The 57671-nt window shown below is 38.0% G+C and carries 55 protein-coding genes and 1 pseudogene (1 of these 56 running past the window's edge); 31 read left to right on the forward strand and 25 right to left on the reverse strand.

Annotated elements, in window-relative coordinates; genetic code table 11:
• A pseudogene (locus ESZ26_RS19640) lies at positions 1-96 on the forward strand (IS982 family transposase); the annotation flags it as partial.
• 28 nt (positions 97-124) lie between these two features.
• Here the strand turns inward: ESZ26_RS19640 and ESZ26_RS09710 are convergent.
• The 3 genes from ESZ26_RS09710 to ESZ26_RS09720 form a co-directional block, all read right to left on the reverse strand.
• Complete coding sequence (locus tag ESZ26_RS09710; protein WP_146799438.1) at positions 125-346, reverse strand: HAD hydrolase family protein; 222 nt, start codon at positions 344-346, stop codon at positions 125-127.
• On the reverse strand, positions 343-1224 hold the full coding sequence (locus ESZ26_RS09715; RefSeq protein WP_146799439.1) for a kinase: 882 nt from the start codon (positions 1222-1224) through the stop codon (positions 343-345). Before ESZ26_RS09715 ends, ESZ26_RS09710 begins: the two co-directional genes overlap by 4 nt.
• Positions 1225-1597: 373 nt before the next feature.
• Complete coding sequence (locus ESZ26_RS09720; protein ID WP_146799440.1) at positions 1598-2125, reverse strand: hypothetical protein; 528 nt, start codon at positions 2123-2125, stop codon at positions 1598-1600.
• A gap of 156 nt (positions 2126-2281) precedes the next feature.
• Here ESZ26_RS09720 and ESZ26_RS09725 point away from each other — a divergent pair, with 156 nt between their 5' ends.
• Entirely contained in the window at positions 2282-2869 is a 588-nt protein-coding gene (locus tag ESZ26_RS09725; protein ID WP_223271651.1) for a CIA30 family protein, read from the forward strand.
• Between the two features lie 19 nt (positions 2870-2888).
• Positions 2889-3104 (forward strand): TIGR02450 family Trp-rich protein, encoded by a 216-nt coding sequence (locus ESZ26_RS09730; RefSeq protein ID WP_146799441.1) that lies wholly within the window; start codon positions 2889-2891, stop codon positions 3102-3104.
• An 86-nt stretch (positions 3105-3190) separates the two neighbouring features.
• On the opposite strand, the gene ESZ26_RS09735 is transcribed toward ESZ26_RS09730, so the two are convergent.
• Entirely contained in the window at positions 3191-4063 is an 873-nt protein-coding gene (locus tag ESZ26_RS09735; RefSeq protein ID WP_146799442.1) for a LysR family transcriptional regulator, read from the reverse strand.
• 93 nt (positions 4064-4156) lie between these two features.
• Between ESZ26_RS09735 and ESZ26_RS09740 the strand changes: the two genes are divergently transcribed.
• Together ESZ26_RS09740 and ESZ26_RS09745 are read left to right on the forward strand one after the other, a co-directional pair.
• On the forward strand, positions 4157-4657 hold the full coding sequence (locus tag ESZ26_RS09740; protein ID WP_146799443.1) for a lactoylglutathione lyase family protein: 501 nt from the start codon (positions 4157-4159) through the stop codon (positions 4655-4657).
• Positions 4658-4902: 245 nt separating this feature from the next.
• The gene (locus ESZ26_RS09745; protein ID WP_223271652.1) at positions 4903-6210 is read left to right on the forward strand and encodes a sensor domain-containing diguanylate cyclase; all 1308 of its coding nucleotides are present in this window, start codon (positions 4903-4905) and stop codon (positions 6208-6210) included.
• Positions 6211-6258: 48 nt separating this feature from the next.
• On the opposite strand, the gene ESZ26_RS09750 is transcribed toward ESZ26_RS09745, so the two are convergent.
• Positions 6259-6612 (reverse strand): DUF3802 family protein, encoded by a 354-nt coding sequence (locus ESZ26_RS09750; RefSeq protein WP_146799444.1) that lies wholly within the window; start codon positions 6610-6612, stop codon positions 6259-6261.
• Between the two features lie 381 nt (positions 6613-6993).
• On the opposite strand from ESZ26_RS09750, the gene ESZ26_RS09755 reads away from it, so the two are divergent.
• Positions 6994-9960, forward strand: a complete 2967-nt coding sequence (locus ESZ26_RS09755) for a TonB-dependent receptor (RefSeq protein WP_146799445.1) — start codon at positions 6994-6996, stop codon at positions 9958-9960.
• Between the two features lie 491 nt (positions 9961-10451).
• On the opposite strand, the gene ESZ26_RS09760 is transcribed toward ESZ26_RS09755, so the two are convergent.
• The 8 genes from ESZ26_RS09760 to ESZ26_RS09795 all read right to left on the reverse strand — a co-directional run bounded on the left by ESZ26_RS09760 (position 10452) and on the right by ESZ26_RS09795 (position 20771).
• A complete protein-coding gene (locus ESZ26_RS09760) occupies positions 10452-11273 on the reverse strand; it encodes a DUF1338 domain-containing protein (protein WP_146799446.1) in 822 nt (273 codons plus the stop codon).
• Positions 11274-11471: 198 nt separating this feature from the next.
• Positions 11472-12941 carry a succinylglutamate-semialdehyde dehydrogenase gene (gene astD, locus ESZ26_RS09765; RefSeq protein WP_146799447.1) on the reverse strand — a complete coding sequence of 490 codons (1470 nt, stop codon included), beginning with the start codon at positions 12939-12941 and terminating at the stop codon, positions 11472-11474.
• Positions 12942-13059: 118 nt separating this feature from the next.
• Entirely contained in the window at positions 13060-14076 is a 1017-nt protein-coding gene (astA, locus tag ESZ26_RS09770) for an arginine N-succinyltransferase (protein ID WP_146799448.1), read from the reverse strand.
• Positions 14077-14180: 104 nt separating this feature from the next.
• Positions 14181-15395 carry an aspartate aminotransferase family protein gene (locus ESZ26_RS09775; RefSeq protein ID WP_146799449.1) on the reverse strand — a complete coding sequence of 405 codons (1215 nt, stop codon included), beginning with the start codon at positions 15393-15395 and terminating at the stop codon, positions 14181-14183.
• A gap of 334 nt (positions 15396-15729) precedes the next feature.
• Positions 15730-16875, reverse strand: a complete 1146-nt coding sequence (locus ESZ26_RS09780) for an HDOD domain-containing protein (RefSeq protein ID WP_146799450.1) — start codon at positions 16873-16875, stop codon at positions 15730-15732.
• A gap of 106 nt (positions 16876-16981) precedes the next feature.
• Positions 16982-17566 (reverse strand): anthranilate synthase component II, encoded by a 585-nt coding sequence (locus tag ESZ26_RS09785; protein ID WP_146799451.1) that lies wholly within the window; start codon positions 17564-17566, stop codon positions 16982-16984.
• 193 nt (positions 17567-17759) lie between these two features.
• Positions 17760-18995 carry an alginate export family protein gene (locus ESZ26_RS09790; RefSeq protein ID WP_146799452.1) on the reverse strand — a complete coding sequence of 412 codons (1236 nt, stop codon included), beginning with the start codon at positions 18993-18995 and terminating at the stop codon, positions 17760-17762.
• Between the two features lie 597 nt (positions 18996-19592).
• Positions 19593-20771: a YcbX family protein gene (locus ESZ26_RS09795; protein ID WP_146799453.1), complete on the reverse strand. Its 1179-nt coding sequence runs from the start codon at positions 20769-20771 to the stop codon at positions 19593-19595.
• A gap of 167 nt (positions 20772-20938) precedes the next feature.
• Between ESZ26_RS09795 and mpl the strand changes: the two genes are divergently transcribed.
• The 3 genes from mpl to ESZ26_RS09810 all read left to right on the forward strand — a co-directional run bounded on the left by mpl (position 20939) and on the right by ESZ26_RS09810 (position 23407).
• Positions 20939-22336, forward strand: coding sequence for a UDP-N-acetylmuramate:L-alanyl-gamma-D-glutamyl-meso-diaminopimelate ligase (gene mpl / locus ESZ26_RS09800; RefSeq protein WP_146799558.1), 1398 nt, complete (start codon positions 20939-20941; stop codon positions 22334-22336).
• Complete coding sequence (locus ESZ26_RS09805) at positions 22333-22950, forward strand: flavin prenyltransferase UbiX (RefSeq protein WP_146799454.1); 618 nt, start codon at positions 22333-22335, stop codon at positions 22948-22950. The genes mpl and ESZ26_RS09805 overlap by 4 nt, the downstream gene beginning before the upstream one ends.
• A gap of 172 nt (positions 22951-23122) precedes the next feature.
• Positions 23123-23407: a hypothetical protein gene (locus ESZ26_RS09810; protein WP_146799455.1), complete on the forward strand. Its 285-nt coding sequence runs from the start codon at positions 23123-23125 to the stop codon at positions 23405-23407.
• A 109-nt stretch (positions 23408-23516) separates the two neighbouring features.
• On the opposite strand, the gene ESZ26_RS09815 is transcribed toward ESZ26_RS09810, so the two are convergent.
• The gene (locus ESZ26_RS09815; protein ID WP_146799456.1) at positions 23517-24059 is read right to left on the reverse strand and encodes a DUF2780 domain-containing protein; all 543 of its coding nucleotides are present in this window, start codon (positions 24057-24059) and stop codon (positions 23517-23519) included.
• A 122-nt stretch (positions 24060-24181) separates the two neighbouring features.
• The gene (locus tag ESZ26_RS09820) at positions 24182-24580 is read right to left on the reverse strand and encodes a DUF1801 domain-containing protein (protein WP_146799457.1); all 399 of its coding nucleotides are present in this window, start codon (positions 24578-24580) and stop codon (positions 24182-24184) included.
• Between the two features lie 551 nt (positions 24581-25131).
• Between ESZ26_RS09820 and hemE the strand changes: the two genes are divergently transcribed.
• The 6 genes from hemE (at position 25132) to ESZ26_RS09850 (ending at position 34436) form a co-directional block, all read left to right on the forward strand.
• The gene (gene hemE / locus ESZ26_RS09825) at positions 25132-26199 is read left to right on the forward strand and encodes a uroporphyrinogen decarboxylase (RefSeq protein WP_146799458.1); all 1068 of its coding nucleotides are present in this window, start codon (positions 25132-25134) and stop codon (positions 26197-26199) included.
• Between the two features lie 158 nt (positions 26200-26357).
• Entirely contained in the window at positions 26358-28925 is a 2568-nt protein-coding gene (locus tag ESZ26_RS09830; RefSeq protein ID WP_146799459.1) for a sensor domain-containing phosphodiesterase, read from the forward strand.
• A 201-nt stretch (positions 28926-29126) separates the two neighbouring features.
• On the forward strand, positions 29127-30785 hold the full coding sequence (locus tag ESZ26_RS09835) for a M28 family peptidase (protein WP_146799460.1): 1659 nt from the start codon (positions 29127-29129) through the stop codon (positions 30783-30785).
• A 104-nt stretch (positions 30786-30889) separates the two neighbouring features.
• Complete coding sequence (locus ESZ26_RS09840; protein WP_223271653.1) at positions 30890-31747, forward strand: HDOD domain-containing protein; 858 nt, start codon at positions 30890-30892, stop codon at positions 31745-31747.
• Between the two features lie 239 nt (positions 31748-31986).
• A complete protein-coding gene (locus ESZ26_RS09845; RefSeq protein WP_146799461.1) occupies positions 31987-33411 on the forward strand; it encodes a sodium-dependent transporter in 1425 nt (474 codons plus the stop codon).
• A 95-nt stretch (positions 33412-33506) separates the two neighbouring features.
• Positions 33507-34436, forward strand: coding sequence for a class I SAM-dependent methyltransferase (locus ESZ26_RS09850; RefSeq protein WP_146799462.1), 930 nt, complete (start codon positions 33507-33509; stop codon positions 34434-34436).
• Between the two features lie 10 nt (positions 34437-34446).
• Here the strand turns inward: ESZ26_RS09850 and ESZ26_RS09855 are convergent, their stop codons facing one another.
• Together ESZ26_RS09855 and ESZ26_RS09860 are read right to left on the reverse strand one after the other, a co-directional pair.
• Positions 34447-35061 carry a LysE family translocator gene (locus ESZ26_RS09855; protein ID WP_146799463.1) on the reverse strand — a complete coding sequence of 205 codons (615 nt, stop codon included), beginning with the start codon at positions 35059-35061 and terminating at the stop codon, positions 34447-34449.
• A gap of 49 nt (positions 35062-35110) precedes the next feature.
• The gene (locus ESZ26_RS09860; protein WP_211361217.1) at positions 35111-35989 is read right to left on the reverse strand and encodes a DNA ligase; all 879 of its coding nucleotides are present in this window, start codon (positions 35987-35989) and stop codon (positions 35111-35113) included.
• 135 nt (positions 35990-36124) lie between these two features.
• On the opposite strand from ESZ26_RS09860, the gene ESZ26_RS09865 reads away from it, so the two are divergent.
• Positions 36125-36652 (forward strand): hypothetical protein, encoded by a 528-nt coding sequence (locus ESZ26_RS09865; protein ID WP_146799464.1) that lies wholly within the window; start codon positions 36125-36127, stop codon positions 36650-36652.
• A 22-nt stretch (positions 36653-36674) separates the two neighbouring features.
• Here the strand turns inward: ESZ26_RS09865 and ESZ26_RS09870 are convergent, their stop codons facing one another.
• Together ESZ26_RS09870 and ESZ26_RS09875 are read right to left on the reverse strand one after the other, a co-directional pair.
• Positions 36675-37382, reverse strand: a complete 708-nt coding sequence (locus ESZ26_RS09870) for a DUF3581 family protein (RefSeq protein ID WP_146799465.1) — start codon at positions 37380-37382, stop codon at positions 36675-36677.
• A gap of 109 nt (positions 37383-37491) precedes the next feature.
• Positions 37492-37785 (reverse strand): GIY-YIG nuclease family protein, encoded by a 294-nt coding sequence (locus ESZ26_RS09875; RefSeq protein ID WP_146799466.1) that lies wholly within the window; start codon positions 37783-37785, stop codon positions 37492-37494.
• A 146-nt stretch (positions 37786-37931) separates the two neighbouring features.
• On the opposite strand from ESZ26_RS09875, the gene ESZ26_RS09880 reads away from it, so the two are divergent.
• The 5 genes from ESZ26_RS09880 to ESZ26_RS09900 all read left to right on the forward strand — a co-directional run bounded on the left by ESZ26_RS09880 (position 37932) and on the right by ESZ26_RS09900 (position 43017).
• Positions 37932-38768: a DUF2797 domain-containing protein gene (locus ESZ26_RS09880; RefSeq protein ID WP_146799467.1), complete on the forward strand. Its 837-nt coding sequence runs from the start codon at positions 37932-37934 to the stop codon at positions 38766-38768.
• A gap of 193 nt (positions 38769-38961) precedes the next feature.
• Positions 38962-39807 carry an HDOD domain-containing protein gene (locus ESZ26_RS09885; protein ID WP_146799468.1) on the forward strand — a complete coding sequence of 282 codons (846 nt, stop codon included), beginning with the start codon at positions 38962-38964 and terminating at the stop codon, positions 39805-39807.
• Positions 39808-40221: 414 nt separating this feature from the next.
• A complete protein-coding gene (locus ESZ26_RS09890; protein ID WP_146799469.1) occupies positions 40222-40560 on the forward strand; it encodes a P-II family nitrogen regulator in 339 nt (112 codons plus the stop codon).
• 10 nt (positions 40561-40570) lie between these two features.
• Positions 40571-41830, forward strand: a complete 1260-nt coding sequence (locus tag ESZ26_RS09895) for an ammonium transporter (protein ID WP_146799470.1) — start codon at positions 40571-40573, stop codon at positions 41828-41830.
• A gap of 263 nt (positions 41831-42093) precedes the next feature.
• Entirely contained in the window at positions 42094-43017 is a 924-nt protein-coding gene (locus tag ESZ26_RS09900; protein ID WP_146799471.1) for a Dyp-type peroxidase, read from the forward strand.
• 51 nt (positions 43018-43068) lie between these two features.
• On the opposite strand, the gene argR is transcribed toward ESZ26_RS09900, so the two are convergent.
• Positions 43069-43542, reverse strand: a complete 474-nt coding sequence (argR, locus tag ESZ26_RS09905) for a transcriptional regulator ArgR (RefSeq protein ID WP_146799472.1) — start codon at positions 43540-43542, stop codon at positions 43069-43071.
• Positions 43543-43767: 225 nt separating this feature from the next.
• Here argR and mdh point away from each other — a divergent pair, with 225 nt between their 5' ends.
• Positions 43768-44703, forward strand: a complete 936-nt coding sequence (gene mdh, locus ESZ26_RS09910) for a malate dehydrogenase (RefSeq protein ID WP_146799473.1) — start codon at positions 43768-43770, stop codon at positions 44701-44703.
• A gap of 189 nt (positions 44704-44892) precedes the next feature.
• On the opposite strand, the gene ESZ26_RS09915 is transcribed toward mdh, so the two are convergent.
• Together ESZ26_RS09915 and ispB are read right to left on the reverse strand one after the other, a co-directional pair.
• Positions 44893-45468 carry a paraquat-inducible protein A gene (locus ESZ26_RS09915; RefSeq protein ID WP_146799474.1) on the reverse strand — a complete coding sequence of 192 codons (576 nt, stop codon included), beginning with the start codon at positions 45466-45468 and terminating at the stop codon, positions 44893-44895.
• 2 nt (positions 45469-45470) lie between these two features.
• Positions 45471-46442 (reverse strand): octaprenyl diphosphate synthase, encoded by a 972-nt coding sequence (ispB, locus tag ESZ26_RS09920; RefSeq protein WP_146799475.1) that lies wholly within the window; start codon positions 46440-46442, stop codon positions 45471-45473.
• 227 nt (positions 46443-46669) lie between these two features.
• Here ispB and rplU point away from each other — a divergent pair, with 227 nt between their 5' ends.
• The 4 genes from rplU (at position 46670) to folA (ending at position 49404) form a co-directional block, all read left to right on the forward strand.
• Positions 46670-46981: a 50S ribosomal protein L21 gene (gene rplU / locus ESZ26_RS09925; protein ID WP_070375737.1), complete on the forward strand. Its 312-nt coding sequence runs from the start codon at positions 46670-46672 to the stop codon at positions 46979-46981.
• Between the two features lie 16 nt (positions 46982-46997).
• Positions 46998-47252 carry a 50S ribosomal protein L27 gene (rpmA, locus tag ESZ26_RS09930; protein WP_070375738.1) on the forward strand — a complete coding sequence of 85 codons (255 nt, stop codon included), beginning with the start codon at positions 46998-47000 and terminating at the stop codon, positions 47250-47252.
• A gap of 326 nt (positions 47253-47578) precedes the next feature.
• Positions 47579-48736 carry an Obg family GTPase CgtA gene (gene cgtA, locus ESZ26_RS09935; RefSeq protein ID WP_146799476.1) on the forward strand — a complete coding sequence of 386 codons (1158 nt, stop codon included), beginning with the start codon at positions 47579-47581 and terminating at the stop codon, positions 48734-48736.
• A gap of 176 nt (positions 48737-48912) precedes the next feature.
• Positions 48913-49404 carry a type 3 dihydrofolate reductase gene (folA, locus tag ESZ26_RS09940; RefSeq protein ID WP_146799477.1) on the forward strand — a complete coding sequence of 164 codons (492 nt, stop codon included), beginning with the start codon at positions 48913-48915 and terminating at the stop codon, positions 49402-49404.
• A gap of 103 nt (positions 49405-49507) precedes the next feature.
• On the opposite strand, the gene djlA is transcribed toward folA, so the two are convergent.
• The 3 genes from djlA to ESZ26_RS09955 are packed head-to-tail and all read right to left on the reverse strand — an operon-like array spanning position 49508 to position 52041.
• Positions 49508-50299 carry a co-chaperone DjlA gene (gene djlA, locus ESZ26_RS09945; protein ID WP_146799478.1) on the reverse strand — a complete coding sequence of 264 codons (792 nt, stop codon included), beginning with the start codon at positions 50297-50299 and terminating at the stop codon, positions 49508-49510.
• Positions 50300-50339: 40 nt separating this feature from the next.
• Positions 50340-51029 (reverse strand): N-acetylmuramate alpha-1-phosphate uridylyltransferase MurU, encoded by a 690-nt coding sequence (gene murU, locus ESZ26_RS09950; RefSeq protein ID WP_146799479.1) that lies wholly within the window; start codon positions 51027-51029, stop codon positions 50340-50342.
• Position 51030: 1 nt separating this feature from the next.
• Positions 51031-52041, reverse strand: coding sequence for an aminoglycoside phosphotransferase family protein (locus ESZ26_RS09955; RefSeq protein ID WP_170246349.1), 1011 nt, complete (start codon positions 52039-52041; stop codon positions 51031-51033).
• A 237-nt stretch (positions 52042-52278) separates the two neighbouring features.
• Between ESZ26_RS09955 and ESZ26_RS09960 the strand changes: the two genes are divergently transcribed.
• The 5 genes in view from ESZ26_RS09960 to apaG are tightly spaced (at most 20 nt apart) and all read left to right on the forward strand, a layout consistent with a single transcriptional unit that may run on beyond the window.
• Positions 52279-54492, forward strand: a complete 2214-nt coding sequence (locus ESZ26_RS09960) for an LPS-assembly protein LptD (RefSeq protein WP_170246350.1) — start codon at positions 52279-52281, stop codon at positions 54490-54492.
• A 20-nt stretch (positions 54493-54512) separates the two neighbouring features.
• Complete coding sequence (gene surA / locus ESZ26_RS09965; RefSeq protein WP_146799482.1) at positions 54513-55814, forward strand: peptidylprolyl isomerase SurA; 1302 nt, start codon at positions 54513-54515, stop codon at positions 55812-55814.
• Positions 55814-56797, forward strand: a complete 984-nt coding sequence (pdxA, locus tag ESZ26_RS09970; protein WP_146910715.1) for a 4-hydroxythreonine-4-phosphate dehydrogenase PdxA — start codon at positions 55814-55816, stop codon at positions 56795-56797. Before surA ends, pdxA begins: the two co-directional genes overlap by 1 nt.
• The gene (rsmA, locus tag ESZ26_RS09975; protein WP_146799484.1) at positions 56794-57606 is read left to right on the forward strand and encodes a 16S rRNA (adenine(1518)-N(6)/adenine(1519)-N(6))-dimethyltransferase RsmA; all 813 of its coding nucleotides are present in this window, start codon (positions 56794-56796) and stop codon (positions 57604-57606) included. The genes pdxA and rsmA overlap by 4 nt, the downstream gene beginning before the upstream one ends.
• A protein-coding gene (gene apaG, locus ESZ26_RS09980) for a Co2+/Mg2+ efflux protein ApaG (RefSeq protein ID WP_146799485.1) crosses the window boundary here: on the forward strand, positions 57603-57671 show its start. The gene runs 345 nt beyond the window's last position; 69 of the gene's 414 nt are visible here — the first part of the coding sequence; the start codon lies at positions 57603-57605; the stop codon falls past the right edge of the window. The genes rsmA and apaG overlap by 4 nt, the downstream gene beginning before the upstream one ends.

Below are 57671 nucleotides of genomic sequence, written 5' to 3' on the forward strand. Positions count from 1 at the left end.
CTAAATGTAATTTCAGGAATAGTGGCTTATTGCTTGAAGAAGAAAAAGCCACGTATTAAATTATCAGCCAGTGAATTTGGATTGATGGAAGTTTAGAAAACGCTGCTCTTAAGCAGATCTCAGGTTAAATAGCAGCACCATTTTCAATAATAAAGGGAGTATTTAGTTTGAGCTCACGATGAATAATGGCTAATTCAGCAAAGGTTTTACTGGTATTCAAAATCACCGGAATATTCGCACATTTTAATTGCGCAAGGGTTTTATCTGCAGGCCTTGATTGATAAGTGAAGTGATCGAGCAAGGTTCCATCTAAGTCACTAAAAATAAGTGTTCTCAACGAGCTCATTGCGCTTCCTTTGCAGGCGTTGCCGTTATTTGACGAGCATAATCTAAGTAAAAAATTGCATCGGCAGATTGTCCGATAGTGGCACAACTTTGTACGCTGAGTCTTTGAAAATATTGGGTGAAGTTTACTATCTCTGCTGGGGTCATGACCTTTGAATTGGCTAAATTGATATTGTTTGCTTGTAACTTCTGCTCTTGCTCTAATCGCCATTTATAAACACAGTCAAATGACGGAGCTTGTAACGCTAACCAAAAGTCGATGTTTTTATACAAGGGAACATAAGCCTCGCTCAGTTGTTGATTGACATAATGTCGCCATTCACCTTTAGCGTCATACTGCAATTCAAGTTCATTAATGGCTAACTTTAACTGTTCGTCAGTTTGAGGCTTTACCCCCCAACACCATCCTTCTAATATAATAATATCTATTGGCTTATTAACCACAGTCCATTGCTCTTTTGGGAATGGCTCATCGGTAGCTTTATTGAATCTAGGGATAGAAAAGCCAGAATTCCTAGCTTTTAGTTGCATAAGTATATGCTCAAGAGCGGCAATGTCATGGGTGCCTGGCACACCTCTGGTAGCTAATAATGGGTGAATAGCTTCTGCAAGCTGCTGACGTTTTTCACCCGTTAGGTAAAAATCATCTAAAGACATCACTAGCACATTAAGTGGGTATTGTGTTGTTAAATATTCAGCGAGAAAATCTGTCAATGTTGACTTGCCGCTACCTTGACAACCATTGATGCCGACAAAGTACGGGGTGTTGTGCATCTTAACTTGACTCAATATTCGCTCAGCAAGTGGTTGATAGTGCTGTATAACGGTATTGCTGAATTCATCAGGGAGATTGTGTTGTTCAATAAAAGCTGAAAGCATAATTTTCACTATAGATAACTATTCATTATCATTAGAGGTTCAAGTCTTATGCCAGATCATTAGTAGATGTTTTTTTGTAGCTAGTCTATTGTAAAACAATAACTATTTTGAAACGTGCTGAGGTTCATAGATGATAAATATCAGAGGTAGATGCACTGTTGTGATTAATTGCCCCGTTTTGGTGCGAAGCTAATCAAGGATGAAGTTGTTAGTTAACGCGCTATGCTTTAAGACATTTTTTAATGACAGTTGTGAAAGGAAGCAGTGGGGCGGCATAAACAGTTAATACTAAGCGTTCGGTAACTAGATAAATTTGGCAAGAAACAATCATGGTTATGTGCTATTTCTTGCCATTATACTATGTAAAGCGCTACTAGTTTGAGGGCGTTAGTTCATCTCTCAACTCATTAAGCGCTGCAACTGAAAAACCATCATCATAAAAATAAATGATGATGCCATTTTTATCTAACAGTAATACTCGCGCGTTATTAGGACTTTCATTTCCAGTGAAGGCTTGCACTTTATCACCGTCTTCATAAACCGTAATAACCCCCTTCCAAAGCGGTTTCGGAATACCAGCACGCATACCATTGTCGATAAAAGTACTGAACATTTGTGGGAACAACCCTTGAATGGTTGGGATCTCATAAACATCAACTTTGGTTTCGGTCATATCTAAACCGATTAACCATCTATCGATGTCGAACTGTGAGTTTTGTTTGTAGCCTACCAATAATAAGGTAAATTCTTTGTTGAAGTCGGCCGGTATATTGACCGTGTTTTCTTCTAATGTCTGTCCGGTAACCGATGGAAAAGCTTTACCTGTTACTGATTGATTTGCATATTTTGTGCTACAGCCTGAGGCAAGGCTGATAAACAATATAAATAGAAAAATGCGCATGTATTTTTACTCGTTGGTTATTATTTCAAGTTAAATCTAACACCATATACGTTAGATTATTAATTTTAGCTCATTTTTAGCGCTTTTGATCTTAACAAGTTTATTTTGCGTATTTAAGGAGTGATATAGCTTGTAATAGTTAAGTGAGATTTACTGATGCGATTTATTTTAATTTTATGGTTATTTTTCAGTGCTTATGCCAGTGGTAACAATATTAATAAACAGGCCAATGATAATTCAACTGGCAATAAGAAGGCTTATATGATTGATTTTTCAAAGCAAGAAAACGGACGCTGGCGGATAACCGATGATGGCGTTATGGGCGGCTTGTCGAACGGGGAAATGATATTTGCTCAAGATCATGGCATTTTTACCGGTAGCATTTCTCTGGATAATAATGGCGGTTTTAGTTCAGTTTTTCGCGCTGTCGATAATCTTCCACAATCTTATAAAACCCTCGTTATTGACACTGAAGGTGACGGGCAGGAATATCAATTAAGACTGATCATTTACATAAATGGCTATCGATTAGCTTATAAGCATGACTTTACAACTGTTGCTAATAAGCGTGAAAAGCATACCTTTCAACTTGCTGATTTTAAGGCAACCTTTCGTGGTAGAGCAATACCCAACGCACCTTTACTTAATTCAGCAGATATTAAAGAAGTCGGTTTTTTAATGACTAAAAAAGTCGCAGGGCAGTTTTCATTATCGATATTTGAACTCTTCTTTTTGAAACAATAAGTTATACATTGAGGTAAAGATGAATAAAATTAACCCCAAAGCTCTCATTAACAGTAAATGGACAAAAGTCGATATTACCAATAAAGAAAAACATTTCGTTATCACTAAGGTCGATTTTGACGAAGAGCAAAAAGTGCTGGAGTGTATTATCGAAGCGGTAATGACTCATCATGAATACAGCATAGATTGGCGTGATTTAAAAATCAGTGAAAAATGGCTAATTGGCTGGAAATAAATTTACCATTAAGCAGCTAATAGTCTATTTCATCCTGCTATAATTTTAAAGAGCGCTAAACTGACAGGGTTATTTTAGAGCCGACATTATAGAATAAATTCACTAATCGATTTTTTAATCAGTTTACTTCTTTTAGTTTCAAAAGAATGTTTGTTTCGGCAAAGATACAAGGCTTCACTGACTGGTATTTTCAAGCTATGCACTTTTATCAGGCTTTGCTCAGGGAAAGCATTTACCGCATGTAGTGGTAATACGGTAAAACCTAATCCGCGGCTAACTGGCGCTAAAATCAAACTTATTTGATTAGAAAATCCTTTGTGCTTAAATTGACGCGTATGTTCAAATTCAGGATAGTTTTTACTTAATAATTGTTGTGCATGGTGTTCTGAGTCGGGGTGGCCGATAAAACCTATAGAAGCAAGCACTTGCCAGTTGATGTTTGTGATATCACTTGATGTCACTAAAACCAAGGGTTCTATCGCTATTTTTTCGCTCAGTAACTGTGGGCTCCGACTTAACTCCGTTAGTATCCCTAGATCAATTTTTCGCTCAATTAAGTTTTGCTCTATATTTTTATTGGGGGCAAAGGTGTAATCGATAATAAGCGCTGGATAGTGTTGCTGGATATCAAGCATCTGAGGGTATAGCTTTAAGCCAACACTGCCAGGTGTGCTCATTTTAATGATGCCGATGAAAGCATCGTCTTGCTTAATTGAAGCTTCGATATCTGCAGATGTTGTTAATAAATTTTGCCCTTGTTGGCGTAATTTAATACCGGCATCGGTCAGTGAGAAAGACTTCCCCTCGCGTGTTAGTAATAAAATGTCCAACTGCGTTTCAAGTTTCTTTATATGCTGACTGACCCCTGATTGCGTCATAAATAGAATTTCTGCTGTTCGGGTAAAATGACCAACGTTAGCAAGTGTGCAAAATGTCTTTAACCAAACAAGATTAATCATAACAAAACATACTCAATATTATTACAAATGATAATTTTTTATACTTTATAAAGTTATCTATACTTTGTCTATCAATTAATAGAGGTAATAAAAATGAGCAAAGCATATCCAAGAACGTTTTCCCATATCGGTATTTCAGTCCCTAATTTAGAGGCTGCTGTTGAATTTTATACTGGCGTCTTAGGTTGGTATGAAATAATGAAACCAACAGAAATTATTGAAGATGATAGCCCCATTGGCGCTATGTGTACTGATGTCTTTGGCGCTAATTGGGGCAAGTTTAAAATAGCCCACATGTCGACAGGTGACCGTATAGGCGTTGAACTATTCGAATTTGCCAATCAAGAAAATCCAGAAGATAACTTTGAATACTGGAAAACAGGTGTGTTTCATTTCTGTGTACAAGATCCTAATCTTGAAGAACTGGTGGAAAAAATCGTAGCGGCGGGTGGTAAAAAACGTATGGCCGAACCACGTTACTATTATCCTGGTGAAAAGCCCTACCGTATGATTTACATGGAAGACCCTTTTGGCAATATTTTAGAAATATACAGCCACAGCTATGAGTTAACTTATGCGGCCGGCGCTTACTAATTTAAAGTCATAGCTGACCAGTACTATGATTTAATAACCCAAGAGAAAGGTCTGTTCTTTTGGGCCATATCAAGATGATTTTAGCACCTATCCCTGATCTCGTCTGCTTTGCCTTCGTATCATTCACGTCTACAGACTGAACAAATCTTGTCTTAATCATGATTATGCCAGTAGCATAATGCCTATTGTTAATTTTCAACTACAATTAAACTTTCTGTAATACCTGCAACAGTTAAGGTTTATTAGTGAGTAAAGAGCAAAAATTACCAGTTACTACGCCACCAGACAATAATCTATCTGTAGACGTTAACATGTTAGCGGAAGTGTTAAATAACGTCGGCACCTGTATATTCACTAAAGATATTAATGGTTGCTATACCTATGTAAATCAAGCCGTACTTGATTTACTCAATGTAAACTTAGCAGAGATCATTGGCTTTGATGATAGTCAGTTTTTTGATTTAGCGTTATCTCAGCAACTTAAAAAAAATGACCAAAAGGTTATAAAAGAGGCTATTACGGTAGAGAACGAAGAAACAAACTTTATCAAGGTTCTTCAAGAAACCCGTATATATAAAACGGTTAAAAAACCTTTGTTCGATGATAAAAATAATGTCATCGGTATGTGTGGTGTATCAACAGATATAACAGCAGAAAAAAAACTGCAACAAATAGTGAAGACTCAAAAAAAATTACTTCATACAATACTTGATAATGTCGATGCTTATATTTACATGAAAGATAATGAGCGCACATTTAAATATGTTAACAGTAAAGTTGCTGAATTATTTGGTACGCCAGTTGAGAATATTATTGGTAAGAAAGACACTGAAGTTTTACCACTTGATGTTGCTGAACATTTTAACAAATCTGATCAACAAGTTTTTGATACCGGTGAAAAACAAACCATAGAAGAAACCTCCGAAGACGAGCATGGCAATGTTTTGCACTACATTAGTACAAAGATACCTTATCAACAGCAAGGTGAACTACCGACGTTAATCGGTTTTTCTACCGATGTAAGTGAATTGTATGTGTTAAAAGAAGAATTCAAAAAACAAGCGAATACCGATTCATTGACTAAGCTTTATAACCGTCGCTATTTCATTGATCATGCTGAACGGGAGTTTCATCGTGCGAAAAGGCATCTTCGTATTCTCTCCTTAATTGCCATTGATATCGATCACTTTAAAGATATCAATGATAGCTATGGTCACCCGATAGGGGATCAGGTGCTAATGTCAGTGGCGCAATGTTTACTTCCTTGTGTACGACAAGAAGATATTTTAGCGCGTATTGGTGGCGAAGAATTTTCAATCTTACTCCCTGAAACTACATTGCAGTCAGCAAAGGTTGTCGCAGAGCGTATTCGACTTAATCAAAGTAATTTAATTATAAAAGGTGAGTGGCAGGGCGAAATTCAGGTAACCGTTAGTATCGGTGTTACCTGTATAAGGTTTGAAGACGATAACTTTAACGACTTCTTTACCCGCGCCGACAAAGCATTATATCAAGCGAAAAATTCAGGTCGTGATCAGGTTTTTTGTTGGTAATTGTTGTTAGTACTTTTTGTTGATAAGAATAACTAGCTCTGCATCACCTTAAGTTAAAAATTGACGGTGAATTTCGCTATCAAATAAATTTTTAATGAGTAAGGCAAACTCTTTAATAAATATTTTTTGCTCATCCGTGACTTTATTGTTAATAACGCCAGAGAGAATCTCTTCTAGATCATAAACAATAGCATCAACTTCTCTTATAACCGTGTTGCGCTGATTAAAAGACAATGCTTCATTCTGGCTGCAAATACTAATGATTTGCTCACTTAATTCTTGTTCAATAACATTCATCACGGTATCTGAATCAGCACGTACTGAGGGGGAATTTTCAAATAAACTGAAATGCTCAGTCAAGTATTCGATAATATGGATGTAACCTTCAGTATCTGTAACCATTAAAAGCTCACCTCTATAAAAAAAATATACCATAACTCTTATATAGGCGTGTGATCAAGGTTGGTCATTCCTATTTTTAGGTAATCTTTTATAATAAGGAGAGCTAAAAAAGGCTCTTTTAAAAAATCAAGCGTGCTAAATCTGCATTTTATGCAAATATATCTATACATATTTAGTCTCGCTTTTTATTATTTTCTTTATTAACAATTGGTTAGTGATTCTTAGGAAAGTTCCAAATAATTTTTGTAATAGGGGTTGTAATATTTCTATATTCAGGCAGAATTAATGGATATTGTTACCTAACGTAACAATTTGTTGAAATATTCAAAGAATTTAAAACAATAAATATTTAAACTAATAAGTCCAGAGAGAAACACTAATATGAAAAATTCTAATTTAAAGCGTAGCTTTAAACAATCAGTTACTGCTGTTGCAGTAGCTATGTCATTGAGTGCAGCAATGCCTGCAATGGCAAATAACACAACAGGTTATATTACCGGTAGTTCTATTAGCCAAAGCGGTCAGGTTCTTGGTTCAGTTACAATTAAAATTGTTAACAAAGATACTGGTTTAACTCGCTCTGTTGTTTCTGATAGCGAAGGTTCTTTCCGCTTCCCGCTTCTTCCTCCTGGAATGTATGACATTACAGCAATGAAAGATGGCTTCCAAATAACAGCTCAAAAAGATGTTAAAGTTGGTATGGGCGGTAAAGTTAGCCTTAACATGACTCTAGCTTCTGATGATATCGAGCGCATTGAAGTTACTGGTTCAGCTATTGCTATGGTTGATATCACAAGTTCAAGTACAGGTATCGTTGTTGATACATTAACTCTTGATAGAGTACCTGTTGCACGTGATTTCACTGGTGTTGCTTTATTAGCACCGGGTACAACTAAAGGTGATTCTGCTTTTGGTAACAACCCATCTATTGGTGGTGCATCTGTAGCTGAAAATGCTTACTACGTGAATGGTCTTAACATTACTAACTTCCGTACGGGTGTTGGTTCAAGTCAACCACCATTTGAAATGTATGATACATTTGAAGTTAAAACTGGTGGTTACTCGGCTGAATTTGGTCGTGCTACTGGTGGTGTAATTAACGCCAAAACTAAAAGTGGTTCAAACGAATTTAAAGCTGGCGTAAATGTTTATTACGAACCAGATGCTTTAAGAGAAGATAAGCAATCACAAAAACGTGATGATGGTACTTATCGTATAGATAACACTGGCGATGAGAATGACTTCTACGAAGTTAACTTATGGGCAAGTGGCGCTATCATCGAAGATACTCTTTTCTATTACGCATTGTACAGCCCGCGTAACAATGAGCAAGAATACAACGGTTCACAAGCTTCTACGCCTGATGGTATTAAGCAAAGTCTTTATACTTCTAAAGATGATGATGCGTTTTGGGGTGCTAAAGTAGATTGGTATATTACTGAAAACAATATCCTTGAAATCTCAGCTTTCTCAGATAAAAGCAAAACAACTACAGGTAGATCAGATTACACTGGTTCTACTGGACTAGCTCCAAAAGTAAGTTTTGATGATGCTGGTGGTCTTAACTACACAGCTAAATTAACTTCTATCATCACTGATGATTTCTCAGTATCAGTTCAGTACGGTATCAATGAAACAGATCGTACAAGTGGTAGTGTTTTAGATGCTAACCCAGTAATTTACCGTAACTTCACTAACACCGGAGCATTTGTTCCAGGTGGTGACTTCGCTAACTTTAGCATTGGTCAAGGTGATGATCAGCGTCAAGTAGTTCGTATCGATGCTGATTGGTATTTAGGTGATCATGAAATACGTTTTGGTGTTGATAAAGAATCATTGACAGCAAACCAACAAACAGTTAACTCTGGTGGCGCATATTACTTATACGTAATCGGTGAAGATGATGAGTCTGTTAATTATGTTCGTCATCGTACATACAGCAGCGGTGGTTCTTTTGAATCAGAAAACTTTGCATACTACATTCAAGATCAATGGCAAGCTACAGATGATCTAGTTATTAATGCTGGTATTCGTAACGATTCATTTGAAAACAAAAATGGTATTGGTGAATCTTTCATTAAGCTTGAAAACCAATGGGCATTACGTTTAGGCGCAGTATACGATGTTATGGGCGATGGCGAGTCTAAAATATGGGCAAGCTACGGTCGTTACTATCTTCCAATTGCTGCTAACACTAACATCCGTTTAGCCGGTGCTGAAACTTACATCCAAGATTACTACAACTACGATGGTATGAGCAGCGACGGATTAGAAATTCCTAACCTAACTGGTGGTACTTACACTGGTCGTCCTCAAGATCTATACTCAAACGGTGATGTTCCAGAAGCTGGCGCAATCGTTGATTCAAGCATCGATCCTATGTATTCAGATGAATTCATTGCTGGTTACCAATTCCAGTTAAATGACGAATGGAGCATGGCAGTTCAAGGTACTTACCGTGAACTAGCAACAACTATTGAAGATGTTGCAATCGATTATGGTTTTAACGAATACGTTAATCGTGAATTTGGTTCAGCTTGTACTGAATGTACTGGTTTCCATTACTACGTGTTAACTAACCCAGGTACAGACATTACTGTAACAACTGACCCTGATGGCGATGCTGGTCCTTTAGCCAATCAAGAATACACTATTCCTGCATCTGACTTAAACTACCCTGAAGCTATCCGTAAATACACTGCTGTTGACGTAACTGTTAACAAAGAGTGGGATGGTAAATGGATGTTAACAGGTACTTACACTTGGTCTCATAGCTGGGGTAACAACGAAGGTTTAGTACGTTCAGACAACGGTCAAGATGACGCTGGTTTGACAACTAACTTTGACCAACCTGGTTTATTAGATGGTGGTGATGGTAATTTACCAAATGACCGTCGTCATTCAGTTAAAGTATTTGGTTCTTACCAAGTTACTGATGACTTGAATATTGGTGCAAACTTCTCATGGCAAGCAGGTAAGCCGAAGAGCGCATTCGGTATTCACCCAACTGATTTATTTGCTCAGGCATATGGTTCAGAGTCATTCTACAAAGGCGGTCAATTAGCTAAACGTGGTTCAGAAGGTACAACAAATTCAATTTGGAACCTTGATTTAACAGCGAGCTACGACATTGAATTTGCTGACTTTGATTTAAATCTTCGTGCAGATGTTTTCAACGTATTTAACAATGATACAGCATCTGAATTCGACGAGATTTATGATGATGAAGCTAGAACTGATTTCAATGAAGACGGTTCAGGTAACTACTTTGTTAGCCCAACTTACGGCCTAGCACAAAACTGGCAGTCTCCACGTTATGTTCGTTTAAGCGCTTCAATCCGCTTCTAAAAATTGTTTAAATAATATTTTAGTTGTTAAAAAACCCGCTACCTAGCGGGTTTTTTTATGACCAATTTTTAAGAAGGGTCGCTTATTTTATCGTTACCATCACTAGCGCTTGATATTATTAACTGTTACAAACGGGTATTAAGCATTAGAAGATGCGATTTTAATCGGTTATCTATAACAATTTTAGCGGATGATTGCTAAACAGCTTCTACTCTTAATACACCGACAAGACTTTACATCTTAGCGATAGCTAGGATTAACTATAACGTTTGAACAATATTTATTAGGACAAAGGGGTAGCACTAGCTGTTTAAACAAAAAAGATTGCTATCAACTAAACGTTTTCTTTAATGATTGATTGAGGATGTTTGTAACGAAAGGAGAATAAGGGATAAATACAGTGCAAAATGTTACTGTGGTAAAATTGTAGCGAACAGAAGTTTATTTCTGCTCGCTATAATCTAGCCAGTTGATGACGAGTCGTTCAACAACTATGCGGCTGCGTTGGTACTTTCGAATATTTTATCTGCAGAAGCAGCAACAAAACCAGAGTATAACTCTCCAGATTCTAATGGATATCGCTTAGCAAATTCATAAAAACAACTGGGGATCTCTACTTCGCCATCTGAGAATTTAACAAGGGCTTTATCTGCCATGGTTGACGATTGCTCTAGTTTAACGATTGAGTCGCCTTTGATCTCGCCGCCAGTAGTGTTCAATAAAAACCCACCCGCTTTCACGGCAGCATTTACATCTTCGACAGTATTAAAGTTATCTAAGTGATTGACACTAACAGTAAAGTGGTTTGCACGGTAACCCCAAGCAGCAACCCAAGCGGCATATTCACTTTCTGCTAACAAGGTTTGATACTCTGCTTTGCTTACTTGCCAATGCGTACCAGAATACAAGAAACTACTGTCTGTAACCTTCACATCATCGATAGCATTAACCATTTTTTCGATAATATTTTGAACGTCAACAGAAAATTCTTTGACGCGTAATTCACTGATAAAAACTTTTGGCAAGCTAGCATCACTGTGTTCAAAATGTTTTGCATTGAGTTTTTTACTTGAAAAGTCATATTCACCCGAATATTTATAACCTAAGCTTATTAAAATAGCTGCTAGCTTATCTAAATTTACCTTAGCGCTATCAAAAGTGCGATAAGCAACATGGTCATTAATTAAATCGCTTCCCGAGCTTAGTAAATCATGAATTTTATGGGCTGAAGGGGTAACTTCAACATAGTTCTGCCAAATGTTAGCAAACAAGTCAGTAACTTGCTGGTGTTGAATTGAGTTAATATTTGTCATATAAATATCCTTAGTAGGTAAAATTGGTTACTAATGAATAGTTAAAGAAAGGCGTTCATTTCCAAAGGATAAATGTGAATGCGAGTAACTGCTAACTATTCAAGGTGAATCGTTAGATTTGATCTATATTCTTAAAAAAGCTGGGACGAAGCCCAGCTTTTATTGTTAGCTTATTAGCGTACATTACTATAAACGTGCCTAGATGCTTAAGCCTGGGCTTAATGTTGCTGGTAATGATACTTTAGGCGCTTCAACAGAGGCTACAGGGTATGCACAGTAGTCAGCTGCATAGAATGCACTTGCTCTATGATTACCACTAGCGCCAATGCCACCAAATGGTGCCGCACTACTTGCGCCGGTAATCGGTTTATTCCAGTTAACAATGCCAGCACGTATTCTACGGAAAAAGTGGTTATATAAATCTTCACTGTCACTTAATAAGCCTGCAGATAAACCGAATGACGTATTGTTTGCTTCATTGATCGCCGCGTCAAAATCTGTGTAACGGTAAACTTTTAATAATGGACCAAAATGTTCATCATCTGGCATTTCATTAATAGATGTTACATCGATAATACCCGGAGATATAAAGCCCGTACCAACTTCTAGATGCTTCATTTCAACTAAAGACGTTGCGCCTAAATCAAGTAATTGTTGCTGTGCAGCAACAAGACTTAACGCTGCTTTTTCAGAAATCATCGAACCGATAAAGGGTTGCTCTTCGTCATCAAAGTAACCAATTTTAATCGCTTTGGTTGCTTCAATAAGTTTGGCAATAATGGCATCACCTTGCTCACCTGCTTCAATAAACAAACGTCTTGAACAGGTACATCGCTGCCCTGTAGTAACAAATGCAGATTGAATAATATCATGCACTACCGCTTTAACATCACTAATGTCTTTAACGATTAGTGGGTTATTTCCGCCCATTTCTAAGGCTAAAATTTTACCGGGTTGTCCGCCAAATTGCTCATGTAATAAATGGCCGGTATTTGAACTGCCAGTGAAAAACAAACCATCAATTTGTGGATGAGAAGCAAGCGCTTTGCCTGTTTCCACTTCACCTTGTACTAAGTTAATGACGCCGTTGGGTAAACCGGCTTGTAACCAAAGTTTTAAAGTTTCTTCGGCAACTTTTGGCGTTAATTCACTTGGTTTAAATACAACCGTATTACCCGCTATTAACGCAGGAACAATATGACCATTAGGTAAGTGACCAGGGAAATTGTAAGGACCAAAAATGGCAACAACACCGTGAGGCTTATGACGGATCATTGCTTTTGCGCCAGGCATTGGGTTTTCAACAGTGCCAGTACGTTCATTGTTCGCTTTAACAGAAATCGCTATTTTACCCATCATAGCGCCAACTTCTGTACGGGTTTCCCAAAGAGGCTTACCGGTTTCTTCTGCAATGGTAATTGCTAAATTTTCTTTATTTTCGCCCAATAGCACCGCAAATTTTTCAGCAATAGCAATACGTGCCTCTAGGCTCATTTCTGCCCATGACTCAAACGCCGCTCTCGCACTTTTTACCGCAGTATCCACTTGTTCTTTCGATGCAGATTTTCCCTGCCAAATAACTTGGTTTCTTGCTGGGTTTAACGAGCTAACATCGTGGCCTAAACCTGCTTGCCATTGACCATTAATTAATTGTATTGCTTTTGACATTTTTCTGTCCTCATACTTTGCGACGTTCCAGATGATATGAAAAAATCACCTGATGAACTCATTATTACTTCACTGTGCTGAGCTAAAAAAATCATCACTCAGACAATCAAAGTGTACTTTAATTGCGAACTAAGCGTACAAAATCACCTTCATTTACATGCAGTGCTTTAGCGATATCGTCTGACATCAATACCTGTTCTGCTGTTGCTCTTAGCGATACTTTTGCTTGAACAGCTCTAAAACCAGCAACTTTCGTGTTACAGATGATAAAATTAGCCTTATCATCTGTCTCACCAATTATGACTTGGTATTTGCCACTATTACGTATAGTTTTAACTTTAGCTGTTTGTGCTTCAACGGTGGGCCCACCATCAAAAATATCGACGTAACCTCGGCGAGCAAAACCTTCTGCTTCTAATAATCGCAAAGCAGGTAATGTTTTAGGATGAACTTCGTTAATTACTTTTTGTGCATCTTTGCTAAGCAAGCTCACATAGATAGGGTGCTTTGGCATTAACTCTGCGATAAAGACTTTTTTACCTATACCTGTTAAGTAATCGGCCGTTGGAAAGTCCATCGAAAAGAAATGTTCTTCTAACCAATTCCAAAAAGGAGAGCGACCTTCTTCATCAGAGATACCACGCATTTCAGCGATAACGGTTTCTGCAAAGCGCTCGTGATGTTCAGCCATAAACAAGAAGCGACAACGAGATAAAAAACGGCCATTTTTATTTTTTCTGTGGCTTTCACCCAAAAATAAAGTACAAATTTCTGATGCACCTGTGTAGTCGTTACACAGTGACAATGTTTCTACGGTATTATAAATGCCTAACTCACGAGAGTTATGAACGACTTTACCTAAATGATAATGGTAGAAAGCATCCTCTAAACCTACAGCAGCTTCAATGCCACTGGTACCAACAACCTGACCAGTCTCAGTATCTTCCATTACAAACAGGTAACCTTCGCTAGATGGGTGCGACACATCTTTAGTGAAAGAATACTCAGAATGAGCGATACGTTGCTTTAATAAGCCTTCATTGACAGGCAGTGATGTAAAACCGTGTCCTGATTCTATCGCAATACGATGTAAAGAGTCATAATCGCTTGCTTGAATAGGGCGTATAATAATCATAGAAAGATCTCATTTTTTACAAAGAAAATGAAATTGTAGCTATTTTAGTAAAATAACCACAATTTCAACGGTGTAATTGTTTTATTAACTTAATTTAACAATGACTATTTTGCCAATTTAGCGACAGCTTTTTCAAAACGCGCTAAGCCCTCATCGATATCAGTGTCTGGAATAACTAGTGAAGGAGCAAAACGAATAATGTTTGCACCGGCAACTAAGGTCATAACACCTTCTTCTAAGGCTGCGTTTAAGAAGTCTTTTGCTTTACCTTGGTACTGCTCGGTTAATACCGCACCAATTAATAAGCCTTTACCACGGATTTCTTTAAAGACGTTGTATTTAGCATTAATTGCATTTAAACCTGCAACGTAGCGCTTTGCTTTTTCTTTTACGCCGTTTAATACTTCCGGCGTATTAACGGTATCAAATGCAGCTTCAGCTACAGCACAACCTAATGGGTTGCCGCCATAAGTACTACCATGAGTACCAATCTTAAGATGTTTAGCAAGTTCGGTTGTCGTTATCATTGCGCCGATTGGAAAACCACCGCCTAATGCTTTAGCCGTTGTTAAAATATCAGGAACAACATTTACGCCCATATAAGCATATAAATCGCCAGTACGGCCAACACCTGTTTGTACTTCATCAAAAATCAATAAAGCATTATGTTGATCACAAAGCTCACGAACACCTTCAATAAATTCTTGAGTAGGAGAAACTAAACCGCCTTCGCCTTGTAATGGTTCAATCATTACGGCACAGGTTTTATCAGACATTATTGCTTTAAGTGCTTCAAGGTCGTTGTAATCAACGTGATCAATGTCGCCTGGCTTAGGACCAAAACCATCTGAATAAGCTTTTTGTCCGCCAACAGTTACCGTGAAAAATGTACGGCCGTGAAAACCTTGGTTGAAGGCGATAATTTGTGTTTTGCCTGCACCATGAACGTCAAGCGCCCAGCGACGAGCTAATTTAAGAGCCGCTTCATTTGCTTCAGCACCCGAGTTTGCAAAGTAAACTTTGTCAGCAAAAGTATGATCAACGATTTTTTTAGCTAAACGTAAAGCCGGTTCGTTAGTCATTACATTTGATAAATGCCAAATTTTATCAGCTTGGTCTTTTAATGCGCCAACCAATGCTGGGTGACAATGGCCTAAACAGTTAACAGCAATACCACCAGCAAAATCAATGAATTCACGGTCTTGTTGATCCCAAACTCGAGAGCCTTTACCACGTACAGGGATAACCGCTGACGGCGCATAGTTAGGTACCATTACGTCATCAAATAATTTACGGTCTACAGGAAAATGGTTAGTCATTGTTTACACCTCAAGTTATTAAACACTGCTGCGCAGTGTATCTTGGCTTTACCGCTAAATAGTTTAGTAGGTAAAAACCTTATATTTGTTTATTTTTCAGCAGACAAAAAAGGGATGAAGCTAAAAATTAGGCGCTAAGTATGACAGAGAAAACAAGTACTGTCTTGCTCCAAATGACTGCAGACCTTATAAAACAAAGGCTTGCCATGTTTTATTCAGTATAGATGCATAACTATATAAAGAGAGTTTTAAGGACTTACTAACGGAATTGCTCGTTACGTCGCGAACTAGTACGTTATTAACAATGAGGGTACTTTTCATAAATAATCAAAAATTATTTAAAATTTAATTTTATGTGATCAATGTCACTTTTCTTTAATAAACTGATCTCTTGAGTGGTAATTCGTACTGACGTTAACAGCAACTTAGCTTCGTCATTGCTGATTAACTCATCTTTAGCTAAGCTTCTAAAGGCCACATAAGCTTTTGCTTTGGTGACTATTTGTGCTAACGGGCACATTTTGTCTAATGTTTCTGTGTAGGCAAGATCAAAGATAGCTTCGGTAATTCGCAACCGGTCTAGGCGCATTAATTCCACTAAATCTGCTGATATTTTGCTACTGCGTGTTATGAGCTGTTCGAGTAATAAATCTGGCGAAGCATCGAAGTTGACTAAAGTGTCATGGAGTCGCTTATCTTTATTGTCGTAGGCCGCTTTTAATTCTGCGGTGTGTAATTCACTATAAGTGGTTAAAAAGCATCGAGACACAGCAATTAGACCTAGATTACTGAACATTCCAGCAGCAAAAGCTGCAAATTCATCCATGCCCGCTTCTTTCGCTAATACCGATGAAGACATCGCAATAGCTAAACTGTTATTCCACAGTTTTCTTTTCATTAAAGGATAAGGAGCCGTGCTATTGGGCAACCAATGTTTAAGCATAAAGGTTGGCATGACTAACTTTAAATTGTCTAAGCCAATATAGCTTAACGCTAAGCTTGGGTCAGTTACCTGTACATCAGCACGTTTACGATACTGAGGTTTGTTAACCAAATTGATCAGCTCATTCGCTAACCAAGGTAATGATTTTGCTAAAGGAATTATACGTTTGATTGAAGCTGCCCTGACGGACAGTATTTCCATAATATCGGGTGCGGCATCTTCAATTTTTAATATCTTGTTGTAGAGATTTTCTTTGTTATCAAATTTTTTGTTTACGGCAGTCGTTACATGGGCAAAGAATTTAGCCATGACCTGGTCAGTAAAAAAGTTTTCGCCGTGAGCCTGAATTATTTTATTTTTTTTTGCTTCTTCTTCAACAGCAAGTAATTCCCTGCGTTGATTAGATTGTTCACTATTTTGATGGCTAGCGTCAGTGACCTTACCACTTTGCTGATCAGCAAAGCCTTTACTGATCATTAAGCTCATTGCTCTTTTGTATATTAGCGCGACTAAGTCGTTGTTTTCAAATATTTGCATGAGCTAAAATAGTATTTCCAATAAAGTTGAAGTTAAATGTTATTTATCGGCGATATACTCAAAAGTATGAATGATAACAATTGCTTTACGCTAAATTTTTGTTGTTTTATGTGAAGTTAGTGAGAAAGTTCTTCAATAACATCATGCCTTGCTCGGTTAAAATCGATTCAGGATGAAATTGTACACCTGCAATAGGCAATGTTTTATGAGTTAAAGCCATAATCTCATTGTTTTCACCGTTTTCATCAGTGCTCCAGGCCGTGACTTCGAGGCAATCAGGTAACGTGTCTTTATTAACAATTAATGAATGATAGCGAGTCACTGTTAATGGGTTATTTAATTGATGGAATAAGCCACTTTCGTTATGCTTTATTTTGCTTGTTTTTCCGTGCATCACGCTAAGTGCCTTTTCAATACTTGCACCAAAGTGTTGTGCAATACATTGGTGACCTAAACAAACACCGAGGATCGGCACTTTACCAGCAAAATGTTTAACGATCTCTAATGACAATCCCGCTTCATTTGGAGAGCATGGCCCTGGAGAAATAACAATATACTGAGGTGATAGTACCCTAATTTCAGCTAAAGTTATTTGGTCATTTCGCGCAACCACGACCTCTTGCCCTAATGCTTGGAAATAATGTACTAAATTAAAAGTAAAAGAGTCGTAATTGTCGAGCATTAATAACAAAATAGTCCCTTGGGTAGGAAGATCATAAACGCGGCTATTCTAATCGCTCATCATAGACAATTCATTATATATTTCTACTTTGGTGCTTTGCTCTTGTTTTTGCTGGTTTTTTAATAGTATAGGACATCTTTTACATAAAAAAGGCTGATACTTACGTAACAGCCTTTAAATCACGACATGTGAAGCTTAAGTTTTAGAACTTAGTCGCAACCTGTATCCATAGTTTGCTGGTATCTGTACTCAATTGATCAGCACTGTAACGGGCAAATTTTACCAGTAAGTTGTAATTTTTCTTAAAAGTATATGCTGCAACAAGATCTAACTCTGTACCATAATCTATAGTACCTTCATTTGACGCTAGGTCATGAAATGTTGCGGCTAACTTAACACCGGCCAATTTTGTTTTAACGGTAATATAAGTATCTTCAACACCATTTTTCATGCCAGTGCTGCTGCCAGTGTTTAAGAATTTATCTGAAAAACCTTGGAATTTATGTAAGGTAGCAAAAGGTGTGCTAAATGCGGCTTTACCTTCATCGCTGCCTAAAACCTCTAAGCCCGCTAATAGCGTAAAATCACCTAAATCAGTCGCTATTTCAGCATTGTAGTAGTTAGCATCGTAACTTACGGCATTATCGCCTGCGTCACTTTGTGTTGCCGCACTCAAGTTAACAGTTACAGCGCCAAATTTACCGTGGTAAAGTGCCCCGTAAGTGCTTGAAGACATTGCATGTGCGATATCAAAATCTAAGACGTAAGCAAATGCTGAAATTTTGTGTGCGCTATTAATTTTGTAGGCAGCATTCGCAAAATGGAAAGCACCTGAAAGGTCATCACCTTTTTTGTCATCACCAAAAATACGGTTGGCATTATAGATATAGCTGTAATCAAGAGAAAGTGCATCGTTTGCAACATATTCAATACGGTAGCCGTCATAGGTTTGTTCATTTTGACGCCAGCCGACCCCACCAATAAAACGCTGATTATTGTGTAAAATACGTTGACGACCAGCCGTTAATTTAACTTTGCCAGTATTGTATTGTAGAAAAGCTTGGTTAACATCGGTTATTTCAGGGTCAGCAACAACCGCATCACTGCCAGAATAATCAAAGGTTAGGTCGTTATAATCATCAACAAGCGCTGTTACGTTATCAACTTCAAGGCCTAACGACCAGTTTTTGTAATCGCCGGTTTGTAGCGTTATACGAGACTTTACTGTTAACGCGGTTGCGTCTTTATCTGCGGCGCCATTGACGCCGTCTTCATCAACTCCTTCATAGCGAGCGCGCAAGCTAATATTTACTTTGCTGTCTGCAAGTGCTTTTTTTATACCTGAATTGAATGCTGCATCGTCCGCCATTGCAAAAGGGGCAGAGATAATAGCGCTGGCAATTAAAGCGAGTGATAATTTTGTTTTAGTGAACGTCATTATGTATATCCTATATATTTTATGTATGTATTTTGTGGCTCAACACTCGCTATTGTGATCAGGTAAATCAGTAAAACTGAGTGGAGTAGTTAGTGTGGTTAAATTTTTTTTATTTCTTAAGAAATAATTGATGGGCTGATTTTGTCACTTTGCCAAAGTGCAAAGTTTGATTTATATCAAGTTGTTATTTTGTCTAATGCTACAGCTGTTTTATTGTTGATTTACATCAAACATTGGCGTGATAGTGCTAGAGAAGAATGAAAAGTGGAATGATAAAAGGCTAGCAATATTGTGGGTGAAATATGTAGGGCGACTTCTTACGATTCAATCATCACGGAGCTAAAATAAAGCATGTTCATACAATATTAGTGACAAAAAAGGGTAGCAGCTAGCTGCAGATACACTGGCTCACTTGAGTTATTTTACGACTTAATCATCATGGTGCTTAGTAAAACATGGTGAGCCATAGATGTTTGGTTATGCAAAGTGCTAGTAGATAAAAATTACGCAGCACAAACTATAGCTACTTTTAGTCACTTTGCGATGGATGTATTCAAGGTTTAGGTCGTCGTGTCTTTTAAATAAGATCGTTGCTGATTATTTTTTTGCTAACACTAAGTCTGATTGTGGCACTGAGCTACAAGCTAAAACAAAGCCTTGCTCTTTTTCGTCGTCACTTAAACCGTCGTTAGCTAATTGTTTAACATCACCATCGATAAGTTTTATTTTACAACGACCACACATGCCGCCACGACATGAATAGGGTAGTAGCATTCCTGCCGCCTCACCTTGTTCTAAAATAGAGTCTTTTGTGTTGCCAATAACGTTTTTGTTCCATGACTCAAAGCTTAAATTAACTTTTCCTTTACGCATTTTTTTGGGCTCCTTGTTAGCACTTACCTCGGCGGTAGCTTTTTTGTTAGCGGCTGTTTTTGTCGGTTTGGTAATAAATATCGGCGGAGCTTGTTTCTTTAAAATAACAATTTCATCACCTTGCGTAATGCTCCCTTGATTAAGCGCAATTAAGTTTTGCCCAAACATCACATCACCACTGGCCACTTGTCGGTAGTTTATTAAGGTTGTTAGTGGTTCTTGTTGAGGATGATTTTCGGCATTAATAGGGTTTACTGTGGTGAAAATGCAACGTGAACAAGGCTTGGTTACTTCAAATTCAACCTCGCCAATACGAATATGCTGCCAAGTATCTTCGGCGTAGGCATCGCAAAGGTTAGCGACAATATTAGGTCTAAATTGTCTCATGGTAATCGCAGGGATTGCTTGTTGAGTCAGCCGGTTATTTAAATCATCGAGTGAGGCTTGAGAGGTAAGCAATAGAGGATAACCGTCAGCAAAGGCGATTTTCTTATGACTTTTACTGACTAAACGCTGTGATTTGTTACCAAAATAAACAAGCTGGCAAGGTTTTTTAAGATATTGGCTGAACCATAAATCAAAATTCTGATGACCATATTGTGCTTGTATATCATCTTGCCATACCGTTACTTTTTTATAGATGGGTGACAATTCTTGATAAAGTACCTGCAGTGCTGGCATATCTGGAGCGGTTAATATTAAGCCCTGTGCAGATAAATTAACCTTGATAAGGCAAAGTGTTGGCTCAGTGCGAGCAGTTATAAATTGGCCACTATCATCTGTTATGACAAAACGTCGGTCAAGGCTCAAGCCCAAATCATCAACCCAACTAGTCGATAAGGAAATACCAGCAGCTGATTTAATAGGGTAAATATGAAGTGATTGTAGTGAAGGTGATCGCACGTCGCATCCTTTAATTTAATATGGCTATGCATACTTACTAAATTAACAAGGCATTGCAATGCCTTTTTACTTTCTTATCAGGTATATTATCAGAGATTATTTTGATCTTATTTCTCTTACTGGTTGCCACAGCAATGCCAAGGCAACCGAGCTTTAACGGACATTACATGCATATTCACATTTTAGGTATTTGCGGTACATTTATGGGTGGCATCGCCGCTATTGCAAAACAGCTGGGTCATCGTGTTTCTGGTTGCGATGCTAATGTTTACCCACCAATGAGCACACAACTTGAACAATTAGGTATTGAGTTAAAACAAGGCTATTTAACAGAACATTTAAAAGATGAGCCTGATTTAGTAATTGTTGGCAACGCCATGTCACGCGGCAATGCTATGGTTGAATACGTACTCGATAGAAATATCGCCTATACGTCTGGCCCGCAGTGGTTATTAGATAATGTTTTAAAAGACCGTTGGGTTATTGCTATTTCGGGCACTCATGGCAAAACGACCACCAGCTCTATGGTGGCGTGGATTCTAGAGTATGCCCATATGAAACCAGGTTTCTTAATTGGTGGTGTACCACAAAATTTCGATTGTTCTGCACGTTTAGGTGACGCCCCCTTTTTTATTATTGAAGCCGATGAATACGATACCGCCTTTTTTGATAAGCGCTCTAAGTTTGTTCATTATCGTCCGCGTACCTTAGTGATTAATAACATGGAGTTTGATCACGCTGATATTTTTAATGACTTGTCTGATATACAGCGCCAATTTCATCATCTTATTCGCATGGTGCCAAGTAACGGCCTAGTGTTGTCACCGAAAAATGAATCTGCCATTACTGAAACTTTAGCGCAAGGTTGTTGGACACCAACCGAATTTAGTGTCGACCATGAATTTAGTAAAGCCGGCTGGTATGCGAAAAAAATTATTGGCGATGGTAGTGAGTTTATTGTCTACTTTAAGGATGAAATACAAGGCACCGTAAAATGGAATTTAATTGGTGATTTTAATATCGATAACGGTTTAATGGCTATTGCCGCGGCTCGACATGCCGGCGTTCCTAGCCATGTTGCTATTGATGCACTGGCTGAGTTTATTAATACCAAAAGGCGTCTAGAACTGCGTGGTGAAGTAGGGAAAGTGCGTGTATTTGATGATTTTGCCCATCATCCTACCGCTATTGCTAAAACGTTAGCGGGTGTTCGAGCGAATGTAAGTGCTAACGGTGAAGGCGATCAATCATGTCGCGTAATCGCGGTATTAGAACCGAGATCAAATACCATGAAATCAGGTGTTCATAAAGACACCCTTGCCGCATCATTAGCCCAAGCAGACGTTGTCTATTTATTTCAAGACGAGCAAGTGCAATGGTCGGTAAATACCCTGATTAAAGACTGCCAACAGCCGTGTTTTGTTGAGACAGATATAGATGTTTTAGTGAGCCATATCGTTAATAACTCACAAGCAGACGATACTATCGTCGTGATGAGTAACGGTGGCTTTGGCAATATTCACCAAAAAATATTAGATCAATTAGCAAAGAAAGGATCGTTATGAACGAGTTTCGAGAAAAAATTACTGTCGCAATTACCGGCGCATCTGGTGCTCCCTATGCATTAAGATTAATCGAATGTTTAGTCGCGGCTAATGTACAAGTTTATGTTTTATGTTCAAGCGCAGCACGTGTTGTTCTTGACACAGAAGTTGGCGTTAAAATACCGGGCTCTCCTGATGGCGCCACACAATTTCTCAGTGAAAAATTTAAAGCAAAGCCGTCACAAATCACAGTCTTTGGCAAAGAGCAATGGTTCTCACCCGTGGCTTCAGGCTCTGCTGCCCCTAAAAAAATGATTGTTTGTCCTTGTTCAACCGGCACATTAGCCGCTATTACCTTAGGTATGAGTGACAACTTGATTGAGCGTGCTGCGGATGTTGTTATTAAAGAAAGAGGTCAGTTGATTTTAGTGGTACGAGAATCACCTTTTTCTACCATACACTTACAAAATATGCTGACGCTCTCACAAATGGGCGTTACTGTAATGCCAGCGGCACCTGGCTTTTATCATCATCCGAAGTCGATTAATGATTTAATTGATTTTATGGTGGGTAGAATGTTGGATCATTTAGGTATTGAACAAACGATTATTCCGCGCTGGGGTTATCAGCTTTAATTTTTGCTTGTGGTGTTTGGCTTTTATTCTCTGTTTTACAATGGTCAATCAACTCTTTGCGGTGAATATCGCAAAGAGTTGATTGACCATTAATAATGATTTTTTGTCGACCATTGCTCATTGACACCGAGCCACAAGAGAATAAAAAAAAGTATCAGTGTAAAAAATATCATTGTTTTCATATTTATTGCTAAAGGTAAAAGCTGCTGAGCTTGTTGAAATTCATTTGTTGGAAGAAGTCTTTATAAATGATGCTGTTAATTCAAAAGGTGCTTGGGCTTTGGGAGATTTTATTCAAGGGGGACCATTTGAACAACTTCAAAAGTCTTTTCCTGACGATGCCTATGAAAGTAATTATGGAATCGAAATACCGTCGGTAGGGTATTCGTTATTCTTGCTCTTTGATGATTATAATAAGGGAAAACCGTTATATGAAGCGGTAATTAGCGTATATTAATTACAATTTACAATGCGTCGTTAAAATCATTATTCGCTAACTTCACTGAGGTTATATTTTAGTAAACTCAGTGAAATTAGCTACAGCGACTAATCGCTAATATATCAAATTACCCGAGTAACTTGCCTAAACCTTGTGTTAATACTTGTTTTGCGTCTTGCCCTTGTGCAGTGTCTAAGTAGCTTTGAGCACTAGAAACAAAGCTGCTGATCATTTCTGGATCTAAACCTAATGCTTCAAATTGCTTTTTTATATCATTAATAGACTTTAATGAATCGCTGTATTGTGAAGCTTTGTCAAGTAAACCGCTTAAGCCTTTGCCTGAGCTAAGTTCGCTAATATCAGGCATTTGACTAACAAGTCCATCGACACCCGGTAATGATTTAGCTAACTGGCCAAACTGCTCTGTTGAAACATTACTTTTTACATAATTAAAAATAGCACCCATACCGCCAGCTGCTTGTTCAGTATTAACATTTAATGAACTTGTTAATTGCTCAACTAAACCTGCAGTGCTTGGCAATGTTACGCTTTGCTCTTTAACTTCGCCCATTCCAACAAAGCTTTTTAAGCTATCAAACCAGCTGCTTTCTTGTGCTATAGCCGAGCTGCTTAATGTTGAAATAGTTAATAAAATGATAATTTTTTTCATGGGGGATTTCCGTAATGATTAAAAGTTATGAGTAAATTAGCTCAAGTGTACGACATTTTACAGCTTAATAGGAGTAAACGTGTCGGTTAAATTACCAGTAATTAAAAGCTAAACGAGAGATTTTAGATGTTTTTGCAAGGGTATTTATGCTGCATAGTGGTTACCGATAACCTAATAATCTCTTCTAAAACATCGATATTAATATCTGCTAATTTATTAATATATAAACATGACTTGCCAAGCGTATACTTTCCTAGTTTTTCTAATAAAGCTGAGCATTGAGAAAAACCTGGCATGATATAGACGACTAAATTTTGTTTTCTAGGAGAGAATGCTATTACCGATGAATGACCTTTGCGGCCACTATCATATCTGTAATGGTATTGACCAAAACCTATCAGGCTACCGTTTAAGTAAGGTGTATACCCTGATGATTTTTCTAAAAGATTCAGCAAGGTAATCGAATCGGATTTCCGATTTTTATTGTCCAGACCTAAAATAAACCCCATGACCTGATTCATTGTACGACTCCTTAATTATCGACATGCTAATGGCTTTACTTTAAAGGTTGGTAAATACTTTCTTTAATATAAAAGAATGTTCATTAAATAATATAGACAAGAATTATTGATAATATTTTTTACCGGCATTTATTTATAATAATGATAATATTATTAACTCAATGTTTTTCTTTAGGCAATAAAAAAGCCTTACAAAGTGTAAGGCTTGAATTGCTCGCTGTAGGTCTAGTTTATACTAGCTTCTTTTTAGTTATTTCTTTTATTATTATTATTTTTATTTGTGTACTTCTTTAACGCGGGGCAATTTATAACAAAGCGAAAAAGCTAACGCAACAACTTTAATAGAGCATTTATACCACGATTTTTTTCGTATAAAGTAACTTTTGTTACAATTAATTACACTTATTGAAATTAAGTGATTGATTAATATTCGCTTATTATTTTTATGTTATAAATAGACCTAATTATTACACTAAGGAATTGATTTAGAACATAGACCAAAAAAATTGCTAATGATAGAATGCGCGCACATAAAAATGGGAAAACACTTCATGACTGAATTAAAAAACGATACTTACTTACGCGCGCTTTTGCGTCAGCCTGTAGATTACACTCCAGTATGGATGATGAGACAAGCAGGGCGTTACTTACCTGAATACCGTGAAGTTCGCAAAAACGCTGGCGATTTTATGTCGGTATGTCGCGATGCTGATCTTGCATGTGAAGTTACCATTCAGCCATTACGTCGCTTTCCACTTGATGCTGCCATTTTATTTAGTGATATTTTAACCATCCCTGACGCTATGGGATTAGGTTTGTACTTCGAAACTGGAGAAGGACCTAAATTTGAACGTCCTATTACTTGTAAAGCCGACGTAGAAAAAATTGGCATACCCGATCCTGAAGTCGAATTACAATATGTAATGAATGCCGTACGTACTATCCGCAAAGAATTAAAGGGTGAAGTACCACTGATTGGTTTTTCAGGTAGTCCATGGACATTAGCGACTTACATGATTGAAGGCGGTAGTTCAAAAGCCTTTACCAAAATCAAAAAAATGATGTTTGCTGAGCCAAAAACATTACACCTGTTATTAGATAAGTTAGCGGATTCAGTTATTTCTTATTTGAATGCACAAATTGCTGCCGGTGCACAATCTGTTATGGTCTTTGATACATGGGGCGGCGTTTTGTCGCCACGTGATTATAACGATTTTTCATTACAGTATATGGCAAAAATTGTTGATGGTTTAACCCGTCACAATGATGGTCGTAAAGTGCCAGTCACATTATTTACTAAAAATGGTGGTATGTGGTTAGAGTCTATCGCGGCAACTGGTTGTGATGCCGTGGCGCTTGATTGGACCATAGATATTGAAAATGCCAAAGCACGTATTGGTGATAAAGTGGCTTTACAGGGTAACATGGACCCTTCAATGCTTTACGCACCATTACCTCGTATTGAGCAAGAAGTTGATAAAATTCTTGCTGGCTTTGGTGATGGTGGTACAGGACATGTCTTTAATTTAGGCCATGGTATTCACCCCGATGTGAACCCAGAACATGCCGGCCACTTTATAAAATCAGTACACCGTTTAAGTAAACCGTATCATAAGTAATATATTTATCTTTAAGTAATAAATTATAAAGGGGCCTTGTGCTCCTTTATAATAATGAGCTAACTAATTATGAATATTTTCTTTCATCTAGTGGATATTTTGCTTAAATATCGTCATTATATAGAGTAAATCTATTACTCCCATTTCAAATGTATTGTATGACAGACCCTTTAAATAACGACCTTAATAAGCTCAACGAGAGCGATAGCTTGTTAGCACAAGAAGCCATTTCTTTGCTGAGCAAATATCGTAAGCTCGAAGATCGTTATACCGCACTCTTTAAGCTGAACCAGTTATCCCATGACTGTGCAGATTTAAGTATGTTTTATGGTCAAGTTCACCAATCCATTGCATCAGTGATGAGAGCTGAAAATTTTTATATTGCTCTTTATGATCAAACCCTATCAACGTTAGAGTTTGTTTATGATGTTGATGAAAAAGATGATTATCCATTAGGTAAGTCACCCCTTGAAGCGTTTGCAGGTTCTATGACCTGTTATGTTATTGAAACGGCTAAACCGTTATTAGCGACGCCTGAGATTGTTAGTGAATTAGAGGCTAACAATTCCATTAAACGTCTGGGCTCTGATAGTACTGACTGGCTTGGCGTACCCTTGCTTAATGATGGTGTTGTTATTGGCGTTATGGCAGTACAAAGTTACTCTAAAGAACTCCGCTACCAACTGGACGACCTCGAATTAATGGAATTCACCGCTCAGCATATTGTTACCGCTATGACTCGCTTACACGACCATGAGCGTTTACAAAATGCGGTAAATTCACGCACTCGTGAATTGATGAAGCAAATTAGAGAACGAGAAAAATCAGAATTATTACAAGAGTCACTTTTTAAAATATCAGAATTAACCAATGATGCTACACTGCATATTGATGAATTTTACTCTATGGTCCATAACATTGTTGGCCAGTTAATCAATGCGCAAAATTTTTATATTACTAAATATGATCAACATTCCAAAACGCTATCTTTTGTTTATTATTTAGATCAAAACTCTACCAATGTGGCAGTCGATTCTCAGTCAAGAACATTAGGGAATGGCTTTACCGAATATATTATTCGTACCGGTGAAAGCCAATTACTTACTTACCCGCAAATGTATGCTTTATATGAACAAGGACAGGCAACAGAGCCGCAAAAAGAAACTAAGTCTTGGTTGGGGGTGCCATTAATACATTCAGGTGTTGTACTTGGGGCAATGGTCTTACAAAGTTATAATTTAGCAACAACCTTTACCGAGCAAGATGCCGAGCTATTAAAATTCGTCTCGCAGCATGTCGCATCAGCGATTAACAGGCGTGATATATTAGAAGTTGAACGACAGTCTCATATTCTCCTAGAACAGCAAGTTAAACTGCGCACGGTAGCACTAGAAGACGAAATCAAGCAAAGAAAACAAGCGGAAGAGAAGTTACAACATACCGCTTCACACGATATTTTAACTGGTTTACCTAACCGGACTTTGTTTATTAATTTATTGAACCATGCCATTGCTTGTCATAAACGAAAAGCAGAAATGAAATTTGCCGTGTTGTTTTTAGATCTTGACCGTTTCAAAGTTGTTAATGATAGCTTAGGACATCATGCCGGTGATCTACTCTTACAAGAAATAGCTAATGAGTTAAAAGTACTGGTCAGAAATAAAGACACTGTTGCTCGATTAGGTGGAGATGAATTTGTTATTTTAATTGAAGATCTCGAATCTAATAGTGAAGCTTATGATATAGCGCAACGAATTACCGATTTTTTAGCAACCCCCTTTACTATCGAAAATCAAAGTATTTTTATCGGCACAAGTATTGGTGTGTTATTTAATGATGAACGTTATGACAGTGCTGATATTATGCTCAGAGATGCTGATACCGCTATGTATTATGCAAAAGATAAAGGTAAGGGGCGTTATGAAGTTTTCGACTCTAGCATGCAGAAAAAAGTGCAACATGCCTTGGAATTGGAAGCAGATATCCGTGACGGCATAGCCAATAGTGAATTTTCCCCTTACTTTCAACCTATTGTTGATTTAAAAACTGAAGCTGTTGTTGGTTTTGAGGCGTTGGCTCGTTGGCAGAGCACAAAACGTGGCTTTGTTTATCCTGATGATTTTATTCCGCTGGCCGAAGAAACTAATTTAGTGATGGCGATTGACTTTCTTATTCTGGAAAAATCTTGTTTACAGTTAAAACAATGGGAAAAAAGTTGTGGCCGTAACGACTTATACGTGAGCTGTAATCTCTACGGTAATCACTTTTTTAGTGCAACGTTGCCCGCAGATATTGAAGAAATAATTCAACGTGTGGGGATTAAACCCAGCCAACTCAGGGTGGAATTAACTGAACGTGCTTTATTAGAGAATAGTGATTTAGTACTAGAAAATATGAATGCCTTAAAAGTGCTAGGCGTGAAAATTTTGCTTGACGATTTCGGTACCGGTTATTCAAGTCTCAGTTACTTACATCGTTTTCCTATTGATGTGCTGAAAATTGACCGCTCATTTATTAATAATGTGCATGAACATGATAATCACCAAGCAATTATAAAAACAATTATAGATTTAGCCACTAATTTAAATATGGGTACTGTTGGTGAAGGTATTGAAAACTTAGCCGATGCCGAACTGCTCACTGCAATGGCGTGTCGGTATGGTCAAGGCTATTATTATGCTAAGCCGATGGCTGCTGTTGATACCGAGAAATACTTACTCAAGTAGCTTTACGAAAGTATAAGTAAAATAACGATATTTTATCAGCATAAACGCCACTTTTATCTATAACTTGTCAGGTTTAATTGCCATTAGCGCTAACCAATAACTTTGTCTCTTACTAGCGTTTTATTTTTACAATCATTATAGTGATATCCGATACAAATCCACCGATCTAAAAAAAACTTAATCAATAATATGAAGAAACCAATGAAATTTAAATTAATAGCCAGTGTAAGTTTATTAACTATCGCGTTCTTATCTGCGTGTGGACAAAGCGAGAAAGCAACAACAGCTGTGGCTGGAAAAACACCACAAGTCAATGAAAACAATATTCGAGCTCACATAGAATTTTTAGCCGACGATACTTTGTTAGGCAGAGATACCGGCAGCGATGGTTACCAAATTGCGGCTAATTACGTAAAGTCATACTTTAAGCAATTAGGTTTAACGCCTATGGGGGAGCAAGCAGGTTTTGAGCAGCAAGTTACCTTTCGTAAAGCGTTTCTTGAAGAAAACAGTGCTAAGTTTTCGGTAATCAATAGCGATGGTGAAGTTGCGCTCACATTTAAAGATGCGTTTATTATGTCGGGTGACAGTGTAGCGACAGAGTCGGCTATAACAGCGGAAACGGTTTTCGTTGGTTACGGCGTTGTTTCTGAAGACTTTGGTTATAACGACTATAAAGATATTGATGTTGATGGAAAAGTTGTTGTCGTATTAACAGGCCGTCCAGACGATTTACCTTCAGAAGAAGGCGCTCATATTGGCTCTGGTAGTGAAAAAATAAAAAATGCTGTTAAAAATGGTGCTGTTGGTTTTATTACTATTCATACGCCAAAACGCGATGCAGTGCGTACCTTTACTAAAACGGCTAGTTATGCCGATGCACCACGTCTTAACTGGTTGGATAAAGACGGTATGCCTTTTGGTAAATCTCCTGAGTTGAAAGCTGGTGCTTATATCAGTGCCGAGTCTGCAGCGGCTTTATTTGTTGGTGCTGAACGAACGTTAGCAGATATACTTAGCGACGATACAAACAATGTTGCCATTAAAGGTTTTGCATTAAAATCAACGGTTGAAATGGCCAGTAAAAGTCGTCATGAAGAGATTACTAGCCCTAATATCATTGCTGCTATTGAAGGAAGCGATCCAATATTAAAAGATGAGTATGTTGTTTTTAGTGCACATCTTGATCATATCGGTCTTAGTAGCCATGGCGATGAAGAAGATAAAATCAATAATGGTGCGCTTGATAACGCCTCAGGTGTTGCAATACTATTAGAAACTGCGCGTTTGTTATCAGCTATGCCTGAACAGCCAAAGCGTTCTATTTTGTTCGTGGTGGTAACGGCTGAAGAAAAAGGCTTGTTAGGGTCTAGTTACTTTGCAACAAATCCAACGGTACCTGCCTCGCAAATGGTCGCCAATGTTAATTTAGATATGCCATTAATTTTATACCCGTTTGCCGATATTATTGCTTTTGGTTCTACACACTCAAGTCTAGGTCCTATTGTTGCGAGTGCCGCAGAAAAAATTAACTTATCGTTAAGTGACGATCCTATGCCAGAGCAAGCGTTATTTACCCGCAGTGATCATTACAGCTTTGTAAAGGCGGGTATTCCATCGGTATTCTTAATGACGGGCTTTAAATCTAAGGACCCTGAAATAGATGGTGGTGCGGTATTTGGTGATTTCCTTAAAAATCACTATCATCAGCACAGCGATGAAATAAGCTTACCTATTCGTTACGATGCCGCGGCAAGTTTTGCCGAAGTGAATATGATGATAGGCTTAGAAATTGCTAACGGTGATAAGCGTCCAACATGGAACCAAGGTGATTTTTTTGGAAAAACTTTCGCTCAGTAAAACACCTCAATAGAAAATATAAAAACGCAGTGATGAAGATCACTGCGTTTTTTTGTTTTCTGTTTTAAAGCAACAAGCTACACTATTAATATTATTCTATAAAAATGATTGATAATCCCATGGATGCTCACCAATATGCGCTGCAAGCCAATGGCTCTTTTGCGCTTCCCGATGCCTGCTTTAAAATTAAAGCCTTAATGGAAAATGAAGACTCAAGCATTGAAGACTTTGCTAATGTGATTAGTGTCGATCCCTCGATGACTTCGCGTTTATTACAAATAGCCAACAGTGCGATTTATAGTTTTCCTGGCGAAATAAGTACTATTTCACGTGCCATTACCATTATAGGTACACAAGCTATTTATAACATGATGTTAGTGGATGTTGCGGCGACTGCTTTTAAGCATTTTTCAAATCAGGCAATCGATTTAAAACGCTTCTGGCGGATGAGTATCTTTTGTGGCTTAGCGACTAAGAACTTAGCCATTAAAGCGGGTATACGTGATATTGAACGGCTTTTTGTTGCTGGACTCTTGCAAAATTTTGGTGAATTGATCGTTGCGAAAATATCACCTGAGATTGCGCAACAATGCGAGAGATATTCAGCAGAACAATTGCCTTGGGTATTGCAAAAGCAAGCCTTGGGTTTTACTTATACTGATATCTCTGCCGAGCTGTTAAAGATATGGCAAATACCTGAAAAAATCATTCTACCGATCCGTCACTTTAATGAAGCGAAAACTATTCAAATTAATAAAGATGTTAAAGTACTCTATTTAGCATCTCGCTTAGCTTTAGTTGATAGTCATCCTGAGACGTTTAATTATGATGATAGTGTTGATGAAAGCTTATGCGCGAATTTAAATATTTCGCGTGATGATTTAGCTCAGGCGATAGAGTTTGCAGCTGAAGAAGCAGAAAATATTCTGACTATTATGAATGGAGGGCTCTTCTCAAAATAGCAAAATAAGGCTGTGTCGATGAGCACGTTGTTAAATATATAGTTTTTATTGTTTGTTTTTCAATGATTTAGCTGAAAATTATCTAAGTGCAACTATATTTATACACTTAATTACTAATACCTTCGTTCTAAAAGAAGACATTAATTATAAAGCCTGCTAGCATCAGGCAATTCTTTTTTTCGTATAGTTAATAGACTATACAAAATATGCCCTACAAATAATTATAATTAAGGACATTTATGAGCGCATCGAGAGAGCAGTTTAGCTCTAAACTTGGATTCATTTTGGCGGCAGCAGGTTCTGCTGTTGGTATTGGCAATTTAGTTGGTTTTCCAGTAAACGCAGCTAAAAATGGGGGTGGCGCATTTTTAATTATGTATGCAATATTCGTGTTGTTAATCTGTTTACCGGTAATGATTGCCGAAATGGCCGTTGGTCGTAAAACACAAAAAGAACCAGTTGGTGCTTATAAAGCATTAAGTGGTGGCAGTAGAGGTTGGGGTATCGCTGGTATTTTTGGTGTTTTGACACCCTTTATGATTGCAGTTTTTTATATGGTGCTGACCGTCTGGATTTTTGGCTATGTCGCGTTAACGCTAGCGGGTAAATTAGATTACTTAGCCAGTGGTAATGGTTTTGGTGAATTCATTAATAGTCCCTATCTCTTTGTTGCTATGTTTGCCGTCGCCGCTATTGTTAACTTCATCTTAGTGGCTGGCGTGAAAGAGGGTATTGAAAAAGCGGCAAAAGTTTTAATGCCAACACTGTTTGTGATGTTGTTAATTATGGTGATCTACGTCCTAACATTGGAAAATGCTTTTGCTGGTGTGAAATTCTTTATTATTCCTGATTTTGATAAAATTACCCCATCGGTGATTAATGGCGCATTGTCCCAAGCCTTTTTCTCGCTATCGTTAGGTATGGGTATTTTAATTACCTACGGTTCATATATTAATAATAAAACCGACATAGTTAATTCTGCAAAACTGGTCGCACTAACCGATACCGCGGTTGCCTTTACCGCCGGTTTAATGATTTTACCTGCGGTCTTTTCATTCAACCCGAATGTTAATCCAGCTGAATTAAGTGACAGTTCAGTCTCATTGATTTTTACTTTTTTACCTAAAATATTTTTAGCACTACAAGTATCACTTGGTTATATCGGCGCAAGTGCAGTAGCGGCATTCTTCTTCCTTTTGGTCTTTTTTGCTGCGATAACATCACTGGTATCGATTATCGAAGTCCCGGTTTCTTATTTGGTCACTGAAAAGAAACATAGCCGTAGAAAAGCATTATCAATTTTAATGATTATTGGCGGCGTGCTAACAGTCTTTGCCATGGTTTCTTTTGGAATGGTGTCATTCTTTACTGAATTTACCACTTATGCGGGAGGCACACGTTCATTCTTTGATGTGGTTTATGATATTTTCTACGATACCATTTTACCGCTAAACGGCTTTTTATTATGTGTTTTCGTCAGTTACCGCTGGAAAAAGCATAACTTGTCAGATGAACTCGCGATTGGTAACGATAACTACAAAGGCTCTTGGGTAGAAAAGTACGTTAACTTCTCTTTAGGAACTTTTATCCCAGTCATTGTCTTAGGTATTTTCTTGAATACGGTGACACAAAAATTCTTTGCCTTTAGTATCTTTGGATTTTAGTTTATTGAACTAAGCTAAACAGGCAAACGATTTGAACTTAAAGCCGCATAATTTGTTATTATGCGGCTTTATTTTTGGCCATGAACAATTAAGTTATGAATTCAACGCTTTTAAAACACCTTCAACCTATCTTAGCCCGTCTTCAAAATGAAAATGAGCTTGTCGATTGCCAACGATTATTTCACGGACGCGGCCATGCTTACCCGGGCTTAACTCATGTTAGCGTTGATTGGTTCTCACCCGTTGTGCTTATTACGCTTTACCAAGAGGTTGAAGCTGCTTGGTTAAGTGAGCAAGTCACTGTGATCCAAAATCTACTACCACAATGCCAATCTATTCAAGTGCAGTATCGCAGTCGAAAGTTTGCGCCGAGCGAGGTACTCTGGGGAGAAGAAATCACCGCATTAAGCGCTCAAGAGCATGGTTTGCAATATCACCTTAGTTTGGGGAAAGCACAAAATTCTGGACTGTTTCTTGATATGAGTAATGGCCGCCAGTGGGTCAAAGATAACAGTAAAAATAAAAAAGTATTAAACCTCTTTGCTTATACTTGTGCTTTTTCTGTCGCTGCCATCGCCGGTGGTGCCGAGCAAGTTGTCAATATTGATATGAGTAAAGGCGCTTTATCGACCGGGCGTGAAAACCATAAACTTAATAAGCAAGAGGCGAGTAAGGTAAAATACGAAGGTGTCGATATTTTTAAGTCTTACGGCAAGTTAAAAAAATATGGTCCTTATGATTTATTAATCTGCGATCCACCTTCATTTCAAAAAGGTAGTGTTAATATCGAACGAGATTACCAGAAAATAATCAAACGTTTGCCCGAATTAATGGCAAATAATAGTGATGTTATACTCTGCTTAAACTCCCCTGATTTAAGTGAAGACTTTTTGTTAGCAGAAGTTGCTAGAGAGTGTCCTCAGTGCCAATTTCAGTATCGTATTGATAACCCTGAAGTGTTTATTGAGGCTGAAGCCGGTAAGGGCTTGAAAGTACTTTATTTTCGCTATATTGAAATATCTTAATAAGCGATACTTAGCTAATCACTATTCGTGCTGCAAGTAATATTAAAAAACTGCCAGTTACCTTATCAACAATATGGCTGTTTTCACGTAACTTACTAATGATATTACCGCGTGATAGTGTAAAGGTGACTAGGCAATACCATAAAGCATCAATGCTGCCTACGGTGGCTGTCATTATTACTTTTTGTTCGCTGCTGGCATCCCCTGCTAAAAACTGGCTAAATAATGCCAGAAAGAAAATAGCAAGTTTAGGGTTTAAAAAAGCAATTAAAAAACCATCGCGCCAACCATTTACTTGTGATTTTTTCGCTGTGCTTTCTTCAGAAAATACTTCGTTATCTTTTTTGCTTAATAATGATTTTACACCTAGGTACAGTAAAAATGCAGCGCCAGCATATTGAATAATACTAAATATTAAAGGCGATTTAACGATAATTACTGCTATGCCTGTTGCTGTAATGGCCGCGTAAAGTGCTACACCTAAACCGTGACTAATGGCTGTAGCATAACCTTGTGGTGTTCCACCAGCGAGGGTGTTTTTGATGACTAATGCTAAACTCGGGCCTGGTGATAAGGCGCCCATCATACAAATAACGACAAAAGATAACCATAAGTGAAATTCCATTAATTATTATTCTCTTTTTTATAGGATGAAATCGTAATTTTTGTCTATTTTACTGGCCCAACGCTAAGGTACGCACACGTAAAAAGCTAGCAAATTTTGGCACACCTCGCGCTGTTTTACCAATGTATTTAAAGGTAATTGTGCTGCCAATCTTTGGCGGGTTTTTACGTTGTTCGTCAGTAAAACCACTACCAATTTTAAAGAGTAAGCCGGACTTCATTTTTACTCTTATCGATCCCATCATATTTTTGTACTTGCCTTTACCTTCGATATAAGCAATAACGATCGCTTCACTATCATTATATTTTTTTAATTTTATCAGGTCTTGGCTTCTCCCTATTTTATAATAGGCGGCTTGATGATGTAGCATCAAGCCTTCCCCCCCTTTTTCTACCACGTCTGCCAAACGTTGATTCAATACTGCGAGAGAGTTTACTTTCTCTTGTTTAATGACTTGCCAATAGTGATTGTCAGTTGTTGCCACCTCAGCTTTCATTTGCTTAATACGCTCACTAAAAGTGCCTGAATGCTTGGGTAAATCAAAAACCATAAAGCGTATTTTCTGCCAACAACTCATTGTGATTTTCTGTTGAGGTGAATGCTTTCTGACACAACTGCTGATCTTTTCAAATTCAGCGCGCTTGCTCCATAGTTCGCCATCAAGATAGGTTGTTGGCCAGCCTTGAGTAAACCATTTGGGCGCATGGATTAGGTTACCACCACGGGTTAATAAGTCTTTGCCGTTCCAATATCCGCGAATACCGTCAAGCTTTTCACTGATAAAATATTCGCTGACCTTTATTGGCGTTTTACTATCGGCTTGAAAAGGCGTGGCCAGTTGTATTTTTGGCAACTCGGCTGTGTAGCCTTGTGGCCAAAGGATAAGGCTGATGCATATCCCTAAACATTTTAAGGTTAATACTTTCAAAATTGAACATCCTTGCTCATTTCTTAAGAGATTTTAGTATAGAAGTTATTTCTTTAATTGCTAATGCGATGTTAATTAAATGTACTAAGCTGTTAATATTGGTGGTTACTTTATTGTGGTGTTCAAGGAGGAGTTATGTATAAAATACATTTTCAAATTTTTTTTATTAGTCTGGCATTAACCTTTTCTCATCAAAGTTATGCTGAGAAAAAACACTGTCAGTTTTATGCGGATAAGTTACATAATATACAGTCTCAGCAAAGACAAGGTCATAGCTTGAAGCGTAGTGAAAGCTTAAAAAAACAGCAAGAAAGTGCTCGGGAAAAATGGTGGCAATGTCAACAAGGTCAGTTAAAAAAGCCAACATCAAATAAGCAAAATATACAGAAAAAAAAGCAGCGAAAGAATTCAGTGAAAGGTCAGCATTTATCAGGAAGTTCAGCCAGCGATGTTAAGAAAACCCGTATAGAACCCTTCGAAACCTCAGCTGCACTGGTCTTAAAATCTCGCTATCAAGGAAAAAAATTGCAAGCATGGCTGGAGTACTATCAACAGCCAAAACAATGCTCACGACCTAAAACCATTAAAAAATTTGCTTTTTGTGTGGAAAACAGAAGAACACAGCAGCTAGCGTTTGATAAAATGATGCTAGTAAAGTTTTAATTACTATCATCTTACTCAGGGATTATTTTAAGTATTGGGCTTTTTTATCATTGTAATGATTAACGAGACTATCAATCGTAGCTTGGTCATAATCTCTTAAGCCACTTAGGAGCATATGCTTTTTACCATGACCAATCACTTTTCCATCAGCTACCAAGTCAAAAGGCAAGGTTGCTTTGCCACGTTTACCGTCAATGAGTAAGACCGGCGTCGTTAATTGTAATTGCACGTCGGCAAAATCAAGTTCATCTAAATGAATAAACATATTCTCGTACATTACCATTGGGCGCGTTGGGTTGATCATGACATTATTTTCAAACATCAATTTCACTAAAATATGTGGAAAGGTATGGCCAGAGAACTCTACGTAGGCGCGGATCAAAGCATCGATTGATTGACGGTTGGTTGTACACTGTCCTGAAGCTTCTATTTTCATGTATTCTTTAGCATTGTCATCGAGAATATTTGCTGACCCAAGGATTTTTTCAGGAAAATTTAGCTTAATACCATCGGTCACCATACCTGAAAATGTAAAGCCCATATTTTGTGATAGACCTGATTTTTCTAGTACTAATGAAAAAAGTAAATCACCTGGCACGCAAAAGCGTTTTGCATCAGCATCATGCAGCGGATTGAAATCATCGGCAATCTTTTTTGCGAAATCGCTACCTTGCTGACGAGAAAAACTAATTTGATTATTTGTAACATTACAGTAACTTTCTAGAAACATTTTGCTTACATCTATTGTGTGAAAACCGCCGTATACTAGCAGTTACTGGTCGATAAATGGAAATTATCTAATAAAAGCCATACTAAGCAGACCAGTAAACTAGGAGCTTTTAGACAAGTGTTGGCTTAAAACTATTCACTAAAGCCTCTTTTTTAAGCTTAGTAAACTGCTTTAGTTGGTATTCACGTTTGCACGCGAGTTGCCGGTTTTCTTGTGATTCAGCGTAGACTAATTTGACCGGTCGTCGCACCCGAGTATATTTAGCCCCTCTTTTATTACAAGTATTGTGTTCATTTAAGCGGCGAACTAGATCGGTAGTAACACCCGCGTACAAACTATTGTCGGCACAACGTAAATAATAAACAAACCAAGTTGGCTTGGCGATAAGCGTTTTTTCTGGCATAGATGTTGTTTTAGCTGTAGATTTTTTTCTGCTTTAACAACAGTATCGCAATTTTTGTCATTGAAATCGATAAAAAGCTGGCTGTCATTTCCAGAGTTTTATACCATGCTCTTTAAATTTCCCCATCAAACATATCGAGACAATAAATGACCCATTACGATGCAGGTGCTTTGAGTAAAATGACTGCTCAGTTAGATGAAAACGGACTTGTTCATTACCAATTACCTATTGGCGAACAGCTCATTGATATGAATGCATTAATCGGGAAAAATATTACCTTAGATTATCAAGGTAAAATAGCGTGTCGGCATTGCTCAAGAGTCACCAAGAAAAGCTATTCGCAAGGTTTTTGTTATCCGTGTATGCAAAAGCTCGCCCAATGCGATATGTGTATTATGAAACCAGAAACTTGCCACCATGCGCAAGGTACTTGTCGTGAGCCTGAATGGGGCGTGAAAAACTGTATGGTCAATCATTACGTTTATTTAGCGAATACTTCCGGTATTAAAGTGGGCATTACTCGTCATACCCAAATACCTACCCGTTGGATTGATCAAGGTGCCACACAAGCGTTACCGCTATTTAGGGTAAGTACACGCTTACAATCAGGTTTAGTTGAGATTGCACTGGCTAAATTTATTGCCGACAAAACAAACTGGCGAGCGATGTTAAAAGGATCGGGTGAAGCCGTTGATTTAAAAGCTAAAGCTCAAGATTTATTACCTGAAATTTCAGCGCAGTTAGACGATATCAAGTTACGTTTTGGTGCTGATGCCGTAGAATTGCTTGATGAACCCGTGGTGAATTTAACTTTCCCCGTTACCCAATACTTAGAAAAAATTGGCTCTTTTAATTTTGATAAAACACCACAAGTTTCAGGGCTATTACAAGGAATAAAAGGCCAATATCTTATTTTTGATAAGGGGGTTATTAATATTCGAAAATTTGGCTCTTACCAAGTTGCCCTAACCGTTGAAGATTAATTAGGTTTTTTCTGAAAATAAGTCACTTATTATTAATATAGTGTCTATACTTGAGTAAAATTTAGGTCATTGCTAATACCCTGTATATTATTGAAAAACTCGACCATCAGCTGGCGTAGTTTTTCAATATATTTGCCGAGTGTTACATTTTTCATATAAAAATAACCCTATATTTATTTTTAGGATTTGTGTTATGAATGCTGTTGAATACGCCGAACAGGCGAGTGAAATATTTGTATTGTCGGATTCGTTTGTCCGCATTAAAGAATTAATTGATAATGAAGCATCAACTATCGATGATATAGCCGATGTTATTTTGCTTGATCCCGGCTTGTCAGCGACTATTTTGAAACTGTCGAATAGCTCCTTTTTTAACTACCCCGGTAAAATAGACACTATTTCTAAAGCCGTTTTAATTTTGGGTATTACCGAAGTTTATAATTTAGTTATTGCCTATTTTACCACTGATGCGCTGAAAAAATTAAAAGCAAGTCCTGAATATTTAGATGATTTTTGGGAACGTAGCGTTGATTGTGCGTTAACGGTTAAATTTTTAGGTACTAAGTTAAACGTGCCCAATGCCGAACGATTATTTATTCTGGGTTTACTACATAATTTAGGTGAATTAGTGATACATCAATTTATGCCTGAAAAAGTAGAGCAGTGTAAGCATATTAACTCAGATGAATTACCTTGGACCAAACAGCTACAAATATTGGGCTTTTCCTACGCTGAAATTACCGCTGAATTATTAAAGCAATGGCAACTTCCTTATAGCTTGATTGAACCGATACGTTACCAAGATGAAGAGGAGTTTCAACATAGTACCGACGAAACTAAGTTACTTTATATTGCCAAACGGGTGATGACACTTAATCACCAATGCAACCGTCATTGCCAAGCCGATGTAATTAGTGATGAAAAACTAGAAGCGTTATCTGTGCAACAAGAACTATTGCGTGATGCCAGTGATTTTTGTGATATGGAACGCTTAAGTATTCTTGCTGTACTTAATCCAAGTGCCTCTATGCTTTATTAACCGCCTATTCTTTCATTTAACAACATCTTTGAGGGTGAGGGACGTCATCTAGTTAGCGTTTCTTTACTAAGACAACCTCACCTTAAACCTCTACGGTACTGATTTCGTTTCGCTATATTTATCATTGCTCTGTCACTACAGAGCAATAAGTCATTCAGATAACCGCACTTTTTTATAAACCTTTCTTTATGTAACAGCCACTAATATTATTTATTTAACAAGCGTGTCTTGCTTGACTCCTGTTGATTAAATGATGCACCAATTACTCTCATTGATAAAATTTCATGCACCAACGAAGTGCTTGTTAAACGTCTTTTTATTACTTTGTATTTTAACTTTATGAATTTTAAGTGTTTTAGTCTTTGGCATAACATTTGTATTGTTATGTACAAATTATAAATAAGGCTAAAAATAATGAAAATGGTTAACGCAATAATAAAACCGTTCAAACTGGATGATGTCAGAGAAGCAATTTCTGAAATTGGTGTTGAAGGATTAACCGTCAGTGAAGTAAAAGGCTTTGGGCGACAAAAAGGTCATACCGAATTATATCGTGGTGCTGAGTATCAAGTTGATTTTTTACCGAAAGTGAAACTTGAAATTGCCGTCAATGACGATGTTGTTGATCGTTTAGTTAAAGCAATTACCGAGTCTGCACACACAGGTAAAATTGGTGATGGCAAAATATTTGTCTATGACTTACAGCAAGCTGTACGTATTCGTACCGGTGAGCAAGATGTTGAAGCTATTTAAGGGGTAAATCATGGAACAAAATATTTTTCAGTTACAATATGCAATGGACACTTTCTACTTCTTAATATGTGGTGCTCTAGTCATGTGGATGGCTGCTGGTTTTTCTATGTTAGAAGCCGGTTTAGTTCGCGCAAAAAACACCACAGAAATTTTGACTAAAAACGTTGCGCTTTATGCGATTGCTTGCATGATGTATTTAGCATGTGGTTATGAAATTATGTACGGTGGTGGTTTCTTTTTATCAGGCATTGAAACTGTTGATGCCGATGCAGTATTAAAGGAATTTGCTGGCCGTGAAGACGGTTTTAACGGTGGTGCTATTTATTCAAAGGCTTCTGACTTTTTCTTTCAAGTAGTTTTTGTTGCAACAGCGATGTCGATTGTTTCTGGTGCCGTTGCTGAACGCATGAAATTATGGGCATTCCTTGCTTTTACCGTTGTTTTAACCGCTGTTATTTACCCGCTTGAAGGTAGCTGGACTTGGGGCGGTAATGCCGTCTTTGGTTTATACACCTTAGGTGACTTAGGCTTTTCTGATTTTGCTGGCTCAGGTATTGTCCATATGGCTGGTGCATCAGCAGCATTAGCTGGCGTATTGTTACTTGGCGCACGTAAAGGTAAATATGGCGCTGACGGTCGCGTTAATGCTATTCCAGGTGCTAACTTGCCTATGGCGACATTAGGTACGTTTATTTTATGGATGGGTTGGTTTGGCTTTAACGGCGGTTCAGTATTAAAACTTGCTGATATCAACAGTTCACATTCAGTTGCTATGGTCTTTCTAAATACCAATGCAGCAGCTGCCGGTGGTGCAATAGCCGCATTAATTTTTGCGAAACTATTATTCAAAAAAGCAGATTTAACCATGACATTAAATGGTGCGTTAGCGGGATTAGTCGCTATTACTGCTGAGCCTTCAACACCCACTGCACTGCAAGCAACCTTGTTCGGTATGGTCGCTGGTGTCATCGTTGTTTTGTCAATTGTTGGTCTAGATAAACTGAAGATAGATGATCCAGTCGGGGCTATATCTGTGCATGGTGTTGTTGGTTTATTTGGTTTACTGCTGGTTCCTCTTACTAACCCAGCCTCAAGTTTTAGTGGTCAGCTGATTGGCGCCGCAACGATATTTGTTTGGGTGTTTAGTGCAAGTTTTGTTGTCTGGTATGTACTTAAGAAAGTTATCGGTATTCGTGTGACTGAAGAAGAAGAGTATGAAGGTATGGATAAATCAGATTGTGGTATGGAAGCCTATCCTGAGTTTACTTAATATTATGTAATATTTTCTCTGACAAGAACATCAACATTGAAAACAGCCTCAGGGCTGTTTTTTTATCTTCAGGATGAAGGGTGATGATCTAAGCTACAGAAAAATCATCAGTCCTTGCGTCTATAACAGTAATGGTGCTTTAACACCGATGTTAAAGCGCAACAGCGTTTCACTTATGCTAATAAATTAAATGATTTACTGTGAATTTTAAGAAACTGTGTAAAATTAGGAAATTAACTCACCTTATATTTTGGGAAATTTTGATGGCAAGAGAACAATTTGGTATTTGCGCAGAACCTAGTTTGCACGGTTATTATCTGATGTTTAATGTTTTAGATGATAAAAATGCTCATGTTCGTCAAGCCCTTTCTCGCTTACCTGCCTTATTTGATCATTACGCCGATCGTTTTTCAGAATCCAACTTAGCCGGTGTTATTGCTATTGGCGCTAACTATTGGGACGAACTTTATCCGCAAGCGAGACCCAAAAATTTAAAGCCTTTTTCCGCGCTTGAATGTGATGATCGCGCAGCCCCTGCTGATAGTTATGATCTTTATATCGAAATAAGAAGTGACCGTGCTGACGTTAATCATATTGTCAGTTCAAAAGTTTGTGCTTTATTGTCAAACAGTGTCGAACTTGTTGAGCAAGTCCGTGCCTTTAGATATCTTGATGGTCGTGATTTAACTGGCTTTGTTGATGGCACCGAAAATCCACAAGGTTCACATCGTCGTAAAATCGCGTTAATTGCTAATGAAGAAAGTGAAGCGTTCGCCGCGGGCAGTTATTTACATATTCAACGTTATCGTCATAACTTAAATTTATGGGATAACTTAAAGGTTAAAGACCAAGAAGACACGTTTGGTCGGACAAAATTAGAAAATGAAGAATACACCAATGAAAATAAGCCAGCGACCGCCCATACTAAGCGAGTAAACCTAAAAGACGAAGACGGTAACGCTATTGAAATAGTACGTCAAAGTATGCCGTACGGTGATATGAAGTTACAGGGCTTATTTTTCGTTTCTTATTGTCGTTCGCCAGAGCCCTTTGAAATGATGTTAAAAGCTATGATTCAAAGTGATGCTCATGGTCACTTTGATCATCTACTTAAATATACCCAAGCAGAAACCGGTGCCTCTTTCTTTGCGCCGAGCTTGAACTTTCTAGCTAAGTTAGCCCTGTAATAAGTAAGTGAAACTGCGCTATTATTTAGGTTAAATACCTTCGAACCCGCGCTAATTTAAGTTTCTTGAAAAAAGTAACTCTAATTTAGCAATGGTTTCTTTTATTTGTCCAACATGGGTCGGGGCAATAAAAATAGTATCGTCACCGGCAATAGTGCCTAATACTCCGTCACTTTTACTTAAACTATCAAGTAAGCGGGCGATTAATTGGGCAGCGCCAGGGCTTGTTCTAACAATAATCATCACTTCATTGTATTCAATATCGATGACTAATTGGCGTAAAGGGCTTTTCGCCGTCGGCACGCCTAATTCAGCGGGTAAACAATAAACCATTTCTTGGCGAGCATTACGGGTGCGCACTGCGCCATATTTACTGAGCATCCGCGAAACCTTTGACTGACTGATATTATCAAAGCCTTGTTTTTTCAGGGCGTCGACAATATCGCCCTGAGAACCAAAATGCTCTTGCTTTAATAAATCTTTAAAAGCTTGTGTTAATGCTTCTTGTTTTTGTGAAACTGTCATAATTTAACGGTACTCTTTGTTATTTTTCTACTACACTTTTTTTAATCTTAAACTCTTAATGATGAGGAAGTAAGACCTAAGTATTATTTCATTAAAAGTATTATACGGTATCCTAATGCCATATATAGTTTAATATTAATTGTTTTTTAGTGGCCGATGCTATATCTTTTGGGCACGAAAATTTACGTATTTACTCAAATATTCTTTAACTACCGGAGACATCGAATGAAAGTTGCTGTTTTAGGCGCTGCTGGCGGAATCGGCCAAGCGTTATCATTACTATTAAAAACTCAATTACCAGCGGGTTCTGAGCTATCTTTATATGACGTAGCACCAGTTGTTCCAGGTGTTGCTGTTGATTTATCACACATACCTACAGCGGTTAAAGTTGAAGGTTTTGGTGCTGACGCATTAGGCGACGCATTAACAGGTGCCGATATTGTCTTAATTCCAGCGGGCATGCCACGTAAGCCAGGTATGGATCGTGCTGATTTGTTCGCTGTTAATGCGGGCATTATCAAAACATTAGCAGAAGGCATTGTTGCTAACTGTCCTAAAGCGTTAGTGGGTATTATTACTAACCCAGTTAACGGCACGGTTCCAATTGTTGCTGAAGTCTTCAAAAAAGCAGGTACTTATGACGCAGCTCGTGTCTTTGGTATTACTACGCTAGATGTTATCCGTAGTGAAGCGTTTGTTGCTGAATTAAAAGGCTTAAACGTTGCTGAAGTTAAAGTACCAGTAATTGGTGGCCACTCAGGTACCACTATTTTACCACTTCTTTCACAAGTTGAAGGCGTTACTTTTACCGATGAAGAAATTACTACTTTAACACCTCGCATTCAAAACGCAGGTACTGAAGTTGTTAACGCTAAAGCCGGTGGTGGTTCTGCTACTTTATCAATGGGCGCTGCTGCAGCTCGTTTTTGTATGTCTTTAGTTAAAGGTTTACAAGGCGAAGACGTGGTAGATTACGCTTACGTTGAGGGCGCAGGTGAAGATGCACAATTTTTCGCACAACCGGTACGTTTAGGCGTAAATGGCGTTAGCGAAATTTTATCTTACGGTAAACTAAGTGCTTTTGAAGAAAAAGCGAAAGTTGATATGTTAGACACATTGAAAGCTGATATTACTGAAGGTATTAACTTCATCAAAGGTTAACTTGTTGAAGTTAGCATTAACATCATTTAGTAAATTTATATTTATTGGCTGATGTTTTTGTAATAAAAAACCGCTGCTCTGTAAAGAATAGCGGTTTTTTTATGCTCAAAAATAATCAATAATCAATAATCAATAATCAATAATCAATAATCATGGTATTACCATTATATTGATGAAAAGGTTAAAGGACTATTCGTTAAGGCGACTTACTTTATATAAGCCACTTTGACTCAACTGCGTGCCAATTAAGGAAAGTAAACAATAAGCGCAAAAGAAGTAAAAACCGGGGCCGACAGCCGACAGTGTTTCACTACTGATCATTAAGTTAAGCTTAAAACCCATAATACTTAAGGTTTGTTGACTTGCTGTTTCCGCATGGTTGGTAGACAAAACCGCTAAAAATATCGCCACAACAAAAACGTCAGCCATTGACCATTTACCAATGGCACCAACAAAGCTAATAATTTTTCTTTCTAGCTGAGTCTTTCTTTTAAAATAAGACCAAGCCACTAAAGCCGTTTTTAATAAAGGAATACAAATAGAGAAAATAAAAATTAGCCCAGATACGAGTAAACGATCGTTCTGCCATAGCTCCTGAATCGTCGTTAAGAGTGAAAGCTCTTTGTTAATTAACGCTGAGGTCAGTGCAGGTCCCGCAATAGTGGCGCTAACATCCATGCTCAAAGAGAACATCGGTAATAATATACCCGGAATAAATAACAAAATAGCAATAAGGTTAAGGTAAAAACCAAGATGAGTTTTCATGGTTAAACCGCTCTATTGGCAGCAATATGGGCCAGGGATATCAACGCTTGCTTATGCTCAGAGTCGGGCAGTATCGTTAACGCATCAATGGCTTTGTCCGCTTCTAGCTCTGCTTGTTTTTGTGTGTACACGAGAGAGCCTGTTTCCTCCATTGCAGCGAGTATTTCGTCTAAGTGCTCCATACCATTGCAATGTTCAATTGCATCGCTTATTAGCTGCTTCTGCTGCGCATTACCGTGCTTCATGGCATAAAGTAATGGCAAAGTAGGTTTACCTTCAGCTAAATCGTCACCAATATTTTTTCCCATCGCTTTTGCATCGGCGGTGTAGTCCATAATATCGTCAACCAATTGAAAAGCAGTGCCTAAATATTTACCGTATTCTTGCATCGCTTTTTCAGTCTTTTCATCTTGCCCGGCAATTACTGCTGCTAAACGTGTTGCTGCTTCAAACAGTTTCGCTGTTTTGCAGTAAATAACCTGAAAGTAACTTTCTTCGGTGGTGTTCGGATCATTACAGTTCATTAACTGTAAGACTTCACCTTCGGCAACAATATTGGTGGTATCAGACAATATATCCATTATTTTCATGTTGCCTAACTTGGTCATCATCTGAAAAGAGCGGGTATAAAGAAAATCACCGACGAGCACGCTTGCGCTATTACCAAATAATGCATTAGCGGTTTCTCGACCGCGACGCATATTTGATTCATCAACAACATCATCATGCAATAAAGTCGCGGTGTGAATAAATTCAATAATGGCGGCAATAGATATGTGATCATTACCTTGATAACCAAAAGCTCGAGCGGCAAGAACGGTTAACATCGGACGCATACGTTTGCCTCCAGCATTAACAATATAAACGCCGAGCTGATTAATTAACGCAACATCAGAATTTATTTGCGAATAAATAATATTATTTACCGCTGTCATATCTTGTTGAGCGAGGGCTTGTATATTTTTGATATCCATAGAAAGCTACAGCTACCTTTGTTGTTGTATTTAAGAGATTTTATGAAGCATGAGTTTACACGAAATTATTGAGCAATAAAGGGCTGTAGCGGAATAGTTTATCGATAAACAAATTAAATAGAAATAGATGCGAATTAGACTTGCCTGAATAAAAATCTTCGCGTAGAATTCGCGCCCTATATTTTAAAATCTAGCGTCTAAATAAAATGACGCTTTACGGAGTAGGTATGTACGCTGTATTCCAAAGTGGCGGTAAACAACACCGTGTAACTGAAGGACAAACAGTTCGCCTTGAAAAGCTTGAGCTTGAAATTGGTGCAACAGTAGAATTCGATAACGTTTTAATGATCGCTGACGGCGAAGCCGTTAATGTAGGCGCGCCTTACATTGCTGGTGGTAAAGTAGTAGCTGAGATTGTAAATCAAGGCCGTGCTGATAAAGTTAAAATTGTTAAATTTAAACGTCGTAAGCATTCACGTAAAGAAGCGGGCCATCGTCAATGGTTCACTGAAGTGAAAATTACTGGCATTAACGGCTAATTAGGAGCGATTTAAGATGGCACATAAGAAAGCTGCAGGTAGTACACGAAATGGTCGCGATTCAGAAGCTAAACGCCTTGGTGTTAAGCGTTTTGGTGGCGAAGCTGTATTAGCTGGAAACATTATTGTTCGTCAACGTGGTACTAAATTCCACGCTGGAACAAACATGGGTATTGGTAAAGACCACACATTATTTGCTTTAACAGATGGTAAAGTACAATTTGATGTTAAAGGTCCTAAAAACCGTAAGTTTGTAAGTATTGTTGCTTAGTAACGTTACTCAAACTTAATAAAGACCCTGCTTTAAGCAGGGTTTTTTTTTGATACTTAATTACTTGAGTATCTAATACCCATTGCACTAATTAACGGATCATTTTTAAATGGCCTAAATAGTCAATAACTTCGTTGCTTCAATCCCAATAGTCAGCTATTGCTTAATCAAGCGCCTTGTTGTTGAAAATTTATTATCATTAAATTATGTCATTTTAATTACTCCAAAGGGTATTCATTTTGTATAAAAAATAACTTTGTTTTCGTAAGTGCAAAAAATAACTTATAATAAGGCAATAGTTTAATCTTGGAGTGTTTCAAAGCACCATGAAATTCGTTGATGAAGTTGAAATTAGAGTTGAGGCCGGAGACGGCGGCAACGGTTGTGTAAGTTTTCGAAAAGAAAAGTACATTGAATACGGCGGACCTAATGGTGGTGACGGCGGTGACGGCGGTGACGTTTATTTAATGGCTGACGAAAGCCTGAATACCTTAATTGATTACCGCTTCGAGCGTTTTCATCGTGCTAAGCGCGGTCAAAATGGTCAAAGTCGTGATTGTACGGGTAAAGGTTCAGAAGATTTAATCTTAAAAGTACCGGTTGGCACACGTGCTATGGATGTAGACACCGGTGAACAATTAGGTGACTTAACCCGCAATGAACAAAAAATGTTGGTGGCTAAAGGCGGCTGGCATGGTTTAGGCAATACGCGTTTTAAAAGTAGTACTAACCGCGCTCCTCGCCAAAAAACCGATGGTACACCGGGTGAAATACGTAGCCTCAAGCTTGAGTTATTATTACTCGCCGATGTGGGTTTGCTCGGCTTACCTAATGCCGGTAAGTCTACCTTGATACGCAGTGTTTCAGCGGCTAGACCTAAAGTAGCAGATTACCCATTTACCACGTTAGCACCTAACTTAGGTGTGGTACGTCTAGATACGCAACGTAGTTTCGTTATTGCTGATATTCCTGGTTTGATTGAAGGTGCAGCAGAGGGCGCAGGTTTAGGAACACAGTTTCTTAAGCATTTAGAGCGTTGTCGAATTTTATTACATCTTGTTGATGTAATGCCTGCCGATGGTTCTGATCCTCTTGAAAACGCTAAAACCATTATTAGTGAGTTAGAGCGTCATTCAGCAAAACTTTTTGCTAAACCGCGCTGGTTAGTATTTAACAAGCTTGATTTAATGCTAGAAGATGAAGCGAAAGTGTTAACAGATAGTATTGTCGCTGGCTTAAATTGGACTGGCGAAGTACGCAGTGTTTCTGCCATTAATAAATTTGGCACCGCTGACTTAACGCAAGGCGTCATGACCTTTATCGAAGGGCTTCCTCCAGAAATTGAAGAAACACCTGAAGATAAAACGATTGAGTTCAAGTGGGATACTTACCATGAAGAAGCTGTCTCTGGCGTTGAAGACGAATTAGGTGACGAAGACTGGGATGAAGATGAATACGATGTCGAAGTTGAATATCGTAAATAATTATTCACTGTCCATTTAGTTGTTACAAAAAAGCCCAAGTATCATTTACTTGAGCTTTTTTTTTAGGGGCAAGTCGCCATCATCACTAATCAGTGATAGTGGATAAGCCCGTTCAACAATAATTCGTTATTTCATCCAGTGAATAGTGGATTATTCCCTTTAGAGAGAATATTTTAATGACCCTACTTTCGATGATTGCCGCACATGCCGATAACCGCGTCATTGGCAAAGATAATGATATGCCATGGCACTTACCCGCTGACCTAGCCTATTTCAAAAAAACGACCTTAGGCAAGCCTATTATCATGGGACGCAAAACTTATGAATCTATCGGTCGACCTTTGCCGGGTAGACAAAATATTGTTATTTCACGTGATAAAAACTATTGCGCTGATGGCGTAGACACGGCCACGTCAGTCGAACAAGCACTGCTATTAGCAGGTCAGGTCGACGAAGTGATGGTGATTGGTGGCGGTGCTATTTACAGCCATTGTTTGCCCTTTGCTAACCGTCTTTACATTACTCATATAAAAGCTGCTATCGATGGCGATACTCAGTTTCCTGAATATGATACAGACAATGATTGGCAACTAACGCAAAGTAATAAGTTAGCTGGCGATGAAAAAAATAATTTTGACCTTGATTTTTGTATTTATCAGCGAAAATAAGGCCTTTAAAATACCAAAAAACGCATACACTAGTATGCGTTTTTCATCTGGCAGCTAGCAAACTGCCGCGCTAATCTCTGTTAGTAATAATTTGCATCAAGGGTTATTTGTTTTTAGTGATTAACTCGTATGCCCCTTGAATATCTTGAGCTTTTTGTTTGGCAATTTCCATCATTTCTGGTGGTAAACCTTTAGCTACCAACTTATCAGGATGATGTTGCGACATTAACTTTCGATAAGCTTTCTTAATATCTTTTTCAGGTGTATCTGCACTAACACCTAGTACTTTGTAGGCATTCTCTAGTTGAGATTGAGCGCTTTTACCTGATTGACCTTGATGAAACTGTGCACCAGCGATAATCATTTCTAAGAGTTTGTCGAGCTCTTTACTTGAAAAGCCTAATTGTTGCGCTATGGTGTGTAATGCTTGGCGTTCATCGCTGTCTAAGTGACCATCAGCAAAAGCGACTTGTATTTGAATTTCTAGAAAGAGTAATAATAAATCATGGCGATTTCCACAAACTTGTTTAAATTTGGCAAGGTTATCGTTTAGTGGAAACCCAGCCATTTTACCCTCTCTAAAGGCATCTTGGGCTTGTTGTCTTAACTCTCCTTGCAGCGATAACTTGTCCATATAAGCATTGGCAAATTCAATTTCGTGCTTAGATACTAAGCCATTGGCTTTTGCCATGTAGCCCATAACTGAAAAAGAGGTGTAAAAGAATGCGCTCTGACGTTCACTTTCTGAGCTTTTCGAGCCTGAAAGGTTATTAAAATTAAGTCCTCGGCCTTTATCAAAATTATGACCAATAAACATGCCTATTAATGCACCTAGTAGATTTTTACTCAGCATAAAACCAAATATAAAGCCTAAAAGTTTTCCCCATATTCTCATTATCAATATTACCTGTTTGTGTTATTAATTTATGACTAACTTATCTGTTTAGATACGCTAAACGCTCTGGCGTACCAACATCGGTCCATGTTCCATCGAGTATGCTGGCTGAAACCTTACTGTCGCCGACCGCCTTTTTCAGCATCGGCCCCAATTTCGATATTTGTGCAGCATTTTCACCTTTAAAAAAATCAGTGCGAAAAAGACTGAGACCGCTAAAGGTGTAAGTATTTTTCAGTGTTGATTGTGATTGATTTTCAATATTGGTGAGTTGATTGTTATCAAAAATAAAATCACCTTTGATATTATGATCAGGATTGTTAACTAAGCAGATGTGCGCTAACTGGTCTTTGGCTAATATCGGCATGTCTGCAAAGCTAAAATCAGTAAATATATCGCCATTTATCAGCATAAAAGGTTCATTATCGTTATTTTTGCTTAATAAGGGCAGTGCTTGAATAATACCGCCAGCGGTTTCAAGCGCACCATTATTTTCTGCACTGTAGCTTATATTAACCCCGAATTTTTTTCCATCACCTAAATAGTCAACAATCATCTCACCTAACCAGGCATAGTTAATAATAATATCTGTGATGCCACACTGGGCGAGTTTATTAATATGGTGTTCGATTAAGGGAATGCCAGCCACTTTGAGTAAAGGTTTTGGGCAGTGATCAGTTAACGGACGCATACGTTCACCACGACCAGCGGCTAAAATCATCGCTTTCATGTTAACGCTCCTTTTTTAGGTTTGTCATTGCTGGCAGTACTTTTATTAATAAAAGCTGATGTAAAGAGGCTAACTCGGGGTATTGTTGACTGATCTCAACAATGTAGCTTAGTGTCAGTGGAATATCTTTCAAGTAGCCGCTTTTATTATCGCGATGATGTAAACGGGCAAATATCCCACTCGCTTTAATATGGCGTTGTAAGCCGGTTAAATCAAACCAGCGCTGCCATTGTTGGCGAGTAATATCGTTTAATGAATACCGCTCAGTCATCACATCTATATAGCGCTTTAGTAACAAAGAAACCGACTCGCTCGGCCATTTCAGGTAGCAGTCACGCAGTAACGAGACTATATCGTAAGTGATCGGGCCAATAACCGCATCTTGAAAGTCAATAATGCCTAAAGTCTTATCTTGGAGTACCATAATATTTCTACTGTGATAATCACGGTGCACCAGTACTTGCGGTTGGCTAAGCATATTTTCTGTTAATATTGAAAAGCAGCGGGTTAATTGTTTTTGCTCCTCAGCGCTTAGTATGATTGATAGGTGCTCGGTTAATAACCATTGTGAAAATATATTGAGCTCAAGTTCAACGAATGCTTGATCGTAATGCGGCACTTTCTCGCTGTTATTGGCTATAGATGATTGAATTTTCGGTAAAATATCAATGGCTTTTTGATAGGTAAGGGCGATGTTTTCAGGCGTTAAAATATCAGCCAGCAGCGTTTCACCCAAATCAGCTAAGCAAAGAAAACCGAGTGATAGATCAGCCGCAATAATTTCAGGTACTAAAACATTATGTTCACTGAAGCTTTTCTGTATAAAGACAAATGCCGCGTTATTAGATTTATCTTTCGGGGCATCAACCGCGATAAATGAACGACCCTGTATCACAAAACGATAATAACGGCGAAAGCCAGCATCGCCGGTTAATGGTGTTAATTGAATGTTTTCGCCTGAAAATTGGTTATTCAACCATAGGTGTAACGCTTGAATTCGAGAGCTTGGCAAGTTTTCTATTCCTCAAGTAAATGGTACTAATAGTTATCTTAGGTGAGGGCATAAATGAGCAATGCCAACCCGTATTACCAATATACCGAATTAGCACCCTAAAGAAAATTGCTATATTATCTAAGTGTTTGAGTATAAAATGTGGCTCGCTTTTATCTTTATTGCTTTAATCATTCATCTATCGGACTTTTAATGTCATTTCCGCGCTATTTAATTTTAATAATTACTTGTATATCAATGGCTAAATATAGCTTTGCTCAACAAGTTACCGATATTCTCGATGATATGGCTCAATGCCCTATACCGACTTACCCACAATTAACTGCCGCCCAATCTATTGAAAAGAGTAAAGCGATCACTATTTTAGCTGATAAATCGGGCATTAATAAAAATAAAGTCGCAAAATTTACCGGTAATGTAATGTTGATTAACAATCAGCAGACAATTCTTGCTAATGAGGTTGAGCTTAATAGAGAAAGTTCATCAGTTAATGCCACGGGCGATATTCATTTTCAAAATAAAGGCATTGATATTTTTGCTGACCAATTGAACATAAGTGAAACGCTTGGCGCGACCACATTGAAAAATACTCAGTATCAATTGGCTGGAATAGCAGGACACGGTGGCGCGGGTATCATTGCTGTGTCCAAAGAAGGTACCTTGTCATTAATTGATTCTTCTTTTACCACTTGTTATGGCGCCTCACCGGATTGGCAAATGAATGCCAGTGAAATTAACATTTCGAAAGATGAAAGTTATTTAGAAGCTTATCATGCTAGGTTTTCGGTTTTTAATGTGCCGGTGTTATACCTGCCTTATTTTACTATTCCTATTGGTGATGATAGACAATCTGGTTTTTTATATCCTGAAATTGGTAATTCAGGTAAATCAGGTTTTACTACGTCAATTCCATATTATTGGAATATAGCCCCTAATATTGATGCGACCATTACCCCGAAATATATGTTAAAACGCGGTAGTCAATTAATGACAGAGTTTCGTTATTTGCATGAAGAACAACAAGGTCAATTTGATCTCGAATATTTAGATCAAGACAATGAACAAGAAAATAGTACCGATGCCCGTTATTTAGTGCGGATGCAACATGTTGGTACCTTTTCAGAACGATTTCGCGCCTTCGTTGATTATACGACCATTAGTGATGATAACTATTTAGTTGATATTGGCAGTAAGCACTACAATGATAATGATGCGTACTTATATCAAACCGGCGAATTGGCTTATTTTGCTGATAGTTGGCAAGCTAAGGTGAAATTACAAGATTTTGAAGTACTCGGTGATAATAAAACGAACTATAAAGCACTTGCTCAACTCGAACTTGCCAGTCATCAAAAAATTGATTTTTTAGATGGATTATTTGATGTCTATTCAGAAGTCACTAACTTTGACAATGCAGATAAAACTCAAGCAACCGCGCAGCGCTATCATGTTGAGGCGGGTTTTACTTTTCCTATGGTTACGCCAGCTTGGTTTTTGAATTCAGAATTTAAAATATTACAAACCCATTATCAACAAGATAATATTCCCTTGAAAAGTGAGCTCGAAGAAAGTGTCAGTAGAACATTACCTAAAGTACGTTTTCATGGTGGGGTTAATTTTGATAGACAAACTCATTTTTGGGGCAACAGTTTTACACAAACCTTAGAACCGCAACTGCAATATCTCTATATTCCTGAAAAAGATCAAAGTAATATAGGGCTATATGATACCACCACGCTACAAGATGATTATAACGGTCTATTTCGTGATAAACGCTTTAGTGGTTTAGACAGGATAGCTCAAGCTAATCAATATTCCTGGGGGGTAACTAGCCGTTTACTCGATAGTGCCAACCAAGAACAACTGAGAGTGAGTTTAGGGAGAATTGTTTATCTTAATGACAGTAATTTTACCTTTGAAGAAAATCAAGGAATTGTAGCTGATGCCTCGGCATTAGCGGCAGAAGTTTACGCCCGTATCAATAGGAAGTGGCAATTTAGTAGTGATATTCAATATAACACTGAAGATGATGTTACCAACAAGAGCCAAACCAGCATTGACTATCTTTTTGGTGAAAATCAAACAATACAATTGAACCATCGATACACTCGCGATGTCTCAGGTATTACATTAGAGCAATTATCTTTAGCGGGGAATGTCAGTATAAATAAAAATTGGCAAGTTATTAGTAGAATAACTCAAGACTTACAGCAAAACCGAAGCATAGAAACTTATGCGGGTTTACAGTATCAAAGTTGCTGTTGGTCACTGAGTTTTGCCTATCATCGTTATATCACGGCAAACTTTGATGAACCGTCGAGTAATAATAAAAATCGCGATGAATTCAACAATGGTTTTATGCTAAGATTTAGCATGAGAACAAAAGACATTACAGATATGTTCAACTCAAGTATATTTGGCTACAAACGCCCTTACTTTCTCAATAATTAAATATAAGAAATAGACGATACATGAAAAAATCATTGAAATTTTTACTTTTAACAAGCGCTTTGGCGATAACATCTTTTTTTCCAGTACAAGCACAACAAATTGAACTTGATCGAGTATCAGCCATTGTAAATGGTGGTGTTGTCTTAGAATCTGAAATAAGAGACTTAATCGAAACTATAAAAAAACAAGCATTAAAAAATGATCAAAGTTTACCTTCAGATAAAGCGCTAAGAACGCAGGTTACTGAAAAACTGATCAACGATGCGTTGATCACTCAGTTGGGTGAACGTATGGGTGTGCAAGTGAGTGATGCACAACTTGATGAAACGCTAACTAATATGGCTAAAGAAGACAAATTAACGTTAGAGCAGTTTCGTCAAAACCTTGTTAAGGATGGTACAGATTACGACAAGTATCGTGAAATTGTCAGAACTGAGCTTATTTCGGGAGAAGTTCGTCGTAATAGTGTCAGTCGCCGTATTTATGTTTCACCACAAGACGTGGCGAATTTAATTTCTTCTATGGAAGAAAAAATCAATACTGATGTTGAATATCGCTTAGGGCATATACTTATCGAGTTCCCTGCTAATCCAAGCCAAGATGATATGAATGCCGCTAAGGTTCGTGCTGAAAAAGTGATTGAATTACTTAACAATGGCAGTGACTTTGCAAAAATTGCTATTGCTTCTTCAGGTGGCACAAACGCATTACAAGGTGGTGATTTAGGTTGGAAAAATATCAATGAATTACCAACATTATTCTCTTCAATTGTTGACGGAGAAAAGAAAGAAGCGATTTTAGGACCTGTACGCACTGGCTTAGGTTTTAGTATTGTGAAAATTATAGATATTCGTGGTTTACAAATCGTTGAAGTAGAGGAAGTGAAAGCTCGACACATACTGATTGAACCCTCTGTTATCTTAAGTGAAGCTAAAGCTGAAAGTATTCTGCAAGGCCTTATGGATAGAATAAACGCTGGAGAAGCTGATTTTGCTGACTTAGCGAAAGAGTATTCTGACGGACCTACCTCAGTGAGAGGTGGTGATTTAGGCTGGGCAGACCCCGATGTTTACGATCCTACTTTTAAGGCTGCGTTATCTCGTTTGAAAATTAATGAAATGCATAAACCGTTTAGAACTTCATTTGGCTGGCACTTAGCGCAATTAACCGACCGAAGAACGCTTGATGCTACAGAGCAAATGAATGAAAGCAAAGCACGTCGCATTTTGTTCAATAGAAAGTTTGGCCTAGAAAGTGCGCGTTGGATTAAAGAGCTTCGTGACGAAGCCTATGTAGAGATTTTTAGTCGAGATACAAAATAATGATAAAGCGTATTGCCATCACGCCAGGTGAACCTGCAGGAATTGGCCCAGACTTAACCATCTTCATTGCTCAGCAAGATTGGCCGGTTGAACTTGTGGTGATTGCTTGCAAGAAGTTAATGCAAGAGCGCGCTGAAGTTTTAGGTTTACCACTTACATTTATTGATTACGATGCTTCGATAGCGGCTAAGCCACAAAAAGCAGGCACACTAACGATACTGTCTGTTGATATGGCTGATACTTGTATTCCTGGCGAGCTCAACCCTGAAAATGGCAGCTATGTTATTGAAACGTTAAGAATCGCCAGTGAAAAAAATATCTCTGGTGAAATCGATGCTATTGTCACTGGCCCAGTGCATAAAGGGTTAATCAATAAAGCCGGTATCGCTTTTAGTGGTCATACTGAGTATTTTGCTAGCCAAGCTAATTGTGCTGATGTTGTGATGATGTTGGCAACAGAAGGTTTAAGAGTGGCATTAGTAACAACGCATATTCCTTTAGCGTATGTTTCTAAAGCGATCACCGCAGAACGTTTACAAAAAGTAACCCGTATTTTAAATACCGACCTGATTAATAAATTTGGTATTGATGAGCCCAAAATCTACGTATGCGGCATAAACCCTCATGCAGGAGAAGATGGACATCTAGGTCGAGAAGAAATTGATGTGATGATCCCAGCCTTAAATGTATTAAGAGAGGAAGGCATTAAACTTATTGGGCCATTACCTGCGGATACTATCTTTCAAGAGAAGTACTTAAGTGATGCTGATGCGATTTTAACTATGTATCATGATCAAGGCTTGCCCGTCTTAAAATATAAAGGCTTTGGTGCTTCGGTTAATATTACCTTAGGCTTACCTTTTGTTCGAACCTCGGTAGATCACGGTACAGCGCTTGAATTAGCCGGTACCAACTTAGCTGACCCAGGAAGCTTTATTGAAGCAATCACCACAGCCATTAAATTAGCAAATAATCAATCATGAATAATAAAACTCATTTAGGCCACCAAGCCAAAAAACGCTTTGGACAAAACTTTTTACATGACGAAGGTGTGATCAGTAAAATTGTTGATGCTATTGACCCTGAGCCTGGAGAAAATCTTATCGAGATCGGTCCTGGTTTAGGCGCATTGACTGAACCCGTTATTGACCGAGCCGGCGCTATCTCTGTTGTTGAACTTGACAGAGATCTTGCCCATCGTTTACGCCACCATCCTTTTATTGCTGATAAAATAACTATTTATGAAGCCGATGCTTTAAAATTTGATTTCAGTGAGATAGCGACTGCAGAGCGACCTTTAAGAATTTTTGGTAACTTACCTTACAATATTTCTACGCCACTCATTTTTCATCTTTTGACCTTTAAAGATAGCGTGAAAGATATGCACTTTATGCTGCAAAAAGAAGTGGTTCAGCGCATGGCAGCCAGTGAAAATTGCAAAGCTTATGGCCGACTTTCAATAATGACACAGTATCAGTGTCAGGTTATTCCTGTTATGCAAATAGGCCCAGAAGCTTTTAAACCAGCGCCTAAGGTTGACTCTGCCATCGTGAGATTAATTCCTCATGGTGAGATTAAAAATCCGGTAAAAGATATTAAGTCGCTGAACCAAGTTTGTTTGGCAGCATTTAACCAACGCAGAAAAACCATACGTAATAGTTTTAAAAAGTTATTTACGGTTGAACAATTAGCGGATTTGGGTATTGATGCAAGACTTCGCGCGGAGAACTTACCGATCAGTGATTATATTAAACTGGCAAACTTCTTAACCGATAATCCGGTTGAATTATGAAGGAAAACTCAACGTTAAGCACTGTCGAGTCAAATGCCATCGGATATGATATTTCGGTGAGCGTT

This window comes from Colwellia hornerae, assembly GCF_007954355.1.
GTDB classification, from domain to species: domain Bacteria; phylum Pseudomonadota; class Gammaproteobacteria; order Enterobacterales; family Alteromonadaceae; genus Colwellia_A; species Colwellia_A hornerae.

What these genes read in the sequence shown, in the direction of transcription:
- ESZ26_RS09710 (WP_146799438.1), bottom strand. Translation starts at nt 346, where the DNA reads ATGAGCTCGTTGAGAACACTTATTTTTAGTGACTTAGATGGAACCTTG.
- ESZ26_RS09715 (WP_146799439.1), bottom strand. Translation starts at nt 1,224, where the DNA reads ATGCTTTCAGCTTTTATTGAACAACACAATCTCCCTGATGAATTCAGC.
- ESZ26_RS09720 (WP_146799440.1), bottom strand. Translation starts at nt 2,125, where the DNA reads ATGCGCATTTTTCTATTTATATTGTTTATCAGCCTTGCCTCAGGCTGT.
- ESZ26_RS09725 (WP_223271651.1), top strand. Translation starts at nt 2,282, where the DNA reads ATGCGATTTATTTTAATTTTATGGTTATTTTTCAGTGCTTATGCCAGT.
- ESZ26_RS09730 (WP_146799441.1), top strand. Translation starts at nt 2,889, where the DNA reads ATGAATAAAATTAACCCCAAAGCTCTCATTAACAGTAAATGGACAAAA.
- ESZ26_RS09735 (WP_146799442.1), bottom strand. Translation starts at nt 4,063, where the DNA reads ATGATTAATCTTGTTTGGTTAAAGACATTTTGCACACTTGCTAACGTT.
- ESZ26_RS09740 (WP_146799443.1), top strand. Translation starts at nt 4,157, where the DNA reads ATGAGCAAAGCATATCCAAGAACGTTTTCCCATATCGGTATTTCAGTC.
- ESZ26_RS09750 (WP_146799444.1), bottom strand. Translation starts at nt 6,612, where the DNA reads ATGGTTACAGATACTGAAGGTTACATCCATATTATCGAATACTTGACT.
- ESZ26_RS09755 (WP_146799445.1), top strand. Translation starts at nt 6,994, where the DNA reads ATGAAAAATTCTAATTTAAAGCGTAGCTTTAAACAATCAGTTACTGCT.
- ESZ26_RS09760 (WP_146799446.1), bottom strand. Translation starts at nt 11,273, where the DNA reads ATGACAAATATTAACTCAATTCAACACCAGCAAGTTACTGACTTGTTT.
- astD (WP_146799447.1), bottom strand. Translation starts at nt 12,941, where the DNA reads ATGTCAAAAGCAATACAATTAATTAATGGTCAATGGCAAGCAGGTTTA.
- astA (WP_146799448.1), bottom strand. Translation starts at nt 14,076, where the DNA reads ATGATTATTATACGCCCTATTCAAGCAAGCGATTATGACTCTTTACAT.
- ESZ26_RS09775 (WP_146799449.1), bottom strand. Translation starts at nt 15,395, where the DNA reads ATGACTAACCATTTTCCTGTAGACCGTAAATTATTTGATGACGTAATG.
- ESZ26_RS09780 (WP_146799450.1), bottom strand. Translation starts at nt 16,875, where the DNA reads ATGCAAATATTTGAAAACAACGACTTAGTCGCGCTAATATACAAAAGA.
- ESZ26_RS09790 (WP_146799452.1), bottom strand. Translation starts at nt 18,995, where the DNA reads ATGACGTTCACTAAAACAAAATTATCACTCGCTTTAATTGCCAGCGCT.
- mpl (WP_146799558.1), top strand. Translation starts at nt 20,939, where the DNA reads ATGCATATTCACATTTTAGGTATTTGCGGTACATTTATGGGTGGCATC.
- ESZ26_RS09805 (WP_146799454.1), top strand. Translation starts at nt 22,333, where the DNA reads ATGAACGAGTTTCGAGAAAAAATTACTGTCGCAATTACCGGCGCATCT.
- ESZ26_RS09815 (WP_146799456.1), bottom strand. Translation starts at nt 24,059, where the DNA reads ATGAAAAAAATTATCATTTTATTAACTATTTCAACATTAAGCAGCTCG.
- ESZ26_RS09820 (WP_146799457.1), bottom strand. Translation starts at nt 24,580, where the DNA reads ATGAATCAGGTCATGGGGTTTATTTTAGGTCTGGACAATAAAAATCGG.
- hemE (WP_146799458.1), top strand. Translation starts at nt 25,132, where the DNA reads ATGACTGAATTAAAAAACGATACTTACTTACGCGCGCTTTTGCGTCAG.
- ESZ26_RS09830 (WP_146799459.1), top strand. Translation starts at nt 26,358, where the DNA reads ATGACAGACCCTTTAAATAACGACCTTAATAAGCTCAACGAGAGCGAT.
- ESZ26_RS09835 (WP_146799460.1), top strand. Translation starts at nt 29,127, where the DNA reads ATGAAATTTAAATTAATAGCCAGTGTAAGTTTATTAACTATCGCGTTC.
- ESZ26_RS09840 (WP_223271653.1), top strand. Translation starts at nt 30,890, where the DNA reads ATGATTGATAATCCCATGGATGCTCACCAATATGCGCTGCAAGCCAAT.
- ESZ26_RS09845 (WP_146799461.1), top strand. Translation starts at nt 31,987, where the DNA reads ATGAGCGCATCGAGAGAGCAGTTTAGCTCTAAACTTGGATTCATTTTG.
- ESZ26_RS09850 (WP_146799462.1), top strand. Translation starts at nt 33,507, where the DNA reads ATGAATTCAACGCTTTTAAAACACCTTCAACCTATCTTAGCCCGTCTT.
- ESZ26_RS09855 (WP_146799463.1), bottom strand. Translation starts at nt 35,061, where the DNA reads ATGGAATTTCACTTATGGTTATCTTTTGTCGTTATTTGTATGATGGGC.
- ESZ26_RS09865 (WP_146799464.1), top strand. Translation starts at nt 36,125, where the DNA reads ATGTATAAAATACATTTTCAAATTTTTTTTATTAGTCTGGCATTAACC.
- ESZ26_RS09870 (WP_146799465.1), bottom strand. Translation starts at nt 37,382, where the DNA reads ATGTTTCTAGAAAGTTACTGTAATGTTACAAATAATCAAATTAGTTTT.
- ESZ26_RS09875 (WP_146799466.1), bottom strand. Translation starts at nt 37,785, where the DNA reads ATGCCAGAAAAAACGCTTATCGCCAAGCCAACTTGGTTTGTTTATTAT.
- ESZ26_RS09880 (WP_146799467.1), top strand. Translation starts at nt 37,932, where the DNA reads ATGACCCATTACGATGCAGGTGCTTTGAGTAAAATGACTGCTCAGTTA.
- ESZ26_RS09885 (WP_146799468.1), top strand. Translation starts at nt 38,962, where the DNA reads ATGAATGCTGTTGAATACGCCGAACAGGCGAGTGAAATATTTGTATTG.
- ESZ26_RS09890 (WP_146799469.1), top strand. Translation starts at nt 40,222, where the DNA reads ATGAAAATGGTTAACGCAATAATAAAACCGTTCAAACTGGATGATGTC.
- ESZ26_RS09895 (WP_146799470.1), top strand. Translation starts at nt 40,571, where the DNA reads ATGGAACAAAATATTTTTCAGTTACAATATGCAATGGACACTTTCTAC.
- ESZ26_RS09900 (WP_146799471.1), top strand. Translation starts at nt 42,094, where the DNA reads ATGGCAAGAGAACAATTTGGTATTTGCGCAGAACCTAGTTTGCACGGT.
- argR (WP_146799472.1), bottom strand. Translation starts at nt 43,542, where the DNA reads ATGACAGTTTCACAAAAACAAGAAGCATTAACACAAGCTTTTAAAGAT.
- mdh (WP_146799473.1), top strand. Translation starts at nt 43,768, where the DNA reads ATGAAAGTTGCTGTTTTAGGCGCTGCTGGCGGAATCGGCCAAGCGTTA.
- ESZ26_RS09915 (WP_146799474.1), bottom strand. Translation starts at nt 45,468, where the DNA reads ATGAAAACTCATCTTGGTTTTTACCTTAACCTTATTGCTATTTTGTTA.
- ispB (WP_146799475.1), bottom strand. Translation starts at nt 46,442, where the DNA reads ATGGATATCAAAAATATACAAGCCCTCGCTCAACAAGATATGACAGCG.
- rplU (WP_070375737.1), top strand. Translation starts at nt 46,670, where the DNA reads ATGTACGCTGTATTCCAAAGTGGCGGTAAACAACACCGTGTAACTGAA.
- rpmA (WP_070375738.1), top strand. Translation starts at nt 46,998, where the DNA reads ATGGCACATAAGAAAGCTGCAGGTAGTACACGAAATGGTCGCGATTCA.
- cgtA (WP_146799476.1), top strand. Translation starts at nt 47,579, where the DNA reads ATGAAATTCGTTGATGAAGTTGAAATTAGAGTTGAGGCCGGAGACGGC.
- folA (WP_146799477.1), top strand. Translation starts at nt 48,913, where the DNA reads ATGACCCTACTTTCGATGATTGCCGCACATGCCGATAACCGCGTCATT.
- djlA (WP_146799478.1), bottom strand. Translation starts at nt 50,299, where the DNA reads ATGAGAATATGGGGAAAACTTTTAGGCTTTATATTTGGTTTTATGCTG.
- murU (WP_146799479.1), bottom strand. Translation starts at nt 51,029, where the DNA reads ATGAAAGCGATGATTTTAGCCGCTGGTCGTGGTGAACGTATGCGTCCG.
- ESZ26_RS09960 (WP_170246350.1), top strand. Translation starts at nt 52,279, where the DNA reads ATGGCTAAATATAGCTTTGCTCAACAAGTTACCGATATTCTCGATGAT.
- surA (WP_146799482.1), top strand. Translation starts at nt 54,513, where the DNA reads ATGAAAAAATCATTGAAATTTTTACTTTTAACAAGCGCTTTGGCGATA.
- pdxA (WP_146910715.1), top strand. Translation starts at nt 55,814, where the DNA reads ATGATAAAGCGTATTGCCATCACGCCAGGTGAACCTGCAGGAATTGGC.
- rsmA (WP_146799484.1), top strand. Translation starts at nt 56,794, where the DNA reads ATGAATAATAAAACTCATTTAGGCCACCAAGCCAAAAAACGCTTTGGA.